This is a genomic window from Microcoleus sp. B13-B6 (genome assembly GCF_036705405.1).
GTDB lineage: Bacteria > Cyanobacteriota > Cyanobacteriia > Cyanobacteriales > Microcoleaceae > Microcoleus.
The window spans coordinates 1-55,327 of record NZ_JAUBUJ010000027.1; the positions used below are offsets into that span (position 1 = coordinate 1).

Genomic DNA, 55,327 nt, shown 5'->3' on the forward strand with positions numbered 1-55,327 from the left:
GGACGGGCGGGACGCCCATCCCACAATAACAATTAAAATTGTAAGTTATTTAATTCGCGATCCTAAGTAAAGATGGAAGTTAGCGATCGGACAATTTCTGTAACTAATTCTAGGCTGAGTACGTTAATTGAAGAATTGGGCACTGAGTGTCAAAATGTTATTACTTTATATCAATTCCGGTTGGATTGGAATGATTAAACCGCAGAGTACGCAGAGAACGCAGAGGAAGAGAACAGAGAGATGAATAATTCCGATGAAGGGCGGATTTGATATTAATCGATCAACTTCAGTTACCTGATTTGAGCGATCGACAAAAAGCGGAAATTCTAGCAGAGTTCCTTCCTCTCTGCAATCCATCTCAACGTTCACTGCGGAGAGGATTTTCAGACACTAATTGCTGAGGAAATTACACAATTGTCGGATGATGATAAAGAGGATTAAGGAGACGCGGGCGATTCCCTACGGGATAGCTACGCACGCGCGTACATGAGGAAAAAGCCCTCCAGTCAACTCACAGAAAGGCTAAAAATCCTCATAAATAAGGAATAAAGTCCTTACTACAAACTTGTGAACCGGGACTTTTGCACTGTTATTTAATATTTCAGTTTAGCTGCGTGCTCACAATAATTTTTTGCACGCGATCGCCCTTAATTTCCACAATCAAATTAGAAGCCTTTTGGTCATTGCTGTAAGTCAACCGAGTCACTCCACCCTGCACGGATTGCGACCCGTAACCGTAAGTTTTAACGACTTTTTGGCTGTTATCTCCTAGCTTCACACCATCAATTGTCAGAAACTTGGGATTGGTAGTAGAAATTAAATAAACTTTGCCCTTCCATGCTGCTACCGTCAATCCTGAGTAGCTTAGCGTGCGAATCTTGCCGCCGATCCCAGGCCCAGCAGGTTTAGTTTCGTCGCGCTGTGGTTTTCCCAACTTACGTTTTGCCTCTTCTACAGACATCCCCAACCGAACCTCGCCAATCCCCAGGCGCGAATAGTTCAGCGCCGCCGGCTTTTGTGTCGCGCTGAGCATTCTTTCTAGAGTCGCAACAGTTTGATTCGTAGCGGGGACAGGACGAACTAAAGCAGCAAATCCTAAGCTCGAAATTGCGAGATTCATCATGATGCCAACGACGGCTGTTGTCACAAACATTTTTACCATTTTTTTATAGCTTTATTTGGCAATGTATTCGCGCGATCGCCCGCTAGATCCGGATTGATACTAATAGGACTTACACAAACACTCCTAGACGCACGGCGATGCTCTGAAACCGAATTTTTTTACCCAAACTACACAAAGAAACCCGGTTTTTACCATAAATCTTAGGTTTAACAGTGAGGTATTCAGGAAGAAACCGGGTTTTTAGCGCAACCTAGGTAAGTCCTGACTAATATTTTTTAAGCTTTGAAAACCGCCAATTTCGGGCGAACCGAATTTGCTCCCGCACAAGCTTGCGTCCGCCTGCGAGGAATGACAGAAAAGACCTCTTGCAAAAATAATTAGGACGGGCAAGATGCCCGCCCCACAAGAAGAAATAACTCTTGTGGGACGGGCATCTTGCCCGTCCCATCAATTGATGAAAGGATTTTTGCAAGAGGTCTAAAGAATAAAGGAGGTAACAACCGAAATTGCTGTGATATCCTAACAAAAGCCATATCTGCATAAAATAAGTAATTTAGATGACCGCAACAGATTCTACTAAACACCAAAAATCCAAGGCCCTCAAACCGGGTAGCCGCCGCCCCGCTAAAGAACTTTGCAGCGAGTGCGGTTTGTGCGATACATATTACATCCATTATGTCAAGGAATCTTGTGCTTTCTTAACACAGCACATCGCGGAATTAGAAGAAGAGATTCACGGGCGATCGCGCAATCTCGACAATCCCGACGATTGGTATTTTGGAGTCAGTCAAAACATGATGGCGGCTCGGAAAAAAGAGCCGATCGAGGGTGCTCAGTGGACGGGGATCGTCAGCACAATTGCCATTGAAATGCTCGAAAAAGGAATTGTAGAAGGCGTTGTTTGCGTCCAAAATACTAAAGAAGACCGCTTTCAACCGATGCCGATAATTGCTAGGAATCGTGAAGAGATTCTCGCAGCAAAAGTCAACAAACCCACTCTCTCTCCCAATCTTTCAGTATTAGAACAAATCGAAAAATCGGGGATGAAGCGGCTGTTAGTAATTGGCGTCGGCTGTCAAATTCAAGCTTTGCGAACAGTCGAGAAAAAACTCGGTTTAGAAAAGCTCTACGTTTTGGGGACTCCCTGCGTGGATAATGTCAGCCGCGCGGGCTTGCAGAAATTCCTAGATACGACTAGCCGTTCTCCGGAAACTGTGGTTTCTTACGAGTTTATGCAAGACTTTAACGTTCACTTCAAACACGAAGATGGTTCGGAAGAGAAAGTGCCGTTTTTTGGCTTGAATACTAAGGAATTGAAGGATGTTTTTGCTCCTTCTTGTTTGAGCTGTTTTGATTATGTGAATTCTTTAGCAGATTTAGTGGTGGGCTACATGGGCGCACCTTTTGGCTGGCAGTGGATTGTGGTGCGAAATGACACGGGGCAAGAGATGTTAGATTTGGTAACGGATCAGCTTAACACTCAGCCGGTGATGTCTAAGGGAAACCGAAAAGAGGCGGTTCAGCAAAGTATTCCAGCTTATGAAAAAGGAGTGACTTTGCCGATGTGGGCGGCGAAGTTAATGGGCGTGTTTATTGAGAGAATTGGGCCGAAGGGTTTGGAATATGCCCGTTTTTCAATTGATTCTCATTTCACTCGTAATTATCTGTACGTGAAGCGGAATTATCCTGAGAAATTAGAGGCTCATGTGCCGGAATATGCTAAGCGGATTGTCGCGCAGTATAAGTTGCCCGATGTGTAAACTTGTAGGGTGCGTCAGTCAAAAGCTGTTGGATTATTGAAAAAATAACGCTAACTGACGCACCCTACTACTCAAGCATAGCCAAGGATAGAAAACAAATGCAATTGGGAAAGATCGAATTATGGAATCGCGGAACGTTAACTAGACTGGCTATCCTTAGTACGATCTTAATTACTCTAATTAGTGGGATATGGTTGAGTATGATTGCAATGCCAGGGAAAAGCTACAGCGGGACAATTCCCCCTTTAACAGCACAGGAAATCTCGCTCCGAGATGCTTTACAGCGCGATGTGGAAAAGCTCGCTGGTGAAATCGGAGAGCGCAACTTTATACAATATCAAAAACTTGGAGAAGCCGCTGACTTTCTCGAAGCATCATTTCAAAAGGCTGGCTATAAAGTTGAACGACAAGAATATAAAATTGATGATAATTTTTATTATAACATAGAAGTGGAGATTCCAGGGGGAAAAAAGGCAGATGAAATCGTTGTAATTGGGGCACATTATGATTCTGTGGTGGGGAGTCCAGGGGCAAATGATAACGCAACTGGGGCGGCGGGAGTTCTGGCTTTAGCGAGAATGTTTGCAGGTAAAAAGCCGGAAAAGACTGTGCGTTTTGTTGAGTTTGTGAATGAGGAACCGCCTTTTTTCTGGACTGCTGATATGGGGAGTTTGGTTTATGCCAAAAGATGCAGAGAGCGTAATGAAAAAATTGTTTCGATGCTCAGTTTAGAAACAATTGGTTATTACTCAGATGCCAAAAACAGTCAGAAATATCCAGCACCATTAAACCTTTTTTATCCTACGTCGGGAAATTTTATCGGATTTATTGGCAATACATCCTCAAGTAAACTGGTTAGAGAGGCGATCGCATCTTTCCGCCGCCATGCTGAATTTCCCTCAGAAGGTGCAGCAATTCCGGGTGGCATTCCTGGTGTTGGTTGGTCTGATCAATGGTCTTTTTGGCAACATGGTTATCCAGGGCTGATGGTGACAGATACTGCTCCCTATCGCTATCCTTACTATCACACGGCGCAAGATACACCCGATAAGGTTGACTGGAAACGGACGACGAAGGTGATAGCTGGATTGGAGAAAGTTGTGGCAGATTTGGTGGGAGTTGATATTAATTAGTTGGGTAGGGTTCGGAGCGTGGAAATATCCTCGCTCGGCACAGAATATCATGCAAAAAGACGCAGCTACTAATTAGTATAAGTTGCCTGAGTGAGGTAATTCAGAGAGTTTTTAATAGATTTTTTGCAGGGACACGGTATTGCCGTGTCTTTGTTGTATACAGTTCAGAAAATTAGAGTTACAAGATTATGACACTTATATTTGCACAGAAACACATGAATTTACCAAAGGCGATCGCAGTTACTTGTTGTGCGATCGCCCTAGCATCATGTGGAAATAGACCTTCGGAGTTGGCCGCACAGACGCAACCGGGAAACAGTGTACGAACATTTGCCGATTGGTGTCGCCAAAAAGCTTCTTTGAGCCGTGAAGCTAAATATACAGTTGAGGTGCTGTTGAAGAAAGCAGGGGCTACCGAGTGCGATCCGGCTAATCAGAAACTTTCGAGTCTCGCGGGACTCGATCTCAGAAACAATCAAATCAGCGACATCCAACCCTTGGAATCCTTGACTAACCTGACTGCGCTTCTCCTCGGCGACAATCAAATCAGCGACATCAAACCGCTAGAATCCTTGACTAACTTGACTGGACTCGACCTCTTCAACAATCAAATCAGCGACATCAAACCGCTAGAATCTTTGACTAACCTGACTTGGCTCCACCTCGGATTCAATCAAATCAACGACATCCAACCCTTGCAACCTTTGACTAACCTGAGTCTGCTCTACCTCTTCAACAATCAAATCAGCGACATCAAACCGCTAGAATCCTTGACTAAACTGACTTCGCTCCACCTCGGATTCAATCAAATCAACGACATCAAACCGCTAGAATCCTTGACTAAACTGACTGAAATCCGTCTCGACTACAATCGAATCAGCGACATCAAACCGCTAGAATCCTTGACTAAACTGACTGAACTCGACCTCAGCTTGAATCGAATCAGCGACATTAAACCGCTAGAATCTTTGACCAACCTGACTGTGCTCAACCTCAGCGACAATCAAATCAGCGACATCAAACCCCTAGAATCCTTGACTAAACTGACTGCGCTCAAACTCAGGGGAAATCCGATCCCTCCCAAAACTTGCCCTATGAAGCCAGACTCTATTTGTGACTGGGGACATAGACTTTCCGCGAAGGCCTCCGAGACGCAACCGAAAAATAGTGGACGAACATTTGCTGATTGGTGTCGCCAAAAAGCTGATTTGACTCCTGAAGCTAAACATACTGTTGAGGTGCTGTTGCAGAAAGCAGGGACTACTGAGTGCGATGTGGCTAATCAGAAACTTTCGAGTCTCACGCAACTCGACCTCGACTACAATCAAATCAGCGACATCAAACCGCTAGAATCCTTGACTAACCTGACTTCGCTCTGGCTCCGCGGCCATCAAATCAACGACATCAAACCGCTAGAATCCTTGACTAACCTGACTCGGCTCTGGCTCAATAACAATCAAATCAGCGACATCAAACCGCTAGAATCCTTGACTAACCTGACTTGGCTCTTCCTCGGCAACAATCAAATCAGCGACATCAAACCGCTAGAATCCTTGACTAAACTGACTTCGCTCGAACTTAACAACAATCAAATCAGCGACATCAAACCGCTAGAATCCTTGACTAAACTGACTTCGCTCGAACTCAACAACAATCAAATCAGCGACATCAAACCGCTAGAATCCTTGACTAACCTGACTCGGCTCCGTCTCAACAACAATCAAATCAGCGACATCAAACTTTTGCAATCCTTGACTAAACTGACTTCGCTCGAACTCAACAACAATCAAATCAGCGACATCAAACTCTTGCAATCCTTGACTAACCTGAATGGGCTCGAACTCAACAACAATCAAATCAGTGACATCAAACCGCTAGAATCCTTGACTAAGCTGAATGTACTCACGCTCGACAACAATCAAATCAGCGACATCAAACCGCTAGAATCTTTGACTCACCTGACTTGGCTCTGGCTCAATAACAATCAAATCAGCGACATCAAACCGCTAGAATCCTTGACTAAACTGACTTGGCTCGGCCTCAGCGGAAATCCGATCGCTCCCAAAACTTGCCCACTAAAGCCAGAGTCTATCTGTAAGTGGGAACCCTGAAATTAAATGCTCAAACTTTACTGTTGGGGAAATTAGAGGTACAAGATTATGACACTTATAGTTGCACACAAACACATGAAGTTACCAAAGTCGATCGCACTTACTTGTTGTGTGCTTCTAGCATTATCTGGAAATGGACTGTCTGCGAAGGCAGCAGAAACGCGATCGGGAAACAAAACATTTGCTCAATGGTGTCGCGAAAAAGATTCTTTGAGTCCAGAAGCTAAACATACTGTTGATATGCTGTTAAAAATAGCAGGAACTACTGAGTGCGATGAGGGCGATCGCCAACTTTCTAGTATCACAGGAATTAGCTTTACGAAGCAAGGAATCAGCGACCTCAAACCGCTAGCATCCTTAACTAACCTGAACGTTCTCCGGCTCATCAACTGTTCTATCAGCGACATCAAACCGCTAGCATCCTTGACTAACCTGACTTTGCTCAACCTCAGCAGCAATCAGATCGTTGACATCAAACCGCTAGCATCCTTGGTTAACCTGAAAGTGCTCAACATCGGGAACAATCAGATCCGCGACATCAAACCGCTAGCATCCTTGACTAACCTGACTGAAATCGTCCTCATCGAAAATCAGATCGATGACATCAAACCGCTAGCATCCTTGACTAACCTGAAAGGGCTTTTCCTCCGCAGCAATCAGATTGACGACATCAAGCCACTAGCATCTTTGACTAACCTGGCTGGGATCGATCTCGCTGGCAATAAAATTAGTGACATCAAACCGCTAGCATCTTTGATGAAACTGACTTTTATCGACCTCAGCAGCAATCAGATTAGTGACATCAAATCACTAGCATCCTTGACTAACCTGGAAGGGATTAACCTCAGCTCGAATCAAATCGTTGATATCAAACCGCTAGCATCCTTGACTAACCTGGAAGGGCTATCACTTAACAAGAATGAGATCGCTGATCTCAAACCGGTAGAATTCTTGACTAAACTGGAGATTCTCTGGCTCAACAACAATCAAATCGTTGATATCAAACCGCTAGCATCCTTGACTAAGCTGACTTTGCTCTCACTCGAAAACAATCAAATTGGCGACATCGAACCGCTAGCATCTTTCACTAAACTGACTGAACTCTACCTCAGCGGAAATCCGATCGCTCCGAAAACTTGCCCACTCAAGCCAGAGTCTATCTGTCAGTGGGAACCACAAACTGAACCATAAAAATTTAGTAGAATTACACCCGATCGCACTTAAATACTTACGTTACGATTGAAGGCGCCTTTTATATTACTATGCAACTCCAAAGCCTGTATGTTCCCGTGCATAAGTTGGCTGAAGTCCTAGCACAATATCCTCTTTGGGTACTCCCATTTCTACCAATTCCTCAGCAATCTGCCTGTCAGTTTGATTTCGCTGAATCCAGATTTTGCCATTTTTAATATCCAAATGAAACACACAGTTATACACGCGGCGGTGTCCGTCCCATCCTAAATCGACGGCTAGATAGCGATCTTTTTCTTTATCAAAAATTGTTTCTACCTCAATTTCTCCGTTAATTGGTGCTATCTTGCTATCTTCAATGAGGAGTTTTTGAATGCACTGACGGTAATGCTCTAGTCGATCCATTTGACTATTGCCTCCTGAACAGGGTTATACACAATAAGCTTGACTTGGTGTTGTCGAACCGACGCTTGAGGTAACTCCCGACTGAAAAAAGATTCGTAAGTCGCGATGGGAACTGCCAAATATAAAGTGCGATCTGGTTCGAGCTTTTCTAAGACTAAACGGTAATTTAAAAATTGTCCCAACGCAGTATGAAAATCAGAGAGAGCTGAAGCGCTTAAAAAACTCTTGACTTCTACTGCAATTTTTTTTCCTGATTTTTCCGCACCGATGAGTCGTTCAGCTCCCAAATCGATTTCGACTCTCTCATTCTCTGCAAATTCTAGCCTGAGAGGATCGTGAGTAACCACCCACTCAGATTTTTCAAGACCTCGCTTCACAGCATTATGAAATAGATCCTTAGCTGACACTGGTTATACCTCACCTCTAAACCTATTTTAACTGATTGGAGTCAACTTGTAGGGTGGGTCAGTGAAAAACGCCTGAAGTATTGAAAAAATAACGCCAACTGACGCACCCTACAGTTTGTATAAGAGCGCGATCGCCCGTTAGCGAAAGCGTTGCGATCCGAAGGAAAGCCCGCCCCTACGGGGGCTACGCCAACGAAGAGGATCGCACACCAACATCCTCCTACAAATCAGCAGCGTGCTGCTTCAATTCATCCAAAGAAACGTATTCCAAAGTCAAGGCGTGAGTGGCGGCCAAAACCACAGGCGGCGCAACTCCTGCATCCATTGCTTCCTTCCACCGAGAAGCGCACAAACACCAGCAATCCCCAGGCTTCAAACCGGGGAAATTAAATTCGGGAACCGGAGTGCTCAAATCATTTCCATTCGACTTAGTGAATTGCAAAAACTCTTCTGTCAGTTGAGCACAAACAGTGTGAGCCCCAAAGTCGCCACCACCTGTATTGCATTTGCCGTCCCGATAATATCCTGTCATTGGCGAAGTGCAGCAATTCTCTAACTTTCCGCCCAGCACATTTGTAGCTTCCGTCACCATCGCAACTCCTGAGTAAAACTCTTCGATCTAATTTTACACAAATCGTTGTTTATATATTTTTTTCCATCGCAAAGTTGATGAATTTTTGTCCTCTGCGTTCTACTTCTTGTTTTGTAATCACAATAAATCCCTGGGTTTCAAAAAAAGGTCGAGCTGTAATGCTGGCTTCGGTAAATAACTTGTTAATTCCTAAGTCTTTGGCTTTTGACTCAATTTGTTTTAAAATTAGCCTGCCAACTCCTTGTCTTTGAAAATCTTGATGACAGTAAAAGCGATCGATATGGCCGCTTGCTTCTAATTCCCCAAAACCTGCAATTTTCTCACCCTCTTCTGCTACGAAAGTAAATTTAATGCTTAAACTTTTAGTCCAACGTTCGATATCCATATCTGCTGGCGCCCAAGCATCTACTTGTGCTTGTGTGTAATCGCGGATGTTTACTTCGTGTACGGTGTCGTAAAACAGTTTTACAATTTGTTGGGTATCACCGATTTCGTAGGTTCGTACTCTCATAAATTTTCTCACTGCGATCGCTTCTTTTATATTAATTTGGGATTTTTAACCGCTTCGCAACACGGAGGGATGTTGGCTTCTACCATTTTGTCTCATTTCTTGCAGGGCGATCGGCAAAAAATTTCTCTCCCACCCCTTGACAAACTCTCTTACTCTGTGTTGTAGTAAATATAACGATTGTTCGATATAAATATCGACCCGTTCACCGACAGCAAAAAATCAATTGTGTAGTCGCTTATACTATATCGACCGTTCGATATAGGATTATCGAACCAATAAATTTTAGACTTTAGGTAATCTAAAATCTAAAATCTATTCACCCATGCCAAAAATAGTTGACCGCGATCGATACCGTAAAGAACTACTAAACAAATGCTTTGACATATTTGCCGAAAAAGGTTACTCATCAGTAACTATGCGGGAAATTGGGTCAGAAATCGGAGTTTCTACAGGAACCCTTTATCACTACTTCCCGAGTAAAGAAAGTTTGTTCGAGCAGTTAATTGAATACTTGAGCTATGAAGATACAAAAGAAGAAGCAATTTCCGAACTGGGAAATCCGCCAACTTTAGCAGAAAAACTTGAAAAACTGATGGATTACTTCAGCAAAAATGAAGATTACATCCTGAAAAGTCTGTTAATGATATTTGAGTTTTGCCAACAAAAAACTCGTCAAGAGATTGAGAGCAATCAAGCACTTCAGGAATCGGGAAAGCGTTACGAAGAGGCACTCAGTTGCTACTTAGGTATCTCCGATCCAGCAATCGCTAGATTTATTATCTGTTATGGTGACGGTTTGCTGGTAAGAAGGTTTTATCAAGGTGAAAGAATATCTGTTGCAGAACAATGGACTTTATTAAAAGAGATGTTGCTCGCTTATTTAGACAAAAATAGCTGCAAGTAGAGGACAAGTATGAATTTTCAATCTTGGATAGAACCTAAAAATAGATTAGTAATCGGAATGGCAATTGCTGCCAGCATCATTACCAGCGGTACAGCTTTTTACGGGATTTCTCAGTTTGCACCGTTGGCTAAAAATACGGAACCTTTGCCAGCAGAAATACCACCACCGAGGAAAATAACGGCATTAGGAAGATTGGAACCGCAAGGAGAAGTGGTTCGCTTGGGAGTATCGCAAACTTTAGATGGCGATCGCATTTCCCAGCTTTTAGTCAAAGAGGGCGATCGAGTCAAAGCAGGACAACTAATCGCGATTTTGGATGCGCGCGATCGGCTGCAATCTGTTTTAGATGAAACTCAAGAAAAAGTCAAAGTTGCTCAAGCCCGTTTAGCACAAGTAAAAGCTGGTGCAAAGTCGGGAGAACTTGCAGCACAATCTGCCACAATTGGCAAGCTAGAAGCGGAACTGCAAGGCAACAAAACTGCACAACAAGCAACAGTCGATCGCCTGCAAGCACAATGGCAAGGCGACAGAATCGCACAGCAGGCAACTATCAGCCGAATCACGGCTCAGTGGCAAGGGGAGAGGAAAGCACAACAGGCAACAATTAGCCGCATAGCGGCACAATGGCAAGGAGAAAAAACAGCACAAATAGCAGCGATCGACAAATTGCAAGCCGAGTTTAATAATGCTAAAACTGAAGATTCCCGACATCAGCAACTCGCGGGTGAAGGTGCAATTTCTCAATCCGTAAGAGATACTAAGCGGCTGGCATTAGAAACAAGTCGCCAGCAAATTAAAGAAGCACAAGCTAATCTCAGCCGAATCAATAATACGGCAAAGCAGCAACTTGAAGAAGCAGAAGCAAACCTGGATCGAATTAACAATACAGCCAAACAGCAACTTAACGAAGCAGAAGCAAACCTAACTCGAATTAACAGTACATCAATCCAGCAGCTTAACGAAGCTCAAGCAACACTCAAGCGCCTTCAAGAAACTGGCATCGAACAACTAGAAGAAGCTCAAGCAACTCTTGACAAAATAGCCGAAGTCCGCCCCGTGGACGTGCAAGCAGCCGAAGCTGAGATCGAAAGTGCGATCGCCCAAGTGAAGCGCGCCCAAACCGAGTTAAATCAAGCTTCCATCCGCGCGCCCAATGCTGGAAAAATCCTGAAAATTCATACTCGTGCTGGGGAAAAAATCAGCGATGACGGCATTACAGACTTAGGAAAAACTGACCAAATGGTAGTCGTTGCAGAAATTTATCAAACCGACATCAGCAAAATTAAGCTAGGACAAAAAGCAGCGGTTATTAGCCAAGCATTCTCAGGAGAGTTGCAGGGAACTGTCAAAGAGATTGCGTTAAAAGTAAGTAAACAAAATGTGTTTAGTAACCAACCGGGAGAAAACTTGGACAGCCGAGTAGTGGAAGTAAAAATTCACCTGAATCCTGAAGCTAGCAAACAAGTTGCGGGATTGACCAATTTGCAGGTACAAGTAGCAATTAAACAAAACTAAAGTCTTTACTAAAAACCTTGGAGGATTGAAAGTTATGGTAGAATTTGGCCCCGATCCGAACCGACCTTATCCGATGGCAGACCAGCGCAGGGTTTGCTTTATCAAAAACTTCATAAAATCCCCCAATATTATCGTCGGCGATTACTCATATTATGACGATCCAATCGAGCCAGAAAACTTTGAAAAAAATGTACTTTACAATTACGGAAGTGACAAATTAATTATTGGTAAATTTTGTGCGATCGCCACTAACGTCAAATTCATTATGAGCGGTGCAAATCACAAATTAGACGGCATTTCTACCTATCCTTTTCCCGTCTTTGGGAATGGTTGGGAAACAGCCATGAATCTATTAATCGAACTGCCAAGTAAAGGCGATACTGCGATCGGTAATGACGTTTGGATCGGCTATGAGTCGGTGATTATGCCGGGAGTCAAAATCGGCGACGGTGCAATCGTTGCCGCCAAAGCAGTTGTAGTAAAAGATGTTCCCGCTTACACCATTGTCGGTGGAAACCCCGCACGTTCAATCAAACAGCGTTTCAGCGATGCTGAAGTTGCACAACTATTAGAAATTCGGTGGTGGGATTGGGAAATTGACAAGATTTCTCGCAACATTAACTTAATTATGCAATCTGATATTAAAGCGCTCAGTAATGCTGAGTAAACTCGCAAATATAGCGATTTACAATTAACAAACTGGAGGTTTCCCAATGCTTCAAATTGCATACTTAGTTCTCTGTATTCTGGGCACTGCTTTACCGTATTCCCAGTTTGTCCCGTTTCTCTTAGAAAAAGGGTTGAATATTAACGCTTTCTTCGGACAATTGTTTGCAAATCAAATTTCCGGCTTTTTTGGCATGGATGTAATCGTCTCTTCCGTGGTTTTTTGGTTTTTTGTATTTAGCGAAGGTTCGCGTCTGAAAATGAAAAACTTGGGGATTTATATTGCCACTAACTTACTGGTTGGTGTTTCCCTGGGTTTGCCTTTATTTCTTCTAATGCGGCAACGCAAACTTGAAGAAACAGCTTTAAATAACCAACAATAAATTCCCAATTCACAATTCCCATTTCCCAATTCCCAAAACTTATGTTTCGCAAAACACCCCTTGCGTGGTTGCAAGTAACTAGAGAAAAAACCCGCCTCGCTGTTGCTATAGCAGGAATTGCCTTTGCAGATATTCTGATTTTTGTGCAACTGGGATTTCAAGATGCACTATTCGATTCTGCCGTTAAGCCGCACCTAAGTTTACAGACAGATTTAGTTTTAATCAATCCTCAATTTGAAACTTTTGCTGCGGTAAAAGATTTTAACCGAGAGCGACTTTACCAAGCACAAGGAGTAGAAGGAGTAAAATCCGTTACTTCCTTATATATTGGTATGGGACAGTGGCGAAATCCCACAACCCGCACTACTCGATCGATTTTAATTTTTGGAATCGACCCCGGCAACATAACATTTAATTTGCCTGATGTCAATCAAAAATTACCTCAAATTCAAATGTTTAATCATGTGTTGTTTGACCAATCTTCTCGACCTGAATACGGCGAGATTGCCAATATTTTTCACAAACAATCTACCCTCGAAACAGAACTCAATAAACGCAATATTCAAGTAGGAGGAGTCTTTACTCTCGGTACTTCCTTCGTGGCTGACGGCAATGTCATTGCCAGCGATTCTACCTTCATGAACTTATTTCCCGATCGCACACCCGATCAAGTTGATGTCGGCTTAATCAACCTACAACCCGATGCCGATGTCAAAAAAACCCAGTCAATGCTCAAAGCTATATTGCCCGATGATGTCAAAGTTTTAACCCTAGCAGAATTTGCAGAAATTGAAAAAGCTTATTGGGCAAATGCTACTCCGATCGGCTTTATTTTCGGATTCGGTACAATTATCGGATTCGTTGTTGGTCTGATTATTGTTTACCAAATTCTTTACTCTGACGTTTCCGATCACCTAGCGGAATATGCGACTTTAAAAGCAATGGGATATAGCGATCGCTATTTAGTCGGAGTTTTAATTCAGGAAGCTCTGCTATTAGCTGTATTAGGTTTTATGCCGGGACTTGTTTTAGCCAACGGACTGTATTCGCTAGCACAATCTGCCACTTTACTGCCAATTTCTATGACCACAAATCGAGCGGTTGTAGTGTTAAGTTTGACGATCGTGATGTGTACTGGTTCCGGCGCCCTCGCCCTCCGCAAACTCCAATCAGCCGACCCCGCAGACATATTCTAATCTGCGTTCATCAGCGTCAATCTGCCTGCATCGGTCGGTCAAACTGATATTTTTAAGAACAGGCAAGATGCCTGTTCCACACAACTGATATTTTTAAGAACAGGCAAGATGCCTGTTCCACACAACTGATATTTTCTTGTGGGGTGGGCTTCTAGCCCGCCCATAAAAAGCTTCTTGATAATAGTGCAATATGTCATGTCAAAAAAAACTCCCGAAAATCACCATGCAAACCCTAAATTTTCCCGCTAACCCAACTACCGCAACCGAACCAGTAATTTCAGTCCAAAACCTCAACCATTACTTCGGTCAAGGCTCTCTCAAAAAACAAGCCTTATTTGACATAAATCTCGACATTAACCCCGGAGAAATAGTCATTATGACGGGACCCTCTGGTTCCGGCAAAACAACTTTATTGACAATGTTAGGCGGGCTGCGTTCTGCTCAAGAAGGCAGTCTCAAAATTCTTGGGCAAGAAATACACGGAGCTAGCAAAACTCAGTTAACTAAACTCAGAAAGCAAATTGGCTATATTTTTCAAGCACATAACTTGATGACATTCTTGACAGCCAAGCAAAACGTGCGAATGTCTTTGGAACTGCACAAAGAAATGCTAAATCAGAATATGGATGCTTTGTCAATAGCAATGTTAGAAGCAGTTGGTTTGGGAGAGCGGGCTAATTATTACCCCGAAAATTTGTCGGGAGGGCAAAAACAAAGAGTTGCGATCGCCCGCGCGTTAGTTAGCCGCCCTAAAATAGTTTTAGCGGACGAACCAACCGCCGCTTTAGACAAAAAATCCGGGCGAGATGTCGTAGAAATTATGCAAAAACTAGCAAAAGAACAAGGCTGCACGATTTTGCTAGTAACGCACGATAACCGCATTCTCGATATTGCCGATCGAATTATCTACATGGAAGACGGTCGTTTGGCAACAAATCCGAGTCTGGTAATTAGTGATTAGTCACTTTATTTGCTGGGCCCACAGCCTCGATCGCATCCTCCAAGGCGATAGATACATGAGTCCAATTAGTCCCCCCCTGACAAAAAGCCACGTAAGGCTCCCGCAGAGGCCCGTCAGCCGAAAATTCCGACGTACTCCCATCAATAAAAGTACCCCCAGCCATCACTAACTGACTTTCATACCCGTGCATCGGAGCAGGCACCGGATCTAAATAGGAACCGACGGGGGAATTTTGCTGAACAGCCCGACAAAAAGCAATTAACTTATCAGCAGAACCGAATTCGATCGCCTGAATCACATCTCGTCTTCTAGCCAAAGGCATAGGATTCACTCGATAACCCAACTTATAAAAAACATAAGCCGTCAAATGATTTCCCTTCATCGCCTCCCCCACAAAACCGGGAGCCATAAACAAACCCTGAAACAGCAACCGATTCAAATCAAAAGTTGCGCCGCCACTGCTGCCGATTCCCGGCGCCGTCAAGCGACAAGTTGCCGCCTCCACTAAATCAGCCCTCCCAGCGACGTAACCTCCAGCAGGGACGATCGTACCCCCCGGATTTTTGATTAAAGAACCAGCCATCAGATCCGCACCCACAGCAGTAGGTTCGCAATCATCAACAAACTCCCCGTAACAATTATCAACAAAGCAAATTGTGCTAGGATTCTGATGTTTGACTATGGCGACGATTTTTTCAATCTCAGAAATAGACAAACTCGACCGCCAAGAATAGCCGCAAGAGCGCTGGATAAAAACCAGGCGAGTCTTTGCTGAAATAGTAGAGCTCAATGCCTGCCAATCCAAACTTCCTTCGCGAGTTAGAGGCAACTCACGGTAACTAATGCCAAACTCAACAAGTGAACCTTGACCTTGCCCCCGCAAGCCGATCACTTCTTCTAAAGTATCGTAGGGAGAACCAGCCACTGCCAACATTTCGTCACCAGGACGCAGGATGCCAAAAAGAGCACAGGCGATCGCGTGAGTACCCGAAACAAACTGTACCCGGACAGCCGCGGCCTGGGCCCCTACCACTTCGGCAAATAACCCGTCCAAAGTCTCCCGACCCAAATCATCGTGGCCGTAACCCGTAACCCCTGCAAAATGGTGGACTCCAACCCGGTGGCTGCGAAAAGCTTTTAAGACTCGTTGAAGATTTTGCTTGACTGTAGTGTCAATACCAGAAAAAATCTGAAAGAGTGCCTGTTCTGCTTCCTGTAGCCGTGAAACGCTATTCATCTATACCTCGCTCACCCTTTGCGTGCGCGCTGTCCATTATGGCGTAGATGCGGCCCCTAGTTTGTAAACATAATATATTCATGACGATTGCAACTTCCAAAAAAACTTCTCCTGATTGGCCTGTCGTAGGCTTTATGGCCTTTCTGCACATCGGTGCTTTATTTGCTTTGCTGCCGGGTAATTTTAGCTGGTCTGCTGTCGGGCTAGCAGTATTCCTGCATTGGGTAACAGGTGGTTTAGGAATTACTCTCGGATTTCACCGCCTCGTCACCCACCGCAGTTTTCAAACACCGAAATGGCTAGAGTATTTTCTAGTTATTTGCGGTACCCTTTCCTGTGAAGGTGGTCCGATCGACTGGGTAGGAATGCACCGGTTACACCACATACATTCCGACACCGAAACAGATCCCCACGATTCCAATCAAGGCTTCTGGTGGAGCCACATGGGCTGGATGCTCTCGGATCTCCCGATCAGAGTGGAAATCCCCCGCTTTACTAAAGACATCGGCGACGACCCAGTATACAAGTTTCTCCAAGCATATTTTATCCCCATCCAAGTTGTCTTCGGTGTGTTGCTTTATTTATTAGGCGGCTGGTCTTTCGTGGTTTGGGGTGTGTTTCTGCGGATCGTGGTGGTGTTCCACTGCACTTGGCTGGTTAACAGCGCTACCCACAAATTCGGCTACCGCACCTACGAGTCGGGCGATCGATCGACCAACTGCTGGTGGGTGGCTCTGCTTACCTACGGCGAAGGCTGGCACAACAACCACCACGCCTTTCAATACTCGGCTCGCCACGGTCTCCAATGGTGGGAAATCGACTTCACCTGGATGACAATTCAATTGCTGCAATCGCTGGGTTTGGCAACCAAAGTGAAATTAGCCGAAAAATAGCCATCGGCAATTAGTCATTGGTTGTAGGTCATCAGTTCTGGACTAATGGCTGGTGACCAATGCCTCATCCTGTTTTTGCGATGGTAGAGGTTGGGTTGAACAGAGATCGACTCCCCTGGTGCGATCGACCCAACCAAAACCAGAATCAGTTATAATATAATCGGGAACAAAAAATTTTGTTTGGCAGCCAAATTTTTTATTTTCAAAATACAACCGTAAATCTTTTTCAATCCTAATCCCAAATCTATCATTGATTCTTTATTAGTTTGGGCAAGAGTGCAGCAAAAAAGTTCACTGCTCAATCCCAACTATTATGCGTGAATCTAGCTCGGCATCTCATCAGAAATCAAAAAGAGAATGACAATTGCAACGCAAGAAAAACTCCAATACAATTGGAAGCACGTTATTAGTTTAGCAGGACTTCATATCGGTGCTTTGTTCGCACTGCTACCCAGTAACTTCAATTGGACAGCAGTTGGTGTAACAGTATTCATGCACTGGATAACTGGCGGTTTGGGAATAACTCTCGGATGGCATCGTATGCTCACCCACCGCAGTTTTCAGACACCAAAATTCGTAGAATATTTTCTAGCATTTTGCGGAGCCCTTGCCTGTCAAGGAGGAATAATTGATTGGGTTGGGCTGCACCGATTGCACCACACCAACTCTGACCAAAATGCGCTCGACCCTCACAATGCCCAAAAGGGTTTTTGGTGGAGTCACATCGGCTGGATGCTATATAAAGGTCCAGCTCACGCTGAAATTGCCCGCTGCACAAAAGACATTTCGAGCGATCCATTTTACCAATTTTTGCAAAACTACTTTCTCCCGATGCAAATCGTCTTTGGCGTCTTGCTTTATTTAGCAGCAGGCTGGCCGTTTGTAGTGTGGGTAATTTTTGTACGCTTAGTTTTGGTGTATCACTGCACGTGGTTTGTTAACAGCGCCACTCACAAATTTGGCTACCGCACCTACGAAACAAACGATAGTTCTACTAACTGTTGGTGGGTTGCGCTTTTGACTTACGGCGAAGGCTGGCACAACAACCACCATGCTTATCAATACTCTGCGCGTCACGGGATGGAAAAGTGGGAAATTGACTTCACTTGGATGACAATTCAAGTTTTGGAAGCACTAGGTTTGGCTACTAAGGTGAAATTACCAGCAGCAAAATAGCAGCAATTCAGTCCTTGACGCAGAACCTCTATAGGGTTTGTACTTCGCACCTTACCGCTTCAAAAACCCGGTTTCTTTAAGAAACCGGGTTTTTTGATGACTAATAACCAATCACCAATGACTAATGACTAATGACTAATGACTAATGAACCCGTTTTTGCTCGCCCCGACCGCGCAAATATTCCGCTAAAAATGCCAATCCTCCCGAACCTACTATCAACAGCACGCTGAGAGCATTAATATCAGGTTTTACCCCAGTCCGAATCCGGCTAAAAATTTCCATCGGCAGAGTTGTAGTCCCGCTACCTGCGGTAAAACTCGCAATCAAAAAATCGTCCATGCTGAGGACAAAAGACAGCAGACAACCCGAAACAATTCCGGGTATTAATTGAGGGAGCAAAACCTGAATAAAAGCTTCAACAGGCGTTGCACCTAAATCCAAGGCAGCCTCTTCTAAATACGGGTTTAAATCTGCCAATCTAGTAGAAACAGCTAGAGCGATGTAAGCCAGACAAAACACAACGTGAGCGGCGACAATTGTCCACAAACTCAGAGGAATAGCCAGCGCCGCTAAAAATACCAGAGTAGCAACTGCGGTCGCAATATCTGGAATAATAATCGGCAAGTAGGAAACTCCCTGATATAAATTCTTGCCAGGAAAGCGGTAGCGGGCTAAACCAACTGCCATCAAAGTGCCTAGTACAGCCGAGATTGCAACTGCACAAACAGCCACTGTTAAACTGTTTCTCAGGGCAACTAAAATCCGCGTATCGCTAAATAATTTAACGTACCAATCTAAAGTAAATCCTTCCCAACCTGCGCTAAAACGCGATTTGTTAAAGCTGTAAAAGGTGAGTACCAGGATGGGCAGGTACATATAAAAAAACATCACAACGGCAAATATCACCTGCCAAGAAATCTTAAATTTAGGTTTTAAGTACATATCGGGTTGTATTTCCTCCTGTGGATTTTCGGGGGTATTTTCCATTTCTCGGTAATCGGTAATCGGTAATTGGTAATTTGTAAGAGATTAGGATTGTTTTCTTCCTTCTTCCTTCTTCCTTCTTCCTTCTTCCTTCTTCCTTCTTCCTTCTTCCTTCAACATCCTAAATTGTATTACGATCGCCATATTTGAGCAAAAGGGCAATTCCGATACTCACTGCAAAGATTAATACCATACTCAGAGCCGAACCCAGACCCCAATTTTGAGTCGCCCCCAAAAACTGATTGTAAATTAAACGAGCCGCCGTCATGCTCGAAGCTCCACCGAGCAACTCTGGATCGACAAAATCGCCCAAACTGCTAATAAATACTAGCAAAGAACCCGCAGCAATTCCCGGCATCGTCTGAGGTACTGTCACTTTCCAGAAAGTTTCCACTGGATTCGCGCCCAAATCCTGAGATGCTTCTAGCAACCTGCGGTCTAACTTTTCCAAAGAAGCGTAGAGAATTGTCACAATATAAGGTAAATAGCTGTAAGCCATGCCGATTAAAACTGCGGAACTTTGATTAAGCAATTCTAGAGGAGGAATGCCTACAAGTGCCAGCAGCGAGTTGAGAACGCCCGTAGGACGCAGAATTGTAATCCAAGCATACGATCGCAACAGCGAAGAAGTCCACAGCGGCAACACAAAGCCTAACAAAGTTAAATTCCGCCACTTTTTCGACACATTGAGGGCGATCCAGTAAGCCACAGGAAATCCCAGCAGCAAACACAGAATAGTAGTCCCCGTTGCGAAAAAGAGCGATCGACCAATCACCTGCAAATTCAGCGGCTCAAACACTCGCAGGTAATTGCCGATTCCCGAAGGATTCACCAAATCTCCAGGTTTAATATTCGGCACCAAACTAAGCTGAAAAATCACCAAAGTTGGTATGACTAATAATAAAAGCAGCAACAAGCCAGAAGGGCCTAGCAATGCCAGTGGCCCAGCCCACGCCGACCACGGGGAAACAGTTTCAGCCTTCAAAGAAGAATTGGGAGGAATAGGAGGGGGAGTTCTAGTTGAAACAGCCATAAATAAATAGTGTTGAGTTTTGAGTTTTGATTTGTAGGGGCGGGTTTCACCAACAACAATCTATGCGTAAAATAAACAATCTTCTAAACCCGCCCCCACCCCACGGTAAATCGAAATGTAATGTAGGGGCGGGTTTCACCAACAATCTATGCCTAAAATAAACAATCTCATAAACCCGCCCCCACCCCACGGTAAATCGAAATCCACATGAAATTTATGGCAAAAATAAGATTAGCCGCTGGTTAATTTAGTCCAATAGCGATCGTACACGTCTATAAATTTTCCTACCGGAGCAACACCTTCGCAATTTTTCAAAGTTGCCTCCGAAGGGAAAAGAATTTCATTTTCGCGGACTTCCGGCGTCAGCAAACTAAAAGCATCTTCCGAAGGAGTTGAGAAACTGAGCCGTTCTACTAAAGAAGCAGCGACATCCGCTTGCAGCATAAAGTTAATCCACTTATAAGCTGCTTCGGGATTGGGAGCACCTTTAGGAATTACTAAAGTGTCAGTCCACAGAGAAGAACCGCTTTTTGGCACAACATAGCGCAATTTGTCATTATCTGGGATTACCTCATTAGCATCAGAAGAATAACACATAGCTACCTTCAAATCCCCCGTCAGCATTTGCGGCCGCCAAGCATCAGTGGTAAAAGATGCGATCGCCGGTTTGAGTTCCACCAACTTTTCGTAAGCTTGTTTCACTTGCTCTTGGTTCGTAGAATTGAGAGAATAGCCCAACATCCGCAACGCAGCGCCCATCACTTCTCGAACATCATTTGCCAGCGTCATTCGCCTTGCTAACTCCTGTTTGTGCTGCCACAAATACTCCCAATCTTCAGGAGCTTCTTTGAGCTGTTCGCTGTTGTAAATTAAGCCTGTGGTTCCCCAACTCAAAGGGACGCTGTAGCGGTTTCCTGGGTCATAAACAGGGTTTTGGAACTGTTTTTTTAGTCGATCGAGTCCGCCCAAAATCGAGTGGTCTAATTGGCTCAACAGCCCCAGTTCCGTCATCTGAATCACCATGTAGTCAGACGGGTAAATGATGCTGTAGGCGCGGCCACCGCCAGCTTGAACCCTAGCCAGCATCGCCTCATTGGAGTCAAATACGTCTGCAACCACGCGAATGCCTGTTTTTTCGGCAAAGCGATCGAGCAAAGCGTTATCGGTATAGCCTGCCCAAGTATAGATGAAAAGTTGGTCGGCATCACCTTTGACGGGAGGAGCAGATTGTACGTCTGCAAGTCGCCAGCCGCAACTCGAAACAGCTAACCCGGAAATTGTCGCCGCCGAATTTTTTAGGAACTGACGGCGTGTAGAATTAGCCGGGAAAATCCTGGAAATTGGTAAGTTAGTCGGAGGCACAGTTCGATTTTAGATTTTAGATTTTAGATTTTAGATTTGGAGATTGAAGATTGAAGATTAGGGAATTGGTAATTGGGAATTGGGAATTGTCCTATGTTATTTGTTAGGAGAACCCACCACCAACAAATAACCAATGACTAATGACTAATGACTAATGACTAATACCAACTACCAACTGCCAACTGATTAATTCCGATCGGTCAAAGCCAGACAATCAGTAGTTCCCCAGTAAGCGTAAATCGGCGTGTGCGGATCTGGGAAAGAGCCGCCGGTATTTGGCTGGCGCACAGTAATTTTATCGCCCGACGACAACTCAACCACGTAATGAACGTGCGTGCCCATGTACATAGTATTTTTGAGCCGCCCTTCAAAACAGTTGACCGACACTTCCGGCTGGTAGAGATTCAAATATACTTTTTCCGGCCGGACGCTGACCACAACAGAGTCGCCTGTGACACCACTCCACATATCCGACTGCTGAACGATAATTTTCAGATTGGCTGATGTGCGAACTGTGATAGTCGATCGGTCTATCGATTCTACCGTACCCGCAAACAAATTCGTATCGCCAATAAAATCCGCCACAAAAGCCGTCTGGGGACACTCATAAATTTCTTCAGGAGAGCCAATTTGCTCAATCCTGCCCTCGTGCATCACCGCAATCCGGTCAGACAGACTCATCGCCTCTTCTTGGTCGTGAGTCACCATCACAAAAGTCAAACCCAATTCTTGATGTAAATTCGACAGTTCCAACTGCATCTGCTTCCGCAACTTCAAATCCAGAGCACCCAGGGGCTCATCTAGCAGCAAAACCGCCGGTCGATTTACCAGAGCTCTCGCCAAAGCCACCCGCTGCTGCTGGCCGCCCGACATTTGACCGGGAAACCTGTTGGCGAAAGATTCCATTTTCACCAATTGCAAAACTTCCCGTACCCGTTCTTCAATTTCTGCTTTCCCCAGCTTTTTGATCCGCAATCCAAAAGCGATATTGTCCCAGACATTCATGTGTCCGAACAAAGCATAGCTTTGAAACACAGTATTTACCGGACGGCGGTAAGCTGGAGTGTTGGTCATCGACTGGCCGCGAATCATCAATTCGCCCGCCGAGGGAGTCTCGAACCCAGCGATTAAGCGCAGCGTCGTAGTCTTGCCGCAGCCGCTAGGCCCGAGGATGCTAAAAAATTCTCCTTGGCGGATGTTGAGGTCAACTCCACGGACTGCGGTTTCGCCGTTAAATACCTTAAAGACCTTGCGGAGTTCAACGTCAAGCGCTGTATCCGTTGCTGTCGTACCTTGGTTGAGTGCTGTCTGAAACATATTCGCCCTTTCCTGGGGGTAATGCACGCTACTTAAATACAGTTTAAGTTTAGACTTTTCTGTATTTTAGGTGAGGAATGTTGGATGTAACAGGTTTTGGGATTTGTTCTTTAAATTCTATCCCAGAGCGCACCATTGTCAGCAACAGGCGTCAGCAACAGGCTTTTCGGCCTGTTCCACAAAAAAATTTACTCTTTGTGGAACAGGCCGAAAAGCCTGTTCATAAAAGCCTTATTGAGAAGGGTGCAACATCTCAGAGCGATGGGTCATCTATCTATTTATTCTCAGGACTTGGCGTGGGAGAGGGTTTTTGCGGTTTCTCTGTTTTGGGTGCTTCTGCTTTTTTCCACTCTGACAAAGGTCGCTGGACGGCATTTTTAAAGTCAAAAGGCACTAGCAGCACGGGCAAATTTTGGGCGGAATTTTGAGGGGGCGCTTCCGGCGGATTGGCTTGAGCGTACAAGAAGCGGCCGCTAAAGTCTGTTTTGCCTAAAACTAGGCGGTGAGTTTCCTGGTTGTCCAGTTTTACTGTGACTGTAGCTTGGGGTTGGTCGAGACCGAATTCGGGCAGTTGAGCTGCAGTAATATTAATCGTGCGATCGCTCTTTCCTGTTGCCAGCCTGTCTAGCAAAAAATCCACCGATGCCTGACTTGCGTGTGCTTGCACTGGCAATTTCATTTCCCAGCTAGACTTGCCTCCTTTTGTAGCATAAACACGTTCAAAAGTCAATATTTTTTCAGGAGTTTTGACTGTAAAGAATTGTACGCGATCGGACTTAAAAGCAAAAATTTTCTGTTTTTCTTCCTTAGCGGCTTCCTGTTTCGGAGACACTTGCATCTCGAACAAAGCAACCAACCCAGTCATGCTAAGCGCGACGGCTATCAATACTAATGTATTTTTCTGCAATTTCATAATAACTGAGAATTGGGCATTGGGAATTGGGCATTGGGAATTGGGCATTGGGAATTGGGCATTGGGAATTGGGCATTGGGAATTGGGGAGTTTGTTATTAATAACAACTGACAACTGACAACTGACAACTGCAAACTGTCAACTGCAAACTGTCAACTGACAACTGACAACTGTCAACTGACAACTGACAACAGTCAACTGTCAACTGTCAACTGTCAACTAACTTATCTTCTCTTCCACCAGATAGCGCCGCCAATTCCCAGTCCGAGTAAAGGCCAAATTAGCCAAGCTAAAACCAGCAATCCTACTTGGATGGCCGTCATGTTAATGCGGCGGTTGGTAGCTTTTTTCGGACTGATAGAAAAGCTTTGCTGGTCTGGTTTACTCAACCAACTGACTGAATTGAGAAACACGTCGCTATTGAGTTGTTGGTCAAACCAACCGTTAGTCACAAATTGAGATGTGCCAATTACTACCATTCGCGATGTTTTTCTAGGAGTTGAAGGCGCAGAAGGAGTTGCCGTTGGGCTGGGAGATGCTGTGGGAGAGGTTGTGGGTGTTGGCGAACTTTCTGGAGATGCTGTGGGAGATGCTGTGGGAGATGCTGTGGGTGTTGGCGAAGTCGTGGGTAATGCTGGCGGCGTAGCTTCTTGCGAGACAATCACCGAATAGCTGATTGGGGAAGCTGTTGGTGAAGTTGTCGGCGACGGTGATGTTGTCGGTGATGGTGAATCTGTCGGTGATGGCGAAGTTGTCGGTGATGGTGAAGTTGTCGGTGATGGGGAAGTTGTCGGCGATGGCGAAGTTGTCGGTGATGGTGAAGTTGTCGGTGAGGGTGAAGTTGTTGGCGATGGTGAATCTGTCGGTGAGGGTGAAGTTGTTGGCGATGGTGAATCTGTCGGTGAGGGTGAAGTTGTTGGCGATGGTGAATCTATCGGCGATGGTGAATCTATCGGTGATGGCGATGTTGTCGGCGATGGGGAAGTTGTCGGCGATGCTTGGGGTGAAGGCGAGGGCGAAGTTGGTGTTGGTGAAGGGGAGGGCTTTAAGGGAGTGCTGTCAGTGGACGATCGAACTAAAGCTACACCTAATAATAGCGGTCCTTGTCGATCGGTCTTTTGATCAAACTCCAATTTCTTAGTCGTCAAATCGCTTTCGGCCCAACTTTCCTGACTCGTCCAAATCAGCGGTTTTTCCTCTATCCCTTCTACTGGCGAGGTTTCCAAAGCACGCGCAAACGGATAAAATGAAATACCGTTGCCAAAACTTTGAGTAATCGGATGTTCGCCGTAGCGCCTGACTGTAGGAACCGTGGGGCCCAGGCCAAATCTTTGACCAGTGCCCGAAGCATCGATGGCCAAACGGCTGTCTAGTTTGACGCCCCATTCTTGCAGCAATTTGTCCAATCCCGTATCAATTGCCGGGTCTACCATTAACAATAAACTGCCGCCGCGATCGAGATAAGCTTTTAGTGCTTTAATTTCTGTATCGGAAAACGGTTTGTCCGGCCCGGGAACGATTAAAGCATCTGCATCTTCTGGCACTTCTTTGCGTTCGGTCAAATTCAGCGTTTGGGCGTTGTAGTATTTATCTTTCAAAGCTTTTTCAGCTTGCTGAATTCCGCCTTGACCTTCCTGTAGCGGGCGGGCTCCTTTGCCTTGCAAAAAGTAAACTGTAGCAACGCGAGTGCTCAGGATTTCTTCTAAGCCATTGGTAAGTTTTATCTCTGAAAGACCTTGATTTGGGTCGCTACCAAAAGCAGTGCCACCTTTTTGCAGAACTTGTTTTTTGTCCCCGGATTGCAGGTAAACTTCTCCGATGCTGGTAATGCTAAATTCCCGCGCTTTTCCCGGTTGCGTCTGCGGGTCAACAAACTCGAATTGGAACTTTTCGCCTCCCTCGCGTTTGTAGCTTTGCAGCAATTCTTTAATTTGGGGGTTTTGGATGGGGTCAAATACCCAAACTTTGACTGTTTGTTGCAGGTTTCGCAGTATTTGTTGAGTCTGCGGGGCAAGGGTAAATTGTTGGCTTTCGGTTAAGTCGATGCGGACGGGATAGCGAACGGCTATGAAGTTAATTACTCCGAGAATCACAAAGACGGCGAGGGTAGCAATCAGGGCGTTGGTGCTGGCTTGAGTGGAACGCCGCCCCCAAAAGCTTTGTTCGTAACTCAAATATAGCAGCCAAAGTGCGATCGTCACTGCTCCGGCAATAACTAAACCGACTGTCAATGGTTCCCATACTCCGGATACAAGTGCTGCTGTTACCCCCGCTGCGATGAGGAGGGGGCCCAGCAAAAAAACGTATTTCCAATTTGTTTTGCTAATTTTCATAACGTAAATATTGAGGGAAAAATTTCCGGGTCGAGGATGTTATTCTATATGGCATTAGCCTGCAACCATGCTGTTAAATCTGACGGCTTGTTGAAATCGATCACGGCATCTCCTAGTTCTTCTAATTGCTCTACGCCTAATTGACGGATGCTGTTTTCAGTTTCCGGTTGTATTGTGCCTAAGCGCTTCACTAGCTGACGCAATATTAACGAGAGTTGAGCGGTTTTTGTAACCTGTTCTCTTGCTACATCTATGGCAATCTGCTGGTCTTGAATCCACAGTTCTTGCTTCTGCAATTCATTTAATTCTTCCTGATTGAAATTTTCCTCGCTGGCAATTTTAAAAGCTTTCTGAATTTCGGGAACTGCACTGAGTGTTTCTGGTACTGTCTCCAGAGTGCTGGCTTTTTCGAGAAAGTAAATCCATTGCTCTGCTGTTGTTGCTAATTCTGCTAATTCCTTGGTAAATTTTGGCAGTTCGATAAATACTAATTCTATTGCAGTATCTGGACACTCAAACTGTTGCTCTTTTTCTTGAAAAACAAACCGTGACAAAAATTCTGGCTGATTTTCAAACATTTCAAAGTCGGCAATTTTCAAGGAAATTACTGTTTTTAGTCTTTCGTAGCGTTCTTTTCCTGTTAATTGCTGGCTGTAGCTTTTGGCAGCGTTGTACAAAACTCTGTTCCCAAAGGAAGGCACGTTGATCAGTTGAATTTCAACTAGGGCGATTCTGCCGCCGTTAATTGTGGCTTTGACATCTAGGTGGGTGTCTTGGGTTGGGAGAGTTTGAGGTTCTGGTTGGGAGTCGATTATTTCTAAGTCTTCGATAATCGGCTGTGCTTCATAAAGGATGGCGTTTAAAAAATTAATCAGGATGTCTTTGCTGTCGCTGGAACCGAATATTTTTTTGAACGCAAAGTCGATTTTGGGATTGATAAATCTCATTATTTCAAGAAATTAGTGGAATAACTAACATTAATTGGGGATGGGGAATGGGGAATGGGGCATTGGGCAAACAGGGCATTGGGCATTGGTGGTGTGTCCTTTAATGTGCAATTCTCCAAATCTCCTACTTTCCCCATCTTTCCTCTTTATTCCCCGAAGCCTTCCCTGATGTTTTTAAGAACGCTGATATCGCAAGGCATCGATAGATTGGGCGGTCAGAAATACTCCTAAAATGATGTAACTGGCAAACATAATTAAACTGCTGGTATCGAAAACTCCCTTGACAAGATTGGTATAATTTGTTAGGAGCGACAAATGTCCTAATGCTGTTCCGAAGGCGCCACCGATAGCGACGGCGGCTGCATCGATCACCCAGAGAAATAATACTAGAGCGAAGGTGAGGATGGCTGATAAAATTGTGCTGTCGGTGAGGGAGGAAATAAACATTCCGAGGGATAATACTCCTGCTGCTAGTAAGATTAAGCCGGCGTGGCCTAGCAGAAGAACTCCGGGGAGTACGGGTGGGGTTGAGGAACTGAGGACGATCGCCTCGCAGAACAGCAGGGGCAGCAACATTGTGGTATAAAATGTTAAAACTCCCAGGAGTTTGCCGGTAGCAACTGCCCAGTTTGTTAAGGGCGATGTGGCTAATAGTTCTAAGGTGCCCCGTTTGCGTTCTTCTGCGTAAAGTCCCATTGAGAGTGCAGGTAGTACGAACAAGGAAAGGGAACCCATTATTCGCAGAAAGAGTTGCAGGAATTCGTAAGCAACGTCGATGGGAGGTTCGGTAATTCCCATTTGGTCTCGCTGGCCGATTTGGGGAATTAACCCGTCGGGGGCTAGGAGGATGGCTATTAAAAAGTAGCCGGTGATTAGCCAAAAGACTGCTGCGATGGCATAGGCTAATGGCGATGCAAAATAGCTTTGTAGTTCTTTGCGGTAAATTGCGACAATATTACTAATCATTACTAACATTTAGGAATTGGGAATGGGTAATTGGGCATTGGTAAGTGGTTCATTCTGAGTCCCCTGCAGGTGGTGTTTGGCTGTCGTCGCTATCCTGTTTTTTTCTTTCTATTTGTCGCTTTTTGGTCATAGGCGACTGTTCGGGCCGAGAATCGCTACTCGGTTGTGGCTTTTTTTTAATTGGCCGATTTTTTACAACAGGTTGGGATTCTGGTTGAGAACGTTCGATCGACTTTGGCGCATCTAAAATCGGTTCGGGTTCTGGCTGAGAAAGTTCGATCGACTCTACTGTTTCTACAATAAGTAGATTTTCGACAATCGGTTCTGGTTGAGAAGGTTGGCTCGACTCTACTGTTTCTACAATAAGTAGATTTTCGACAATCGGTTCTGGTGGAGAATACTCGATCGACTTTGGCGCATCTAAAATCGGTTCGGGTTCGGGTTGAGAAGGTTGGCTCGACTCTACTGTTTCTACAATAAGTAGATTTTCGACAATCGGTTCTGGTGGAGAATGCTCGATCGACTTTGGCGCATCTAAAATCGGTTCGGGTGCTGGCTGAGAAAGTTCGATCGACTCTACTGTTTCTACAATAAGTAGATTTTCGACAATCGGTTCTGGTGGAGAATGCTCGATCGACTCTACTGTTTCTATAATGAGCTGATTTTCGACAATCGGTTCTGGTTGAGGATGTTCTAGCGACTCTATTGTTTCGACAATCAGCAGATTTTCGACAATCGGTTCTGGTTGAGAATGCTCGATCGACTGTATTGTTTCTAGAATGAGTAGATTTTCGACAACCGGTTCTGGTTGAGGATGTTCGATCGACTCTTGCCTTTCTACAGTTTCCAGAAAATCTGCCACTGGTTGCATTTCAGATTCTAAATCGCTTATTTCCTCCGGTGTTTCTGTAATTGGTTCGGATTCGGGTTGAGAATAGTCGATCGACTCTTGCCTTTGGACAATCGGTTCTGGTTCATTATGCTCGATCGACTCTACTGTTTGTGAAACTTCTAGATTTTCGACAATCGCTTCTGGTTGATGATGTTCGATCGACTCTGGTGTTTCGACAACTGGTTCTGGTTCTGGTTGAGAATGCTCGATCGACTCTGGTGTTTCTGGAATGAGCAGATTTTCGACTATCGGTTCTGGTTGAGGATGCTCGATCGACTCTACTGTTTCGACAACTGGTTCGGATTCTGGTTGATGATGCTCGATCGACTCTAAGGTTTCTGAAACTTCTAGATTTTCGACAATCGGTTCTGGTTCATGATGCTCGCTCGACTCTTGCCTTTCGACAACTGGTTCTGATTCTGGTTGAGAATAGTCGAGCGACTCTACGGTTTCTGAAACTTCTACATTTTCGACAATCGGTTCTGGTGGAGAAGGTTCTATCGGGAGTCTCTCACTTTTATAAAAAACATTTTTTACAAAAGTGAGCATCCTGCTTGCTTGTTTAGATATCTGTAGCGAGTAAGATCCTCGGGTTCCTGTGACACCCAAACTGAGATGCTTCGCTTCACTCAAATCTACGGTTTCTGCAACTGGTTCTGATTCTGGTTGAGGATGTTCAATCAACTCTGCGGTTTCTGCAACTGGTTCTAATTCGGGTTGAGGATGTTCACTCAAATCTACGGTTTCTGCAACTGGTTCTAATTCGGGTTGAGGATGTTCACTCAAATCTACGGTTTCTGCAACTGATTCTAATTCTGGTGGAGAAAGTTCTATCGGCTCTACGGTTTCTGCAACCGGTTCCGATGCTGAATGAGAATCATCAAGCAACTCTTCAGTTTCTGCAACTGGTTCCGATGCTGAATGAGAATCATAGAGAGACTCTGGTTTATTTGAAACGGGCAGATTGTCCGGGATGATCGTCGGTTGTGATTCCGATTGATGAGAATCGGCGATCGAGTCTTGAATTTCTGCCGCTTCTTGCAGATTTCGATCGACCTCCGGTTCGCTGTGAACCAGATTTTCTTCGGGTTTCTTTTCAGCCGCTGTCAGCCTTAAAAAGACATCTTCGAGAGTAGCGCGAGACCGGCGCATTTCGCACAGTCCAAATCCAGAGGCGACGATAGCTGTAGCAATTTCTCGTCCGGGTTCTCTTTCCGGTTCGCACAAGGCCCGCAGGCGGTAGCGATTCACTAAAAATTGCTGGCTTGGAATCAATTCGATCGATCGAACTCCCGGCAATGTTTCCAAAGAAGGCAACAGCAGACTGTTTACCAAATCCCCCTCGCCTTCAACTTCGAGTTCGTAACCCTCTCCGACAGCCAACTCTCCCATCAAATTTTCGGGAGTACCCGCAGCGACGATTTTACCGCGATTGATGATGGTGACGCGGTTGCAAGTCATGCTGACTTCCGGCAGAATGTGCGTGGAAAGGATGATTGTGTGCTGGCCGCCAAGACTTTTGATTAAATTGCGGACTTCGATGATTTGTCGGGGGTCGAGGCCGACGGTTGGTTCGTCTAAGATAATGACCGGTGGATCGTGGACGATCGCCTGTGCGATACCGACGCGCTGCCGAAATCCTTTAGAAAGCTTGCGGATTAAAACTTTGCGTTTATCAACCAGTCCGCAGCGTTCGATCGCGGAGGTAACTCGTCGCGCGCGATCGCCCGCAGGTACTTGCTTAATCCTGGCGACAAAAAACAGAAACCCTTCCACACTCATTTCTGGATACAGTGGCGGGTTTTCCGGCAGATAACCGATGCGCTGTCTGACTCCCATCGAGTTTTCGTGAACATCGAGGCCGGCGATACGGGCCGTACCGCTGGATGCCGGCAAATATCCCGACAAAATCCGCATGGTTGTGGTTTTACCAGCGCCGTTTGGCCCCAAAAAACCGAGAATTTCTCCTGATTCGACCGAGAAGGACACGTCCGCGATCGCTGCGGTCGAACCGTAAGTTTTGCTTAAGTGTTCTACTTCAATCATTTGTCAGAAGTGACGCGATTTTAGGTTTGAGATTTTAGATTTACTTTGCCAACCACAGGCGGGACGCCTGTTCCACGAAGTGGAGAGTCCCCCCAGCACAGCGGGTCGATCGAATTTATGGCTCAAATGCTAATTTGATTTTGTTTCCCAGTGTAGTCTGGCAAGAACCAAATCTATCATAAGTGTCGATCGGACTTTGAAGCAAAATGCTAGGTAGTAGGGTGCCAAGCCCGGAAATGAGTAGCCGATGTACATCGAATCGCTACCAACCGACGCACCCTACCAGTAGAGTCCGTGCCTACCCGAACCCTCAACTAGCTGCCTTCGATGTTGTTAGGCGCTGTTTCTAGGTTGATATCGGCATTAAAAACAATCACAAATTGAGCCTTGGGGATTAACTGCCGGACGATCCGCAGATAGCCGTCAGCATCGGAATGCCTGAAAAAGTGGGCCACAGTGATTCGCTGCATATTGGGAAGCAGGCGAACAACCAACCACCTGTTAAGGCGCTGTTTGTAGGGCATAATTAAGTTTGTCTCCATTCAGTGTTGGAGCAAAAGCCAGTTCAATGCTTGTCTAGGGCGCGGACTGGCTTTTGACCTTTGTTAGACTTTGTGTCTATATCTAGGTTATGACACGAACTACATATAGTCAACTGAATAAATAGAATAAACTGAACTAAGTACGGGATAGATAATGACGCTGGGGCAAAAGCTAAGAGAAAGACGTGAAAGTCTAGGTTTGACTAGAATACAAGTGGCAAGAGCGTGTAATGTGGTGGAATCCACAGTTATCAACTGGGAAACCGACAGACACGTCCCCAAGCTATACCCAGCACAGATGAAAGCCCTGTGCGACTTATTGAAATTCTCGATCGAAGATTTAGTCGTGTAGCTTCGGGAGTTAAAATAAAGTAGGTTGGACAATCGCGCTTTTTTGCAGAGAGGGCGATCGCTTTCTATTTAGATTACTGCTGAAATTGAGCCAGCAACCAAGCCCCTACCTGTGCTTGATCTTCAGTGCGACTCCGCCGCAAAGCCTCTTCCAACACAGCAATAGTTAATCCCGGCAAAACTTCCGATCGCACAAGCCGCCGACTGCCATTATCAGCAATAATAGCAAAGGCAATAATTTGAGATTTCTGCACGTCTACTACCCAATATTCAGCGACTTTTAACTCTTCGTAAAGCAACCGTTTTTCACCAATATCATCAGCCAAAGTTGAGTCCGCAACCTCTATCACTAAATCTGGCGGTGGGGTAACATCAAGACTTGCGATCGAACTTCCCCTCGGTGCTAATTGCGCTCTTTCTCCAATATAATATGATACATCCGGTTGACACTCTCGCACTCCAGTTTTCCGGTAGCTACAGTTATCCAATCCGTTAAGAGAAATACCTTTGATAGTACAAAATAGATTAATTGCGAAAAGTGCGATCGCATTATCTCGTGAATGATCAGGCCCTACTGACATAGTTTCAATCCTCATTTGTCCGTTGCGGTAATAGCATTTTGCTTTACTGTAAGCTGGGTCATCTGCCATCGCGATGAACTCTTCCCAGGTTGCTACCACCCAGATATCAGTTGGCAATTTAGTCTTTAGTCCACTCATTTTTTTATCCCAAATATCTCGATCGTATAACACCACTCAATCAAACGCAAACCCTGTTCTCTCTACTCTTCCTCTGCGCCCTCTGCGCCCTCTGCGGTTAAATAAAAAAAATCTCAACTCCTTTTCCAAATCTTAATTTCCCCCAACCAACCCGCACTAACAATAGTCTTCCCATCGCTGCTAATAGCCACAGCACTAACATAGCCAGAATGCCCGCTCAAATTACCTCTCAAATCCCCCGATCGCACATCCCAAAGTCTCACACTCTTATCCCAACTCCCAGTAACCAGCGTAGTGCCATCCCGACTGAATGCCACCGACCAAACCCCGTCAGTATGCCCGCTTAAACGCCGAATTAACTGCCCGTTTCCGGCATTCCACAACCCAACAGTGCCATTGCTGTTTCCCGCAGCTAAACTTTTGCCGTCGGGAGTAAAAGCTAGCGACAAAACAGCCAAGTTTTTGCCGCCAATCGTGCGAATTGCTTGACCGCTAGCTAAATTCCACAACCTAATTGAACCATCTTTACTGCCGCTAGCTAAAGTTTTGTTGTCGGGGCTAATTGCAACAGCATTCACCAACCCAGAATGCCCGGTCAAAGTCCGCAGCAGTTCCCCCGTTTTCGGGTTCCAAATCTTAATCGTTTTGTCCCAACTGCCGCTGGCTACAAATTGACCATCAGGGCTAACGGCAACGCTCGAAACTGCATTGGAATGCCCGCTCAAAGTGCGTACAACCGCACCAGTTTCTAAATTCCAAATTTTCACAGTTTTGTCGTCGCTGCCGCTAGCTAACACCTGGGAGTCCGCACTCGCGGCCAGTGCGTTTACGGCTTCCGTGTGACCTTGCAGGGTAGTTTTTAATTGCCCGCTGGGAAAATTCCAAACTGAGATAGTGCCGTTGCTATTTCCTGTGGTAAAATAAGCTGAAGCAAGGGCAAGGGAACTGACAACTTCCGAAGGCCCTTTGAGGGTATTTGTAGCAGCAAAGGCGATCGCACTTGCGGGCGTGCGGGGCGCATTATTCGCCGGAGTTTTAGGGTTTCCGGCAGTAGGAGATTGGGGAACGACTGGCAGGGAAATAGTCGATCGCCATTTCATGAAAGTATTAATTTCTATTCCCGCCGCCACGATTTTATCGGAGTTTTCCTCTAACCTGACAATGCCGTTAATTGCGACAACTCGCCCTGCATCATCGAGCACCGGGCCCCCGCTCATGCCCGCTCTCACTAAGTTGTTGTATACCAAAGTATAGCCGTTCCAGGGAGTTTGGCGGCCGGTAAGCTGACCTTCCGTGGCGATGAAAATCGGCTGTCTCAGGGAACCGCCGGATATCGGCCAGCCCGCCACATAAGCCTTGTTTCCCTTAGTTGCTGCGGAATTGGCTAATTGAGCCAAGGGGTAGCTTTGAGTGCTGCTGAAAGGTACGATCGCCAAATCCGCACCGGGCATTCGCCGCACGAGGCTATAGTATACAGAGTGAGCTTTGCCGTCGGGAGTTACGACCTCGTAATCGCCGGCTTTATCGACAACGTGCCAGTTTGTGAGAATATAGTATGTGCTGCCCTGCTTCTCTAAAATTACTCCTGAACCGCCTTTTGCCCCCTGGATGCGAACAGTAATTTGTTGGGCAACGGTTTTAACTTTGTCGGCGGTTAATGCGAGGGCGATTTGAGGTGATGTCAGTGGGATGAGGGCGATCGAACTCAGGGCGATCGTAGCACTCAAAATAGCCGGAATTGTTCTGCTGTAATTCATTATTGTGTCAATTTAACATACCCACATATCAACTGACGGAAAAGTTATCCGGTTTGTGGCATATTTACAACGCGAAAATGCCTGCGCGATCGAACTTTCGACATTCGCACAAGCCTCACAATATTTGACACAGCCCTCTGGCTAGCAGAAAAATTTAGAATTGGGAACCACAAATAGACTCAACCATAGCAACTGGCTTATCTCTATTTTGATCTCGGCAAATGATACTTTCAGCCCTACGCTGCCGCGAATATTCCCCATTAGCCATCCAGCCGAGGGGTGCGCCTGCGATCGCGCCGACTGCTAAACCAGTGATGAGGCTCCAAACAAGATGCTTTCTGGCGATCGGGTTTTGTTGCATAAAAATTTATCCTAAAGACTCACCCTTAGAAAAAATATCACAAATAAAATTTACTTTCTTCCTCCTATTTACTTATTTCCTAAGTAGTAACCCACCCTAAGTAGGGTGCGAATTACGCACCTTACTGAGTATGTAGGCTGCCCAATTTTATGCTAAATCAAAAAGCAAAATTTCTGCATCTGCTGCCGCTTCAATCACCACCTCATACTCACCGCTAACCGCCGCAGCGTCGCCATTTTTCAAGGTCAAACCGTTCAGCAAAACCGAGCCGCGAGCCACTTGCACCCAAGCATGGCGATTCGGCTGCAAAGCATGAGAAACCCGCGATTCTTTATCCAAAACAGCCGCATACAAATCAACATCTTGATGCACTTTCACAGCACCATCTCTCGCATCTCGCGCCGCCACTAAGCGCAGTTTTCCGTGCCTTTCTGCTAGGGGAAATTCGCGCTGCTCGTAACTCGGCTGCAAGCCTTTTGTATCGGGTAACAGCCAGATTTGCAGCAAATGAACCGGGTCTGTTTGCGAGTTATTGAACTCGCTGTGCTGGATACCCGTACCTGCACTCATCCGCTGCACTTCACCGGGTTTAATCACTGCACCGGTACCCAAACTATCCTTGTGTTCTAATGCTCCTTCTAATACATAAGTAATGATTTCCATGTCGCTGTGGCCGTGAGTGCCGAAACCTCTGCCGGGGCTAACGAAATCCTCATTAATTACCCGCAAAGAGCGAAAATTCATATAATTTGGATCGTAATAGCCGGCAAAAGAAAATGTGTGGTAACTGTCCAGCCAACCGTGATTAGCGTGTCCTCTTGCTTCACTTTTTCTGACGGTAATCATTTTCTGAATCCTCAGTGAAATTTATCGGGTGTTTCTTTGATGTTTTTATTTTAAACCGAGTCAAGCTATTATGGATAGTACGCACTTAAAAGTGCGGTACTTACCAAAAAGATACTATGCAAGTCCAAGAAGTAAAGGTCGATCGAGCAAATTGCCCTGTAGAACGCACTCTAGAGGTGATAGGCGGGCGCTGGAAAGTCTTGATTCTGCGGGAGTTGTTTCCAGGAGTGAAGCGCTTTAACGAGCTGCAACGAGCTGTCAACGGCATTACTCAGAAGATGCTGACGCAGCAACTGCGGGAAATGGAATCAGATGCGATCGTGCACCGGGAAATTTACCTGCAAGTGCCGCCAAAAGTTGAATATTCGCTAACGCCTTTGGGCGAAAGTCTCAAACCGATTATTAATGCCATGCACGAATGGGGAATTCAGCATATTAGCGAAGATCGAGAATGAGCGGTTTCTAGATATTTTTTTCCGTCTTCCGACAGATTTCAAATTTTCAACCTAGTTCAACAATAATAATATGAACAACATAGAGCGTCTCGCCACCCTCAACCGCATCCGCAAACTCAGCCGCCTGATGGATACCGCCATTGGCATCCCCGGCACTAAATTTCGCATTGGTTTAGATCCCATTATCGGTTTAGTTCCGGGTGCTGGGGATATCGTAGATACCGCGTTTTCCGCCTACCTAATTTATTTAGCAACTCGATTCAACATTCCCCAAAAAACTCTAGGGAAAATGGTTTACAACATCGGTCTAGAAGCCGTTGTGGGATCAGTACCTTTAGTAGGAGATATCTTCGATGCTTTTTATAAATCAAACATGAGGAATCTGGCCCTTTTAGAAGCACATCTCGAAGAGGCTGAACCCGAACTAGCCGCAGTTGCCGAACCTGTTCCTCAATCTATTAAATTGTAGGTACGGGTTTCACAAACAATAATTGTAAATAACCAGCAATCTCTCAAGCCCGCCCCCACCCAACGAGAAATCCCCGTGCCTATTTTTCCCATTTAAAATGTAGGGGCGGGTTTCACCAACAATAATTGTAAATAACAAACAATCTCTCAAACCCGCCCCCACCCAACGAGAAATCCCCGCGCCTATTTTTCGCATTTAATATATAAATCAAGGTTGATGTGGATGATTTGTTAGGTGGGGGCGGGTTTCTTAGATTGTTCATAGCTGGCCGGTATTATTTGTAAAACCCGCCCCTACATTTTAATCATTGATGTCGTTTAACCGCTTCCACGAAAGCAATAACATCCGCTTCCAAAGTATTAAAAGCCGTTACCAGTCTAACAGTACATTCATCCCACCGATAAAACAGAAAGCCCTCAGCTAAAACCGCTGTAATTACCGATTCGGGAAGTTGAATAAAAATCTCGTTGGCTTCAACCCGATGGCAAAAATTCGCTCCCTCAACTCCCGCCAAACCTGCGGCTAATTTGGCGGCCATATTATTTGCATGAGCCGCATTCTTCAGCCACAAATCATCCGTTATATACGCTTCCAACTGCGCCGACAAAAACCGCATTTTCGAGAAAAGATGCCCGCTGCGCTTGCGGTAAAAAGGGAAAGTCTTTGCTAATTCGCGATTTAAAAAAACCACAGCTTCCGCAGCCATCGCGCCGTTTTTTGTCGCTCCAAACGAGAGAATATCTACACCAGCGCGCCAAGTGATATCCGCAGGAGAACAGCCCAAACTCGCGACAGCATTGGCAAAGCGAGCTCCATCCATGTGCAGGTGCAAATTGTGAGCGCGAACTACTTCCGAAATATGGGAAATGTCCGCTGGATTGTAGACTGTGCCGGCTTCCGTTGCTTGAGTGATGCTGACGGCTGCGGGCTGTACGTGATGGACGACACCTGCACCAGCGCGATCGAGTATTTTTCCTAAAGTCTCTGCCTCTATTTTAGCATGATTTCCTGTTACTGTTACTAACTTTGCACCGCCTGTAAAAAACTCCGGCGCGCCGCATTCATCTACATTAATATGAGATGCCGCGTGACAGTAAACAGCGCCGTAAGGAGGAGTAACAACCGCAAGGGCCAGAGCATTAGCAGCAGAACCAGTTGCTACCGGAAAAACAGTCACCGATGTCTCGAACAAATCCGAAAATTTAACTTGCAAACGCTGTGTATATTCATCATCTCCGTAAGACATCACAGCACCGCAATTAGCCGCTGCAATCGCAGCCATAATCTCCGGCGAAACCCCGGTTGCATTGTCGCTACAAAAATTCATTAGAATAATTGGTAAATAGAATCTATAATATAACTCAACACTCAAGAGTCAACACTCAAGCATTAAACCACGAGGCAGAATTATGGCAGAATACCGCCAAATAGAATACCGCATCGGCAAAGACGGCAAAATTACCGAAACCGTCCTCAACGCCACAGGTTCGAGTTGCACCGAAACCACCGCCGGAATTGAAAAAGCCCTCGGAAAAGTAGAATCTCAAGACTTGCTGCCAGAATACTACCAAGGCGAAGAAAATTTGGTCGTTGAACAAACGCAGACTTTAAAACAAGTTTAGAAGAGTTAAAGATGTTTGATATCCTGGGTGCAACAGTTGATGTAACAACAGTGCCTGCCTTCAGCTTCGCGCTAGCTATCGGGGGCATTTTTCTAATTTTAGTGTACGTTTATGCTGCATCTGAGGCGGGAGATGCGATCGAGTTTAAGTACGATACAATTCTGCGGGAACGCATGAATCAGCTAGACATTCTCGATTGGCAAGATTTAGGCGAAAAAGCAGGCTTAAGTCGCTTTGGGGTGCGCTTAGTGCGGCAGGGAGACGTGGGAAAACTCACCCTAGACCAACTGAGGCGGCTGGCAACAGTGCTGAATTTGAATTTTCAAGAGTTCGATCGCACTTTGAGCGCGCTGCCAATATCGGCTACAATCACAACTAATCCCAGCGAAATAGAAGAATTGAGGCAGCAGTGTTTCCGGCTGCGAGAAGAATTGCAGCAGCAAAAAGCTCAACTAACTGCCGATTTTCGCCGCGCTACCTTTGAACAGTTGCAAACTTTGTTAACCAACTATCCCGCCGCCCGCAAAATGGCAGAAGCCAAGCCGGATATGCCCGCCAAAAATCTCTCAGCTTTGTTTACTCCCTTAGAAAACCTGTTATCAAGCTGGGATTTTCAAACAATCGGTTCTGCGTGGGAACAAACTCCTTACAATCCGCAGTTGCACCAGCCGGATGTTGAGGATATAACAGAAGGAGAATTAGTTTATATTCGGTTTGTCGGCTATCGCGAGGGAGAGCGAATTCTTACTCCTGCTAAAGTTAGTCGCACCCTGCCAGCGGGAATGAAAAATTAAATTTTAAATTTAAAATCACCATGACTACAGTTGCCATTGACTTCGGCACCAGCAACACGGTTGTCTGCATTCTTAACCCGGATACGCAAACACCAGAAACTTTGAGATTGGGCGAGATGTCCCGCATTTTTAAAACCAAGAATTCGAGCGGAGATGTTCGAGAAATATCTGTAGTGCCGACTTTAGTCTTTGTGAACAAGGCGGGAGAGTTGGTGTTAGGAGAAAAAGTGCGATCGCAGCGTTTGGGACAATCCCAGCCCGACCGTTTTTTCAAAGCTTTTAAACGCAATTTAGCTGCCGATTTTCAGCCGCCGCCCCGCAATATCGACGGCGAAACCTACACAGTCGAATCAGTAGCTGAACAGTTTATCAAAACTATTTGGAAACAATTATATTTACAAAATATACAGGCAGACAAAGTAATTTTTACCGTCCCCGTTGGATCATTTGAGCGATATCTAGATTGGTTTCGCGACTTAGGAGAAAGTTTGGGAGTTGCGGAAGTTCAGGTAATAGATGAATCCACAGCCGCCGCCCTGGGATATGCAGTAAAACGCCCCGGCTCTCTAGTTTTAGTAGTTGATTTTGGCGGCGGAACTTTAGATTTAAGTTTAGTTCGCACTGCTGTAACCCCCCCCTTACCCCCCCTTAGCAAGGGGGGGAGAAATCTCGATTCCCCCCTTAGTAAGGGGGAGATAAATCTCGATTCCCCCCTTAGTAAGGGGGAGATAAATCTCGATTCCCCCCTTAGTAAGGGGGAGATAAATCTCGCTCCCCCCCTTAGCAAGGGGGAGATAAATCTCGCTCCCCCCCTTAGCAAGGGGGGGCTGGGGGGGGTGCGTGCCGAAGTGTTAGCAAAATCCGATGCTTATGTAGGCGGCGAAGATATTGACATCTGGATTGTCGAAGATTATTTGCGGCAAATTGGTTCATCGCGGGCAGAAGTCGGCCCAATTGGCTGGCAAAATTTATTAGACATAGCGGAAAAATTAAAAATTCAGCTTTCTCAAGTTAATGAGGCGAAGGAAAGCTGGTTTGACGATGAAAATTTTATGTCTTACGACTTGCAGCTAAACCGAGAGAAGCTTGAGGAAATTCTGGAATCTAGGCAGTTGTTAGAACAGTTGCGGGAAAGTTTAGATGAAGTGCTGATTATTGCACAGGGAAAAGGTATCGGTAAAGCAGATATCGAACAGGTTTTGCTGGTAGGAGGAACTTCTCTAATTCCGGCTGTATCTAACTTAGTGGTTTCGTATTTTGGGCGGCAAAAAGTCCAAAGAGACAAGCCTTTTGAAGCAGTGGCGCACGGTGCTTTAGCATTGACACAATTAGCGAGTGTTGACGATTATTTGCGCCACAGCTATGCAATTCGCCTCTGGGAACCTTATGCTAAAGCTTATGCTTATTCGCCGATATTTAGCAAGGAAATGAAGTATCCCTGCCAAAGTTCCGAAGAGTTGACGTTGCAAGTGGCAATTGAAGGGCAAAGGGAAATTCGGTTAGATATTGGGGAAGTTGCGGAGGTATTGCAAGCGGAGGTTATTTTTAACGAAAAAGGGCAAATGATGAGCAGCTTACTCAACAAACAAACGGATTTTCGCTCTCTGGAAAGCCACCACCAGCAGGTTTGCGTAGCGCATTTGAATCCGCCTGGGGTATTGGGAATTGACAGGGTTTCGGTGAGTTTTGAGGTGGATGAGAGGCGGGTTTTGTTGGCGACGGTGCGGGATTTGGTGACTGGTAAGGTGTTGGTGGAAAAAGGGGCGATCGCCAAACTGCAATAATGGTAAAATCTCAAGTATCATCGGTATTTTTTAGTTAAGTTAAGGACTTTTAAAATGTCATATAGTGAATTTACTACCATCACCAAAGTGCGTGCAGCATTTAACCTCACTGTTAATGAAAAAACTGTTTTGTTTGCAGATGTAGAATCAATTGCACCTAGCGAATATCTCAAAACAACCCTAGCAGAATATATCCCTCTCGCCAATGCTATCAATACTGAAAAAGCTCGATCCGAGTTAATTATTGCTCCCGTATTATTAGAAGTACGGCGCATTTTAAACTTCCAAATCGGCTTTTTTTCCGGCACGGAATTTAATGCCGATCCCGAAAGTGGACTTAACGGGTACTGCGATTATATCCTCACCGCATCCAGCGATTTGTACGAAATCAGAACACCAGTTGTAACCTTAGTAGAAGCCAAAAATGAAAACATCAAAAACGGATTAGGACAGTGTATTGCTGAAATGTTGGGAGCCCAGCGATTCAATCAACAGCAAAATGATGAAATTGAGGCGATTTACGGAGGTGTTACCACGGGAAATGCTTGGAAGTTTCTCAAATTGGTAAATCAAACAGCTTTTATTGACTTGAACGATTATTATATTAACGAAGTTGACAAAATTCTCGGAATTTTAACAAAACCTTTACGAAAAGACTAAAAACAACGATTGAAATCAAATTTATGCCCCCATGAAAAAGCAACAAAATAAATTCAGCCACCTGACGGCAATGGAAAGAATTTCCCTGTCCTTTCCAGCCAGATTTTTATTGGATAAAAACTTGCTGCAAGGCAAAGTCTTAGATTTTGGGTGCGGCTTGGGCAGCGATGTTAGATTGTTGCAGCAAAAAGGCTTCGATATTACGGGTTATGACCCTTATTATTTCCCGGAATTCCCCGAAGATAAATTCGACACAATCATTTGCTTTTATGTTTTGAATGTTTTGTTTCCCGAAGAACAAGCTAATGTCCTGATGGAAGTGTCGCACCTGTTGAAACCGGGAGGGCAGGCGTATTTTGCGGTGAGAAGGGATATCAAAAAAGAAGGCTTTCGAGAACATTATGTCCACAAAAAACCTACATATCAGTGCATTGTCAAACTTCCTTTTAAGCCAGTTCACCTAGATGAGTCTTGCGAAATTTACAAATACGTGCATTACAATCATCAAAGAAATTCAACTAATCACTGCATATTCTGCAATCCGTATAAAAACCTAATTTTGCTAACTGAATCAGCAACAGCTTATGCGATGTTTGACGGTTATCCCGCCAGCAAAGGTCATGTTTTAATCATCCCCAAGCGTCACGTTGCCAATTATTTTGAACTGCCGTTTCGAGAGCAATCCGCTTGCTGGTTTATGGCTAATAAGGTGCAAGAAATGTTAAGTAAAGAGTTTCAGCCAGACGGTTTTAATGTGGGAATCAATATTAATAAACAGGCTGGTCAAAGTCGCAGTCACGCGGCTATTCATGTTATCCCCCGCTACAATGGCGATGCGGCTGGGAATAAAGGCGGAATTAGGTATGTGATTCCCAAGAGTGAAAAATAAAAGTTAGCCAATTGTGAAAGGAATTCTTTTTTACCGCAGAGGCGCAGAGAACACAGAGGAATAGAGAAGAGAGGAATTCATAATTTTTGTAAGGATTGTTATATTTGAGCAAACGGCGAGCAAAATAGAGTTAAAATGTGTTGGCAAGGTCTAAAACTACACATTAGCAGCAATTTGGTGTTCTGTTTATGTCTAAGCGCAAAAAGCAAGCATGGCTCAAGGAAACTCTAGAACTCAAAGAAGACCACAATTGGAAGTCAAAGCCGGGAACCCGAATTTTTGTAGCAGGAAGAGGTGCAGTCCGCTTTGATGTCCCGGAAGATTGGCATTTTGAACCGGATACTAATTCGTTCCGGTTTACGGATAAAAAGCCGCCGGATGATGATTGTCGTTTGGAGGTTTCGTTTAATTTGCTACCACCTAATAACTGGGCAGATTTTCCGCTGGTGCCGCTATTACAGAAGGTAGTTGAAGATGATACGCGAAATCCGATCGCTTTTGGGGAAATTATCCAATTGAAGCGGCAAACTGCCCGCGTTGTTTGGACTGAATTTAAGTTTATCGACCCTCCAGAACAGCGGGAAGCTTATTCGCGAATCTGTATTGGATTGGGTTCTAATGTTCAGTGTTTGATTACTTTTGATTACTGGGTTGACGATGCAGAGCGTTTGACTCCTGTCTGGGATACGGTGATGGATTCGTTAGTTCTGGGTTTGTTTATCAGCGACCCTCGAACGGGGTTCGCACGTCCAGACTAGACCGATTTTCTGGGAAACTTTCAACAACTAATTTTGCTAAGTGTTGAATTGGCAAGCCACCAGTCAGTAAATTTAGAACCTACATTAAACTTTACAACCGCTTTGCCATGTAAATATCTGGCTTGCCAATTCCGTTCGCGTCGGGCATCACTCCCACGATCGCAAAACCCATCTTTTGATAAAATTCGTAGGGATGACCGCGCAAATTTCTAATTTTGGCGACGTGTTCCCAAACGTTAGGATAAAGATTGATGCCTGAAAGAGTGGTTTGATTGTCTTCGTCGTCGGTACCCACCCACAGCACGATCCCTCCCCGGTTTTTAGCTTCTGCTGCTAAATCAGCTACGAGCGATCGACCAATTCCTTGTCTGCGAAATTCTGTTCCCACTACCAGCGGGTGCAGTTCCCAAACATTACCGTCATACTGTTTAATCCCGCCAATCCATCCCAAAACTTGATTGTTGTCGGCCACAGCAATTCGACTGATGCGATCGGCTCCCAAAGATTCTTGCACTTCTTGCAAAGCAGAATTTAGATCGGGCCAAGCATCGGGCCAATGCTCTTTAAAACCTTCAACTATTAATTTAGCTACCTGTTGAATTTTTGGCTCGTCAACCGCACGCAAATCTGTAATTTGTACGTTCATGATTTTACATACTAAATCAAGGATTACGGACTAATACGCTCACAAACCGGATTTTAGAACCGGGGTAAACGGCAAAAACGAAGTCAGGACTCACGAGGGCAACATTCGCTACAGCTTGCCCGATAGCCAGATTTCATATTTCATTCTAGGCTAATTTTGCCATAAAATCGGATTTGGCGATCGGGTAAGGGCGATCGATCTTCTGCAGCGATAATTTGCGATCGCTAGTTTGCTAGATTTGAGTCGATCGGCTAATCCTGAAAATGCTATAATTATTAACAAGTTGTGCTTAGGGAGACTACGGAAATGCAGCTCGCACCATTTGAAGAAAAGATGTGGAATAGTTGGTCCCAAAACACACCAGATCATCGCAGGTTCGATCGCGACACATACCAGCGCTACGACTTCAAAGAAACACCAATCGTTACCGAAATTAACCGTGAAAAGCTTCCCCGGTTTGTTGAATCATTAAAACTTTCTAATTATATAGAAATGCGATCGTTCTACCAAAGAAGGGGTCGTTGGACTGCGACGATGAAATCCAGATTGATAGAGTCATTTATTCTCAATATTCCCGTACCTTCAATAATTCTGTATAAACAAGATTTCAAGCCTTATGAAGTCTTGGATGGTGAGCAGCGAATCTCCGCTATTCAAGAGTTTTATGAAAACCAACTAAAACTGACTGAGCTGGAAATTTTGCCTGAATTAAATGGACATACCTACAGCAGACTTCCTCTACAAATTAGGGCTAATATCGATCGCAGATCCATATCCTCAATAGCAATTCTTGCCGAATTAACATCCAATCCTGAAGCAGACAAGTTCCTCAAAAAGAAAACCTTTGAACGTCTAAATACTGGAAGATTAAATTTCAGCCAACAGGAAATGAGAAACATTTTGTATGGTGGAAAGTTCAATGAACTGTTGCTAAGATTAGCGCGCAATCCCATATTTGCTGAAGCTTGGGGAATTCCGACAGACGATAAAAGCCGAGACTTAGAGAAGAACAGTATTTATGAAAAAATGGAAGATGCTGAATTAGTTTTGCGTTTTTTTGCCCTAAGAAATATAGAACATTATCAAATGGAACTGCCAGATTTTTTAGACTTGTATATGATGAAAACTGCAAGTTTTTCCCTGCACGATATTAATTTTCTGGAAGATTCTTTTATAGAAACTCTTTCATTAGCCTATCGAGTTTACGGACAGCATTTATTTAAACCATTCGATCCTCAATCTCAAACTTGGTCTGAACAATCCAATCGATTCTATTATGATGCGACTATGCTTGGTTTTAACAAGCATTTACTTGATGCCTATCAATTAATGTCTGGAAGACATCGCGTTATTGAAGCAACAAAAAACCTCTTTAACCAACCGGAAGCTCGTTTTTTGACAGGAGGTGGAACAAGTAAAGCAGAGATTCAGGAGCGGCTCGGAATATTTGACGAAATGCTTTCGCAAGTTATCGGAGAGTAACTTGCGATGTTTGAGGAGCTGATCGAGAAAGCTAGTGTCAAAATTTCAACAGTTCGTGCGATAATCAAGACTAACCATCGACTTAGAAGAATCGTATTTCGAGACAGTTTAAATAAACAGAAGTTGGCAGAAGATGATGAATTTGCCGCATTAATAGACGTAATTCCTAGCGAAAAGGAGTGGGAAATTTACGATCGCTCTGCTGTTGTAACCCGATTGTATGCTATTTACGAGCGCTTCGTTGAGGATTTAATTTCTGATTGGCTGCGACGGATGCCCGATTTGGTTCCACGTTATTCAGATTTGGGAGAAAAAATCCAAAATACCCATCGAGAGGGTATAGGGCGTTTATTGATTGACATCAAAAAGAATAGGTTTCAACACCTTTCAGTTGAGAAAGTAGTGCAAGGATTATCCTGTGGAATTACTGACACTGGAAAATACGAACTACTTCCTGATGCTTTCCTATTGCACGAGCAAAATTTACGGAAGGAAGTGCTAGAAACAGTTTTGAAAAATGCTGGGATTGATGAGGCGTGGAAATGGGTAATTAACCACAAAGAAATTAAATATTTTGTAGAGGAAGTTGGCGGCAGTCAAAACACGGCAGAAGGAGAACTCAAACAACTGGTTGACTATCGAAATAAAGCAGCACACGGCTCTACAGATGAGATTTTGGGAACTCAAGAACTGTTGGACTTAGGTGATTTTGTTGAGGCTTTATGTAAATCCCTTGCCGATTTAGTCACCTACAATATAATTTTACGCCAGATCGATCGAGGGCTGGTAAGGGAGATTGGAAAAATTACTGAGTGGTTCAAAAAGCCACAAGCAGGCGTAGCCAAAGTTCAGGAAGTTACCTTAACTGTAGGAGGACGTGTTTTTCTAGTTTTAGTTAATGATGAATTGTCGTACTGCTACTCTCCTAAAATTGAGAGCATTCAGCTTAATGATATTTCCCACAATCAGGTGGAAATAACCTCGGAGGCAGAAGTAGGGTTAAAGTTCGATCGGGATGCCAGAATAGGATTGACTATTTATGTAACTAAATCAAACCAAGTTGACTGAATCTTTCGTTAACTGCGAACTGCGATCGCCCCAAAATCCCGACCTAACGATCGCACAAGTGCCGTACAATTAACCCACCATCCGGCATCAACCAACCTGCTAACCCCATGCTTTGCGATTACCTAGTACAAATCCTCACCGCCCGCGTCTACGATGTTGCTCAAGAAACAGCCCTAGAATGCGCCCCGAATCTATCAGCACGGCTCAACAATAAACTTTTGCTGAAGCGAGAGGATATGCAGTCGGTGTTTTCCTTCAAACTGCGGGGTGCGTACAACAAAATGGCGCAACTGTCGCCGGATTTGCTAGCACAAGGCGTCATTGCAGCTTCCGCCGGCAACCACGCCCAAGGAGTCGCCCTCGCCGCCCGCCACCTCGGAACTCGCGCGATCATAGTCATGCCCGTAACGACGCCGCAGGTGAAGGTAAATGCGGTGATAGCCCGTGGTGGAGAGGTAGTCTTGCATGGGGATGCTTACGATGATGCTTACGCTTTTGCGCGTCAATTAGAGGCCCAAAAAGGTATGACTTTTATTCACCCTTTTGATGACCCCTACGTGATTGCTGGACAGGGTACGATCGGCATGGAAATTCTGCGGCAACATCAAAAACCAATTCACGCGATTTTTGTGGCAATTGGTGGCGGCGGATTGATTTCGGGAATTGCGGCCTATGTCAAGCGGTTGCGGCCGGAAATTAAGATTATTGGCGTCGAACCGGTGGATTCCGATGCAATGAATCAATCCCTGAAAGCGGGTAAACGGGTGCGTTTGTCGCAGGTGGGTTTATTTGCTGATGGCGTTGCTGTGCGGGAAGTTGGGGAGGAAACTTTTCGGTTGTGTCAGGAGTATGTGGATGAGATTATTTTGGTGGATACGGATGATGTTTGCGCGGCGATTAAGGATGTTTTTGAAGATACGCGATCGATCTTAGAACCTGCTGGCGCTTTGGCGATCGCAGGTGCGAAAGCTTACGTGGAACGGGAACAAATCGCAGGAGAAACATTAATTGCTGTTGCTTGTGGCGCGAACATGAATTTTGATCGGCTGCGTTTTGTAGCAGAAAGAGCCGAGTTTGGCGAACGCCGCGAAGCCATTTTTGCAGTCACAATTCCCGAACAACCGGGAAGTCTCCGCAGGTTTTGCGAATGTCTGGGCAAGCGCAATTTAACTGAATTTAGCTATCGAATTGCGGATGAAAAAGAAGCACATATTTTTATCGGCGTGCAAATTGAAAACCGTGCGGATGCGGTGAAGATAGCCGCAAGTTTTGAAGATTGTGGTTTCAAGACTTTGGATTTAACTGATGATGAATTAACGAAATTGCACGTGCGGCATATGGTGGGCGGGCGTTCGATGCTGGCAGATCATGAATTGTTTTATCGCTTTGAATTTCCCGAACGTCCGGGTGCGTTGATGAAGTTTGTCGGTTCGATGAGTCCTAACTGGAATATCAGCGTTTTTCACTATCGAAATAATGGCGCCGATTACGGGCGAATTGTGGTGGGAATTCAAGTACCGCCCGATGAGATGCAGGAATGGCAGGCTTTTTTGGATACGCTGGGCTATCAGTATGGGGATGAGAGTCAAAATCCGGCTTATAAGTTGTTTTTGAGGTAGGGTTTATGACTCGGCGGTTTCAACCGCTTCTTGTCAAACGAAGTCCGCGCAACGCGAGACTAAGAAAATGGACGCGAACAAAGTCATGTCTGGTTTTCGACGCATCAAACTTCCGATCGCAAATTCCGCACATCCTCTATACTGAGTCCGGTTGTTTGACTGATAGTTGCATCATCCAGGCGATCGAGCAATTGCCGTGCGATCGCCAGCTTTTCTGCTTGAACGGCTTGGAGTATAGCTCCTTGTTGGTCATAAATAAACATTTCTCGCCGTTCGATATCCGCCAATTCATCAGGTGTTAAATTGACTTGATTTGCGATGTCAAAGGCTTGATGAATCTCTGGAACGCTATCCATTACTGCCGGGACATCCGTTATTGTCCTCGCATATTTCATGAAATATATCCATTTATCCGCAAGGGTTTCTAGCTGGTCTACTTCTTTGGTGAATTTAGGAAGTTCTACAAATACCAACTCGATGTTATTATCGGTATATGGGAGATTGCTCGTTACTTCTTTGTAGACAAATCTCGAAATTAGTCGAGCGCTATTTGCAAACATCTCGAAATCAGTCAGTGTTAATGCTATCACTGGTTTGAGCATTCGGTAGCCTTCTCCTTTTTGCAATTGAAAGGCGTAAGTTTTGGCTGCGTTGTACAAAACTCTCTTGCCGAAAGACTCTACGTTTAATACCTGCATTTCAATAATGACTAGCCTACCATCAATTAGTTTGGCTTTGACATCTAAATAAGTATCTTTCAAGCCTTCGACTTTGGGCGGTAAGTTAGGGTCGATAATTTCTAAGTCTGCAATGGTAGGATTGCCATCGTAAATCATGGCGTTGAGAAAGCTGATGAGAATGTCTTTGCTTTCTGAGGAGCCAAATATTTTTTTGAAGGCGTAATCGGTTTTGGGGTTGATGAATGTCATGGTTGGAATCGGGAATCACGATCGCTATTTCGATTTTATCATCGGTGCTCTTTTTGAAATAAATCTCATTCCGATCGCAAATTCTGCACGTACTCAACGCTAAGTCCGGTTATTTGAGCGATTGTTGCGTCATCTAGGCGATCGAGTAACTGCCGTGCGATCGTCAGCTTTTCTTCTTGTCGGCCTTCTTGTCGGCCTTCTTGTCTGCTTTCTTGTCTGCTTTCTTGAACAGCATCTTTAACAGCTTTAATTATCGCTCCTTGCTGGTCGTAAATAAACATTTCTTGCCGTTCGATATTTGCTATTTCCTCCGGGCTTAAATTCACTCGATCTGCGATGTCAAAAGCTTGATGGATTTCGGGTACGCTATCCATTACTGGCGGGATTTCCGTTATCGTTACCGCGTATTTCATGAAATAGAGCCATTTATCTGCTAGAGTTTCTAGTCGGTCTACTGTTTTGGTAAATTTTGGTAATTCTACAAATACTAACTTTAGATCGTTATCGGGATAGGGTAAGTTAGAAATCTCTTCTTTGTAGACAAATCGCGAAATTAAGTTGTTGCTGTTTTTAAACATCTCGAAATCAGTTATTGTTAAGGCAATTACTGGTCTGAGCATTCGATATCCTTGTCCCTTTTGCAATTGAGATGCGTAGGTTTTGGCGGCGTTGTACAAGATTCTTTGTCCGAAAGATTCGACGTTTAATACCTGCATTTCAATGATGACTAAAGTACCGTCGGCTAGTTGGGCTTTGACATCTAAAGAGGAGTCTTTTAAACCTTCGACTTTGGGCGGGAGGTTGGGGTCGATAATTTCTAAGTCTTCAATGGTAGGATTGCCCTCGTAAATTATGGCGTTGAGAAAGCTGATCAGAATGTCTTTGCTTTCTGAGGAACCAAATATTTTTTTGAAGGCGTAATCGGTTTTGGGGTTGATGAATGTCATGGTGGGAATCGGGAATAACGACCGCTATCTCGATTGTATCAATAGGGCGATGGCTACGCCCCGGCCCCGGCCTACGAACTTGACGGGCGATCGCACGATTCCGAAACATCAGGTTTATGAAATGCGATCGCCCTCCTCGTCAGTTGCGTCAATTCTTCTGCAACCATTTGGTGAGCACGCGCATCCACTGGCCGGTATTCGGTGCACGCTGCAAGTCGCTCCAGTCTGCCATTTGGGCAAAACCTAGTCGCACCAGCCAATTTACTACGGCGGTTATGCCTTGGCGGGAGCCAACAACCATGATACGCACGGGTTCCCGGTTTTCTCGATCGTCCGTGGGTTCTGCCTCTTGTTGGGTGTCCTTGGGCGGTTCGATTGGAAAGTCTTTAGCCATTGGGAAGTCCTCATCTTCAAAATCAACCTATGACTACATATGTGTAGTTACCAATATCATACCGCAATGAATACATATATGTAGTCATTTACGGTTGGGGCATCCCTTGGCATCATGGGGTGCATGGGGAAAGCTGGTCGAGTTTTGAGAGATGTGCTGAATACCTATGGCATTAGCCAAAACAAATTGGCGATCGCAATGGGCGTGCGACGTTCCGTTGTCTATCGTTGGTTTAATGAGCTCATCGATCCAACGGGAGACACGCTTGTGAAGATGGTTGTGGCGTTAAAGTTGCTAGATATAGATGCAGCGCGGGAGTTTGTGCAGCGCTATTTGGGTGAAGTTTTGGAGGATGAGGGTGAGGGTGAGGTCGATCGATCTACAAACACAGAATAGACTTATTGTTCAGAAGGTCGATCGAGCTTTTCCAGATAGACGCGATTGGAAGTACAATAAAGTTGAAGAATCTCGGTAGAGCGGCATCAAGTTAACCGCATTGTTTACGAGCCAATAAATGAGGTGATTGTGCAATGGATAAACTAGAGCATTATCGTCAGTCGATTCAAGCATTATTGACCCAATATGCGGCAATTCCGGTCTCCAACGGTGCGATCGAGTCGCAAATAATTTTTGATACGCAGCGGGATCATTATCAGGTGACGAATGTTGGTTGGGATGGGCATCGGCGGGTGTATGGATGTGTGATCCATTTGGATATTAAGGATGGCAAGATTTGGTTGCAGCAGAATACAACGGAGATGCGAGTCGCGCACGAGTTGGTGGCAATGGGTGTGGCAGAGGATGATATTATCTTGGGATTTCAAGCAACCTATGTGCGCGAATATACGGGATTTGGGGTGGCTTAGCCATTCCCAAGGATGCGGCAATGTTTTTTTTAGAAAGAAACCGGGTTTTTAGGAAAATATTTCGTTGCAGCCAGTACCCAAGGCAAAAAACCCGGTTTCTGGGCCCTGATGCGGAAGTTTTAATAAAGCGGCTCTTGGATAATTATAATGGGTACAGAAGTCTAGCAAGGAGAATGTGCGATCGTGACCGTCCGGGAAGAACTAATCAATGAGATCGATCGAGCATCAGATGATTTACTTCAGGTGCTATTGAGTTTTTTGCGTCAGACGCGCTTGTCGAATGCTGAGCCTTCTATGTTGACAGATTTAGCTGAGATTTCGAGTGCTGGATTGACAGCGCAAAAGCATTATCCTCTGCGCGGGATGCCGTTGGTAATTGCTGAGGATTTTGATGAGCCGATGTCAGATTTATGGGATGCGCTGGGTACATGAATTCTGGTGGAGATTAACGCTTCAGCTCAATATCGAACTCAAGCCGAGAACGATAAAAGTGAACGTCAAATTCTAAGAAGAAATTTGTCTGTCCCAGAATCAATGATACGCGGTCACTTTTTGCCCAAGCAAATACTAATCTTACCGGAGCAAACTCCCCTATTTCAGCCATGAAAAATACTGGCATCGCTGGTTGATTACCAATGTTACCAGCAAGTCGAATAATGGCTTTACTGTCATCCCAAACTAAGCCAAGCTGAGTTCCTATTTGGTAAGGCAATACATTCACGGTTGCACCGCTATCTACTAACCCAACAACTTCGACTCCCTGGTTATTGTGGTGCAGAATCAAGGGAATGCGGGGTAGGCTATCAAACTCATCTTGAGAGGGGTCATTGGTAGAGTATTGGAATCGCATAATACTCAGTTTTCGTTGTTGTTAGCCAAATTCATTGCCTGCATCAAAGCTGCACCAGCACCAAAAGTATCGTAGGGTGTTGGTAGGTAGTAAATCTTGTAAGGTTCCAAAGGGAAAATATCCTCACTGATATCTTCTTCCGCCATTAGAATGCGGATTAACTCTCGTTTCTCGATCGCAGACAGTTGTCTAATGGTAGGGAGTAATTCTGTTAGTGTCATCAGTTGTTTTCCTACGATGCGTCTATGTTAACGGTAGCAGCTTAGCGTAGTAATTGCAACTTCCAGGGGAGTTTTACAAAGATAGGCGCGATCGCAACTAAGATGCGATCGCGCGGCGGTATGATATTCCTGACGTTGAAACGATTTGGAGTTGCGGGCGATCGGGCTTTTTTCTGGTTAGGGCGATCGCACTTCACGCACCACAATTTATTCTGGTTTCATCCAACCTTTAACGATAGCCTTCCCGACAATGACATAGCGAGTGTCTAAAAACTCTTCGATCGCAGCTTCACCACTAGCCTGCAATGCAGCAATCAAGCGACGCTTGAAACTAGGGGTTGTTTCATCATGAACGTACTCAATCTTTTCGGCTTCAGTAGGATTTGGATTAATTCTTGCTAACTGTTCGAGAAGTTGTTGAATTTCTTTAGCTGAAGCAGCAAGAGTTTGCTTTTGCTCAGACTCAGATAATATATTGTTGACTTGGATACTAGCTCCCTGGGTCATTTGATTAGCGACGTTTCCCCTGTTAGAAGCACCGTAGATGGTTCCACCGCTCACAGCACCGTAAACATTTCCACCACTCACATTAATTGACCGATTATTGTCAGACATACTTTAAAATACTCCTTAATCACAAACTATTTTACTATTGATTTAGGATAAAATGTATCAACATCGTTTCTTGATAAAAACCGATTTGGCTTTTCATTTGCTTTCAGTGGTATCCAAATTGAAGTGCTTTTATTTTGAGCCATAATATTCTTGAAATTCAGATCGTCCTCATCTTTAATGGTAAAACAACTTTTGAATCCTAAGTCAGGCACTGGTACATCTTTTGTTTATGCATAAATCATCAACTCGTAATCACCTGTTTTGACCTGGAATTGTCTTCCTCCTATTTCAGTAATCCAATCAAACCGAATTACTTTATTCACCGAAGAAAGACCTTTTATAGCAATTGGCTGAGCTAAATTTTCATCTTGAAATTCAGAATTTTCAATCTTAACGAAGGTAGTCCATGTCATGTCATAACAATCATCATGACCTTGTTTGGAAACAACTAAGCGAATACGTTGAATTGTTCCACCTTTTGGACTCCAATTGTAAAATGTGATCGGTAGGTTAAATCCTACTCCCGCAATGCTTGTACTACTTGTTGTAACATTAGTTTTAGGAACGGGGAAAAGTATGATATCTCTTCCAAAACATAACTGAATACGTTCTTTTCTAAAATTAGAGCTATAAGCAACAGCAGAAGATACAAGTAAGCTAAGTAGAGAAACTACCATTGTGATCCAATCAGTTTCTTTATTTGTTTGTTGTACAGCGGTAGTATCGTTGAGTGTTAAAACATTTTGCGATGGAGTAGGTGATGATATCGGTGCTTTTTTAGTTGAAGTACCAGAGCCTTGTTTGATGGTGCCAGTATCTGGTCTATTTGTAGGTTGCTGAGCTACGGATTTAATTGAAGTAGCTAATAATGAAATAGTACATATTGCTAATAGCATTTTATTTATCCTCATGCCACCATATCCATATTCTTGATGTAATGCTTCATATTTACATATATTTGAATATTGGCGGAAATTTCTCATTTGCAGTTTATTACGCTTGTAGGAAATAATCGCAATTGACTTTACACAAATATTAATATAATCATTACTTTTAATTATAAACGGAGCATTCAAAGCCGTAAACCCAAAAAAGTGGGAAAAAGTTGGATCTTCATAAAATTGCTATAGACACTTTAGATACTAGCTGGAAAAAGTTGGAAAAAGTTGGAAAAAGTTTGGTATAGTAACCATACCTATCTCACCATCCCACCTATGGATAGTCCTCAGATATTGCAATTTGTCGATGAAGCTGTCTATACCAACACAGGTAAACGTCTAAATAACTTGCAGCGGAGGATTATCGCAGGCATACTGAAGCGTCAAAGATATGCTGACGTTGCAGAAACTTATGGTTATAGCTCCCAGCACGTTAAAAAGGCTAGTCACGAGCTTTTGCAAATGTTATCTGAAGTGTTTGGCGAACAAGTGAAAAAAAGTAATCTTGAATCCGTCTTAGAAAGGCATATAAATCTGAATATAACTTTTGGCAATGAAAACAATATTAATAAAAATCTTATTGGTATTGGCTGCATAAATAATTGCCCTGAACCCTCTACTCCTACGCCAGATAAAAGTCAGCCGGAAATTCCCGACTTGCAGGAGGAAAGCAAAAATCAAACTAAGATTGAAACAATTGATAAATTACGGCAGTTTGGCTTGAGCGACGAGCAAATTGCAGAAGCGCTAGATATACCTTTAGAGCAGGTTAAACAGGTGGACTTGGAGGAGTAAAGTCTGCTACAGTAATGAACAGGTAAGTTTTGAGAATAAATTAGGAGGATCAATTGAAAATCAAAATTATCATTCACGAAGCAGAAGAAGGCGGATACTGGGCAGAAGTTCCTGCTATTCCTGGCTGTGCAACTGAGGGAGAAACTTTTGAGGAATTGCTGCAAAACCTCTATGAAGCGATCGAAGGTTGCCTTGTTGAAGTAAGATAAAATATCCCCAGATTTTTTCAGCTATGAACACAAAACTCATTGAATCCTTAGTACAAATCATCCAGACACTCTCAGAAGAAGAGCAATTGCTAATCAAAGCAAAACTATTTAGTAACATCCCCTATCCTTCTACTGCGGAAATAGCCCAGTTAGCCCAAAGCGGAGGAGCATTTCAATTCCTGCACGACGAACCTGATATTTACACCCTTGAAGATGGAGAGCCAATTTAGTGAAGCTAAAAAAAGGAGATATTGTTTTAGCTGAATTTCCCTTTACAGATTTGAGTCAGAAAAAGTTACGTCCGGCTTTAGTGCTGTGGGCAAGTTCAACCATAGATGAAATTACGCTCTGCTTCATTTCTTCGCAAAATGTCACTACCCTAAGTTTAGATGAATTTGCTTTAAATGCTTCAGATCCAGAATTTCCCAGCACGGGATTAAAAGTATCTTCTAAAGTTATAGTGACTCGGATTGTCAGTCTTGAACAGAGATTAATAGTGAGAAGATTGGGCGAGTTAGGAAGTCAGAAAATGCAGGAATTGAATGCAACTATCATACAAGCATTTCAATTAGTATAGCCTTGTTTACTCTCGCGTACTTGCCGGAAACGATCCAAAATCCCTGCAATAAACGTTTCGCCATCAATCGGTGGAGTATGTTCCGACATGGCAACAGCAGCATCTATCTTAACTCGTACACCATCGATCCACTGGCGATCGGCGAGAGCTGCTTGAAACTCATCAAGCCATTCGAGAAACTCTGCGAGTTCATTTTCTGGAAGTTC

Annotated in this window: 63 protein-coding genes and 1 pseudogene (1 of these 64 cut by a window edge); 32 read left to right on the top strand and 32 right to left on the bottom strand. The window is 44.6% G+C overall.

The window, feature by feature from the left end; all coding sequences use genetic code 11:
• Positions 1 to 72: 72 nt before the first annotated feature.
• Positions 73 to 198 (top strand): hypothetical protein, encoded by a 126-nt coding sequence (locus QUB35_RS14355; RefSeq protein ID WP_333142541.1) that lies wholly within the window; start codon positions 73 to 75, stop codon positions 196 to 198.
• Between the two features lie 403 nt (positions 199 to 601).
• Here the strand turns inward: QUB35_RS14355 and QUB35_RS14360 are convergent, their stop codons facing one another.
• A complete protein-coding gene (locus tag QUB35_RS14360; RefSeq protein ID WP_333142542.1) occupies positions 602 to 1,162 on the bottom strand; it encodes a hypothetical protein in 561 nt (186 codons plus the stop codon).
• A gap of 518 nt (positions 1,163 to 1,680) precedes the next feature.
• Between QUB35_RS14360 and QUB35_RS14365 the strand changes: the two genes are divergently transcribed.
• From QUB35_RS14365 to QUB35_RS14380, 4 genes are all read left to right on the top strand, one after another.
• The gene (locus QUB35_RS14365) at positions 1,681 to 2,883 is read left to right on the top strand and encodes a Coenzyme F420 hydrogenase/dehydrogenase, beta subunit C-terminal domain (RefSeq protein WP_333142543.1); all 1,203 of its coding nucleotides are present in this window, start codon (positions 1,681 to 1,683) and stop codon (positions 2,881 to 2,883) included.
• A 98-nt stretch (positions 2,884 to 2,981) separates the two neighbouring features.
• Entirely contained in the window at positions 2,982 to 4,016 is a 1,035-nt protein-coding gene (locus tag QUB35_RS14370) for a M28 family peptidase (RefSeq protein WP_333142544.1), read from the top strand.
• 188 nt (positions 4,017 to 4,204) lie between these two features.
• The gene (locus QUB35_RS14375; RefSeq protein ID WP_333142545.1) at positions 4,205 to 6,127 is read left to right on the top strand and encodes a leucine-rich repeat domain-containing protein; all 1,923 of its coding nucleotides are present in this window, start codon (positions 4,205 to 4,207) and stop codon (positions 6,125 to 6,127) included.
• Positions 6,128 to 6,175: 48 nt separating this feature from the next.
• Complete coding sequence (locus QUB35_RS14380; protein ID WP_333142546.1) at positions 6,176 to 7,318, top strand: leucine-rich repeat protein; 1,143 nt, start codon at positions 6,176 to 6,178, stop codon at positions 7,316 to 7,318.
• A gap of 69 nt (positions 7,319 to 7,387) precedes the next feature.
• On the opposite strand, the gene QUB35_RS14385 is transcribed toward QUB35_RS14380, so the two are convergent.
• From QUB35_RS14385 to QUB35_RS14400, 4 genes are all read right to left on the bottom strand, one after another.
• Positions 7,388 to 7,723 carry a XisI protein gene (locus tag QUB35_RS14385; RefSeq protein WP_333142547.1) on the bottom strand — a complete coding sequence of 112 codons (336 nt, stop codon included), beginning with the start codon at positions 7,721 to 7,723 and terminating at the stop codon, positions 7,388 to 7,390.
• On the bottom strand, positions 7,711 to 8,130 hold the full coding sequence (locus QUB35_RS14390) for a XisH family protein (protein WP_333109179.1): 420 nt from the start codon (positions 8,128 to 8,130) through the stop codon (positions 7,711 to 7,713). Before QUB35_RS14390 ends, QUB35_RS14385 begins: the two co-directional genes overlap by 13 nt.
• Before the next feature lie 220 nt (positions 8,131 to 8,350).
• Positions 8,351 to 8,722 carry a DUF2237 domain-containing protein gene (locus tag QUB35_RS14395; protein WP_333109180.1) on the bottom strand — a complete coding sequence of 124 codons (372 nt, stop codon included), beginning with the start codon at positions 8,720 to 8,722 and terminating at the stop codon, positions 8,351 to 8,353.
• 49 nt (positions 8,723 to 8,771) lie between these two features.
• Positions 8,772 to 9,233, bottom strand: coding sequence for a GNAT family N-acetyltransferase (locus QUB35_RS14400; protein WP_333142548.1), 462 nt, complete (start codon positions 9,231 to 9,233; stop codon positions 8,772 to 8,774).
• Between the two features lie 322 nt (positions 9,234 to 9,555).
• Between QUB35_RS14400 and QUB35_RS14405 the strand changes: the two genes are divergently transcribed.
• The 5 genes from QUB35_RS14405 to devC are packed head-to-tail and all read left to right on the top strand — an operon-like array spanning position 9,556 to position 13,897.
• Positions 9,556 to 10,137, top strand: a complete 582-nt coding sequence (locus tag QUB35_RS14405; protein ID WP_333142549.1) for a TetR/AcrR family transcriptional regulator — start codon at positions 9,556 to 9,558, stop codon at positions 10,135 to 10,137.
• A gap of 9 nt (positions 10,138 to 10,146) precedes the next feature.
• Positions 10,147 to 11,652: an efflux RND transporter periplasmic adaptor subunit gene (locus QUB35_RS14410; RefSeq protein ID WP_333142550.1), complete on the top strand. Its 1,506-nt coding sequence runs from the start codon at positions 10,147 to 10,149 to the stop codon at positions 11,650 to 11,652.
• Positions 11,653 to 11,686: 34 nt separating this feature from the next.
• Positions 11,687 to 12,319 carry a Vat family streptogramin A O-acetyltransferase gene (locus QUB35_RS14415; RefSeq protein WP_333142551.1) on the top strand — a complete coding sequence of 211 codons (633 nt, stop codon included), beginning with the start codon at positions 11,687 to 11,689 and terminating at the stop codon, positions 12,317 to 12,319.
• Positions 12,320 to 12,365: 46 nt separating this feature from the next.
• The gene (locus QUB35_RS14420) at positions 12,366 to 12,701 is read left to right on the top strand and encodes a DUF2834 domain-containing protein (protein ID WP_333142552.1); all 336 of its coding nucleotides are present in this window, start codon (positions 12,366 to 12,368) and stop codon (positions 12,699 to 12,701) included.
• A gap of 41 nt (positions 12,702 to 12,742) precedes the next feature.
• Positions 12,743 to 13,897 carry an ABC transporter permease DevC gene (gene devC / locus QUB35_RS14425; protein ID WP_333142553.1) on the top strand — a complete coding sequence of 385 codons (1,155 nt, stop codon included), beginning with the start codon at positions 12,743 to 12,745 and terminating at the stop codon, positions 13,895 to 13,897.
• A 38-nt stretch (positions 13,898 to 13,935) separates the two neighbouring features.
• Here the strand turns inward: devC and QUB35_RS14430 are convergent, their stop codons facing one another.
• On the bottom strand, positions 13,936 to 14,094 hold the full coding sequence (locus tag QUB35_RS14430) for a hypothetical protein (protein ID WP_333142554.1): 159 nt from the start codon (positions 14,092 to 14,094) through the stop codon (positions 13,936 to 13,938).
• A gap of 26 nt (positions 14,095 to 14,120) precedes the next feature.
• Here QUB35_RS14430 and QUB35_RS14435 point away from each other — a divergent pair, with 26 nt between their 5' ends.
• Complete coding sequence (locus tag QUB35_RS14435) at positions 14,121 to 14,858, top strand: DevA family ABC transporter ATP-binding protein (RefSeq protein WP_333142555.1); 738 nt, start codon at positions 14,121 to 14,123, stop codon at positions 14,856 to 14,858.
• On the opposite strand, the gene QUB35_RS14440 is transcribed toward QUB35_RS14435, so the two are convergent.
• The gene (locus tag QUB35_RS14440) at positions 14,848 to 16,095 is read right to left on the bottom strand and encodes a methionine gamma-lyase family protein (protein WP_333142556.1); all 1,248 of its coding nucleotides are present in this window, start codon (positions 16,093 to 16,095) and stop codon (positions 14,848 to 14,850) included. The genes QUB35_RS14435 and QUB35_RS14440 overlap by 11 nt on opposite strands.
• Positions 16,096 to 16,175: 80 nt before the next feature.
• On the opposite strand from QUB35_RS14440, the gene QUB35_RS14445 reads away from it, so the two are divergent.
• The gene (locus tag QUB35_RS14445) at positions 16,176 to 16,988 is read left to right on the top strand and encodes an acyl-CoA desaturase (protein ID WP_333142557.1); all 813 of its coding nucleotides are present in this window, start codon (positions 16,176 to 16,178) and stop codon (positions 16,986 to 16,988) included.
• 357 nt (positions 16,989 to 17,345) lie between these two features.
• A complete protein-coding gene (locus tag QUB35_RS14450; RefSeq protein ID WP_333142558.1) occupies positions 17,346 to 18,164 on the top strand; it encodes a fatty acid desaturase in 819 nt (272 codons plus the stop codon).
• A 142-nt stretch (positions 18,165 to 18,306) separates the two neighbouring features.
• Here QUB35_RS14450 and QUB35_RS14455 read toward each other — a convergent pair whose 3' ends face one another.
• The 10 genes and pseudogenes from QUB35_RS14455 to QUB35_RS14500 all read right to left on the bottom strand — a co-directional run bounded on the left by QUB35_RS14455 (position 18,307) and on the right by QUB35_RS14500 (position 31,482).
• Positions 18,307 to 19,152 carry an ABC transporter permease gene (locus QUB35_RS14455; protein ID WP_333142559.1) on the bottom strand — a complete coding sequence of 282 codons (846 nt, stop codon included), beginning with the start codon at positions 19,150 to 19,152 and terminating at the stop codon, positions 18,307 to 18,309.
• Between the two features lie 118 nt (positions 19,153 to 19,270).
• A complete protein-coding gene (locus QUB35_RS14460; protein ID WP_333142560.1) occupies positions 19,271 to 20,182 on the bottom strand; it encodes an ABC transporter permease in 912 nt (303 codons plus the stop codon).
• Between the two features lie 231 nt (positions 20,183 to 20,413).
• Positions 20,414 to 21,544, bottom strand: a complete 1,131-nt coding sequence (locus QUB35_RS14465; RefSeq protein WP_333142561.1) for a spermidine/putrescine ABC transporter substrate-binding protein — start codon at positions 21,542 to 21,544, stop codon at positions 20,414 to 20,416.
• A 186-nt stretch (positions 21,545 to 21,730) separates the two neighbouring features.
• Positions 21,731 to 22,861 (bottom strand): ABC transporter ATP-binding protein, encoded by a 1,131-nt coding sequence (locus QUB35_RS14470; RefSeq protein WP_333142562.1) that lies wholly within the window; start codon positions 22,859 to 22,861, stop codon positions 21,731 to 21,733.
• A gap of 274 nt (positions 22,862 to 23,135) precedes the next feature.
• Entirely contained in the window at positions 23,136 to 23,822 is a 687-nt protein-coding gene (locus tag QUB35_RS14475) for a DUF4340 domain-containing protein (RefSeq protein WP_333142563.1), read from the bottom strand.
• A 176-nt stretch (positions 23,823 to 23,998) separates the two neighbouring features.
• Positions 23,999 to 26,107: a Gldg family protein gene (locus tag QUB35_RS14480; RefSeq protein ID WP_333142564.1), complete on the bottom strand. Its 2,109-nt coding sequence runs from the start codon at positions 26,105 to 26,107 to the stop codon at positions 23,999 to 24,001.
• Positions 26,108 to 26,151: 44 nt separating this feature from the next.
• On the bottom strand, positions 26,152 to 27,054 hold the full coding sequence (locus tag QUB35_RS14485; RefSeq protein WP_333142565.1) for an Rpn family recombination-promoting nuclease/putative transposase: 903 nt from the start codon (positions 27,052 to 27,054) through the stop codon (positions 26,152 to 26,154).
• Between the two features lie 174 nt (positions 27,055 to 27,228).
• The gene (locus QUB35_RS14490) at positions 27,229 to 28,029 is read right to left on the bottom strand and encodes an ABC transporter permease (RefSeq protein WP_333142566.1); all 801 of its coding nucleotides are present in this window, start codon (positions 28,027 to 28,029) and stop codon (positions 27,229 to 27,231) included.
• A gap of 1,894 nt (positions 28,030 to 29,923) precedes the next feature.
• Positions 29,924 to 30,958, bottom strand: a pseudogene (locus tag QUB35_RS14495) (ABC transporter ATP-binding protein); the annotation flags it as partial.
• Between the two features lie 314 nt (positions 30,959 to 31,272).
• Positions 31,273 to 31,482 carry a hypothetical protein gene (locus tag QUB35_RS14500; RefSeq protein ID WP_332999805.1) on the bottom strand — a complete coding sequence of 70 codons (210 nt, stop codon included), beginning with the start codon at positions 31,480 to 31,482 and terminating at the stop codon, positions 31,273 to 31,275.
• Positions 31,483 to 31,654: 172 nt separating this feature from the next.
• On the opposite strand from QUB35_RS14500, the gene QUB35_RS14505 reads away from it, so the two are divergent.
• Entirely contained in the window at positions 31,655 to 31,852 is a 198-nt protein-coding gene (locus tag QUB35_RS14505) for a helix-turn-helix transcriptional regulator (RefSeq protein WP_332970604.1), read from the top strand.
• A gap of 73 nt (positions 31,853 to 31,925) precedes the next feature.
• Here the strand turns inward: QUB35_RS14505 and QUB35_RS14510 are convergent, their stop codons facing one another.
• From QUB35_RS14510 to QUB35_RS14525, 4 genes are all read right to left on the bottom strand, one after another.
• Entirely contained in the window at positions 31,926 to 32,570 is a 645-nt protein-coding gene (locus QUB35_RS14510; RefSeq protein WP_333052734.1) for a Uma2 family endonuclease, read from the bottom strand.
• A 113-nt stretch (positions 32,571 to 32,683) separates the two neighbouring features.
• Entirely contained in the window at positions 32,684 to 34,327 is a 1,644-nt protein-coding gene (locus tag QUB35_RS14515; RefSeq protein ID WP_333142567.1) for a trypsin-like peptidase domain-containing protein, read from the bottom strand.
• Positions 34,328 to 34,481: 154 nt separating this feature from the next.
• Positions 34,482 to 34,688, bottom strand: coding sequence for a hypothetical protein (locus tag QUB35_RS14520; protein WP_333142568.1), 207 nt, complete (start codon positions 34,686 to 34,688; stop codon positions 34,482 to 34,484).
• 147 nt (positions 34,689 to 34,835) lie between these two features.
• The gene (locus QUB35_RS14525; RefSeq protein WP_333142569.1) at positions 34,836 to 35,534 is read right to left on the bottom strand and encodes a pirin family protein; all 699 of its coding nucleotides are present in this window, start codon (positions 35,532 to 35,534) and stop codon (positions 34,836 to 34,838) included.
• A gap of 116 nt (positions 35,535 to 35,650) precedes the next feature.
• Between QUB35_RS14525 and QUB35_RS14530 the strand changes: the two genes are divergently transcribed.
• Both QUB35_RS14530 and QUB35_RS14535 read left to right on the top strand, forming a co-directional pair.
• Positions 35,651 to 35,989, top strand: coding sequence for a helix-turn-helix domain-containing protein (locus QUB35_RS14530; RefSeq protein WP_333142570.1), 339 nt, complete (start codon positions 35,651 to 35,653; stop codon positions 35,987 to 35,989).
• Positions 35,990 to 36,059: 70 nt separating this feature from the next.
• Entirely contained in the window at positions 36,060 to 36,458 is a 399-nt protein-coding gene (locus QUB35_RS14535) for a DUF4112 domain-containing protein (protein ID WP_333142571.1), read from the top strand.
• 304 nt (positions 36,459 to 36,762) lie between these two features.
• On the opposite strand, the gene QUB35_RS14540 is transcribed toward QUB35_RS14535, so the two are convergent.
• The gene (locus tag QUB35_RS14540) at positions 36,763 to 37,785 is read right to left on the bottom strand and encodes a beta-eliminating lyase-related protein (RefSeq protein ID WP_333142572.1); all 1,023 of its coding nucleotides are present in this window, start codon (positions 37,783 to 37,785) and stop codon (positions 36,763 to 36,765) included.
• Positions 37,786 to 37,867: 82 nt separating this feature from the next.
• On the opposite strand from QUB35_RS14540, the gene QUB35_RS14545 reads away from it, so the two are divergent.
• The 6 genes from QUB35_RS14545 (at position 37,868) to QUB35_RS14570 (ending at position 42,965) form a co-directional block, all read left to right on the top strand.
• Entirely contained in the window at positions 37,868 to 38,080 is a 213-nt protein-coding gene (locus QUB35_RS14545; RefSeq protein WP_006633566.1) for a DUF2997 domain-containing protein, read from the top strand.
• 11 nt (positions 38,081 to 38,091) lie between these two features.
• Positions 38,092 to 38,874, top strand: coding sequence for an XRE family transcriptional regulator (locus QUB35_RS14550; protein WP_333142573.1), 783 nt, complete (start codon positions 38,092 to 38,094; stop codon positions 38,872 to 38,874).
• A 20-nt stretch (positions 38,875 to 38,894) separates the two neighbouring features.
• Positions 38,895 to 40,658 (top strand): Hsp70 family protein, encoded by a 1,764-nt coding sequence (locus tag QUB35_RS14555; RefSeq protein WP_333142574.1) that lies wholly within the window; start codon positions 38,895 to 38,897, stop codon positions 40,656 to 40,658.
• 54 nt (positions 40,659 to 40,712) lie between these two features.
• Complete coding sequence (locus tag QUB35_RS14560) at positions 40,713 to 41,318, top strand: hypothetical protein (protein WP_333142575.1); 606 nt, start codon at positions 40,713 to 40,715, stop codon at positions 41,316 to 41,318.
• Positions 41,319 to 41,349: 31 nt separating this feature from the next.
• Positions 41,350 to 42,207 (top strand): bifunctional class I SAM-dependent methyltransferase/HIT family protein, encoded by an 858-nt coding sequence (locus tag QUB35_RS14565; protein ID WP_333142576.1) that lies wholly within the window; start codon positions 41,350 to 41,352, stop codon positions 42,205 to 42,207.
• Positions 42,208 to 42,395: 188 nt separating this feature from the next.
• A complete protein-coding gene (locus QUB35_RS14570) occupies positions 42,396 to 42,965 on the top strand; it encodes a hypothetical protein (RefSeq protein WP_333085073.1) in 570 nt (189 codons plus the stop codon).
• A 91-nt stretch (positions 42,966 to 43,056) separates the two neighbouring features.
• Here the strand turns inward: QUB35_RS14570 and QUB35_RS14575 are convergent, their stop codons facing one another.
• Complete coding sequence (locus tag QUB35_RS14575) at positions 43,057 to 43,611, bottom strand: GNAT family N-acetyltransferase (protein ID WP_333142577.1); 555 nt, start codon at positions 43,609 to 43,611, stop codon at positions 43,057 to 43,059.
• 306 nt (positions 43,612 to 43,917) lie between these two features.
• Between QUB35_RS14575 and QUB35_RS14580 the strand changes: the two genes are divergently transcribed.
• The 3 genes from QUB35_RS14580 to ilvA all read left to right on the top strand — a co-directional run bounded on the left by QUB35_RS14580 (position 43,918) and on the right by ilvA (position 47,780).
• A complete protein-coding gene (locus QUB35_RS14580) occupies positions 43,918 to 45,093 on the top strand; it encodes a DUF262 domain-containing protein (RefSeq protein ID WP_333142578.1) in 1,176 nt (391 codons plus the stop codon).
• A 6-nt stretch (positions 45,094 to 45,099) separates the two neighbouring features.
• A complete protein-coding gene (locus QUB35_RS14585; protein WP_333142579.1) occupies positions 45,100 to 46,161 on the top strand; it encodes an MAE_28990/MAE_18760 family HEPN-like nuclease in 1,062 nt (353 codons plus the stop codon).
• Between the two features lie 86 nt (positions 46,162 to 46,247).
• Positions 46,248 to 47,780, top strand: a complete 1,533-nt coding sequence (ilvA, locus tag QUB35_RS14590; protein ID WP_333142619.1) for a threonine ammonia-lyase, biosynthetic — start codon at positions 46,248 to 46,250, stop codon at positions 47,778 to 47,780.
• A gap of 104 nt (positions 47,781 to 47,884) precedes the next feature.
• Here ilvA and QUB35_RS14595 read toward each other — a convergent pair whose 3' ends face one another.
• The 3 genes from QUB35_RS14595 to QUB35_RS14605 all read right to left on the bottom strand — a co-directional run bounded on the left by QUB35_RS14595 (position 47,885) and on the right by QUB35_RS14605 (position 50,050).
• Positions 47,885 to 48,709: an Rpn family recombination-promoting nuclease/putative transposase gene (locus QUB35_RS14595; protein ID WP_333142580.1), complete on the bottom strand. Its 825-nt coding sequence runs from the start codon at positions 48,707 to 48,709 to the stop codon at positions 47,885 to 47,887.
• 65 nt (positions 48,710 to 48,774) lie between these two features.
• A complete protein-coding gene (locus tag QUB35_RS14600) occupies positions 48,775 to 49,656 on the bottom strand; it encodes an Rpn family recombination-promoting nuclease/putative transposase (RefSeq protein WP_333142581.1) in 882 nt (293 codons plus the stop codon).
• 148 nt (positions 49,657 to 49,804) lie between these two features.
• Positions 49,805 to 50,050 carry a hypothetical protein gene (locus QUB35_RS14605; RefSeq protein ID WP_333142582.1) on the bottom strand — a complete coding sequence of 82 codons (246 nt, stop codon included), beginning with the start codon at positions 50,048 to 50,050 and terminating at the stop codon, positions 49,805 to 49,807.
• Positions 50,051 to 50,164: 114 nt separating this feature from the next.
• On the opposite strand from QUB35_RS14605, the gene QUB35_RS14610 reads away from it, so the two are divergent.
• The 3 genes from QUB35_RS14610 to QUB35_RS14620 all read left to right on the top strand — a co-directional run bounded on the left by QUB35_RS14610 (position 50,165) and on the right by QUB35_RS14620 (position 51,348).
• Positions 50,165 to 50,446, top strand: a complete 282-nt coding sequence (locus tag QUB35_RS14610; RefSeq protein WP_333142583.1) for a helix-turn-helix transcriptional regulator — start codon at positions 50,165 to 50,167, stop codon at positions 50,444 to 50,446.
• A 134-nt stretch (positions 50,447 to 50,580) separates the two neighbouring features.
• Positions 50,581 to 50,916 (top strand): XisI protein, encoded by a 336-nt coding sequence (locus QUB35_RS14615; protein ID WP_333142584.1) that lies wholly within the window; start codon positions 50,581 to 50,583, stop codon positions 50,914 to 50,916.
• 183 nt (positions 50,917 to 51,099) lie between these two features.
• Positions 51,100 to 51,348, top strand: a complete 249-nt coding sequence (locus tag QUB35_RS14620) for a hypothetical protein (RefSeq protein WP_333142585.1) — start codon at positions 51,100 to 51,102, stop codon at positions 51,346 to 51,348.
• Between the two features lie 13 nt (positions 51,349 to 51,361).
• On the opposite strand, the gene QUB35_RS14625 is transcribed toward QUB35_RS14620, so the two are convergent.
• The 5 genes from QUB35_RS14625 to QUB35_RS14645 form a co-directional block, all read right to left on the bottom strand.
• Entirely contained in the window at positions 51,362 to 51,766 is a 405-nt protein-coding gene (locus QUB35_RS14625; protein WP_333142586.1) for a hypothetical protein, read from the bottom strand.
• 5 nt (positions 51,767 to 51,771) lie between these two features.
• Entirely contained in the window at positions 51,772 to 51,987 is a 216-nt protein-coding gene (locus QUB35_RS14630; protein ID WP_333142587.1) for a hypothetical protein, read from the bottom strand.
• Positions 51,988 to 52,028: 41 nt separating this feature from the next.
• Complete coding sequence (locus QUB35_RS14635) at positions 52,029 to 52,193, bottom strand: hypothetical protein (protein WP_333142588.1); 165 nt, start codon at positions 52,191 to 52,193, stop codon at positions 52,029 to 52,031.
• Position 52,194: 1 nt separating this feature from the next.
• A complete protein-coding gene (locus tag QUB35_RS14640) occupies positions 52,195 to 52,602 on the bottom strand; it encodes a hypothetical protein (RefSeq protein WP_333142589.1) in 408 nt (135 codons plus the stop codon).
• Between the two features lie 227 nt (positions 52,603 to 52,829).
• Positions 52,830 to 53,678, bottom strand: coding sequence for a hypothetical protein (locus QUB35_RS14645; RefSeq protein WP_333142590.1), 849 nt, complete (start codon positions 53,676 to 53,678; stop codon positions 52,830 to 52,832).
• A 138-nt stretch (positions 53,679 to 53,816) separates the two neighbouring features.
• On the opposite strand from QUB35_RS14645, the gene QUB35_RS14650 reads away from it, so the two are divergent.
• From QUB35_RS14650 to QUB35_RS14665, 4 genes are read left to right on the top strand one after another with little or no spacing between them, the layout of a single operon-like run.
• The gene (locus QUB35_RS14650; protein ID WP_333142620.1) at positions 53,817 to 54,335 is read left to right on the top strand and encodes a hypothetical protein; all 519 of its coding nucleotides are present in this window, start codon (positions 53,817 to 53,819) and stop codon (positions 54,333 to 54,335) included.
• Between the two features lie 53 nt (positions 54,336 to 54,388).
• A complete protein-coding gene (locus QUB35_RS14655; RefSeq protein WP_333142591.1) occupies positions 54,389 to 54,544 on the top strand; it encodes a type II toxin-antitoxin system HicB family antitoxin in 156 nt (51 codons plus the stop codon).
• A 23-nt stretch (positions 54,545 to 54,567) separates the two neighbouring features.
• Positions 54,568 to 54,774 carry a hypothetical protein gene (locus tag QUB35_RS14660; protein WP_333142592.1) on the top strand — a complete coding sequence of 69 codons (207 nt, stop codon included), beginning with the start codon at positions 54,568 to 54,570 and terminating at the stop codon, positions 54,772 to 54,774.
• Positions 54,774 to 55,121, top strand: a complete 348-nt coding sequence (locus QUB35_RS14665) for a type II toxin-antitoxin system PemK/MazF family toxin (RefSeq protein WP_333142593.1) — start codon at positions 54,774 to 54,776, stop codon at positions 55,119 to 55,121. The genes QUB35_RS14660 and QUB35_RS14665 overlap by 1 nt, the downstream gene beginning before the upstream one ends.
• Here the strand turns inward: QUB35_RS14665 and QUB35_RS14670 are convergent.
• Positions 55,109 to 55,327, bottom strand: partial view of a hypothetical protein gene (locus QUB35_RS14670; protein ID WP_333142594.1) — the 3' portion only. Its footprint extends 33 nt past the window's final position; only the last 219 of its 252 coding nucleotides appear in the window; its start codon lies beyond the right edge, outside the window; it ends in the stop codon at positions 55,109 to 55,111. The two genes, QUB35_RS14665 and QUB35_RS14670, sit on opposite strands and share 13 nt — an antisense overlap.

Coding starts and splice junctions, on each gene's coding strand:
- QUB35_RS14580 (WP_333142578.1), top strand. CDS start 43,918: ATGCAGCTCGCACCATTTGAAGAAAAGATGTGGAATAGTTGGTCCCAA.
- QUB35_RS14460 (WP_333142560.1), bottom strand. CDS start 20,182: ATGGCTGTTTCAACTAGAACTCCCCCTCCTATTCCTCCCAATTCTTCT.
- QUB35_RS14510 (WP_333052734.1), bottom strand. CDS start 32,570: ATGAGTGGACTAAAGACTAAATTGCCAACTGATATCTGGGTGGTAGCA.
- QUB35_RS14485 (WP_333142565.1), bottom strand. CDS start 27,054: ATGAGATTTATCAATCCCAAAATCGACTTTGCGTTCAAAAAAATATTC.
- QUB35_RS14450 (WP_333142558.1), top strand. CDS start 17,346: ATGACAATTGCAACGCAAGAAAAACTCCAATACAATTGGAAGCACGTT.
- QUB35_RS14615 (WP_333142584.1), top strand. CDS start 50,581: ATGGATAAACTAGAGCATTATCGTCAGTCGATTCAAGCATTATTGACC.
- QUB35_RS14640 (WP_333142589.1), bottom strand. CDS start 52,602: ATGTCTGACAATAATCGGTCAATTAATGTGAGTGGTGGAAATGTTTAC.
- QUB35_RS14630 (WP_333142587.1), bottom strand. CDS start 51,987: ATGACACTAACAGAATTACTCCCTACCATTAGACAACTGTCTGCGATC.
- QUB35_RS14610 (WP_333142583.1), top strand. CDS start 50,165: ATGGGGTGCATGGGGAAAGCTGGTCGAGTTTTGAGAGATGTGCTGAAT.
- QUB35_RS14455 (WP_333142559.1), bottom strand. CDS start 19,152: ATGGAAAATACCCCCGAAAATCCACAGGAGGAAATACAACCCGATATG.
- QUB35_RS14355 (WP_333142541.1), top strand. CDS start 73: ATGGAAGTTAGCGATCGGACAATTTCTGTAACTAATTCTAGGCTGAGT.
- QUB35_RS14370 (WP_333142544.1), top strand. CDS start 2,982: ATGCAATTGGGAAAGATCGAATTATGGAATCGCGGAACGTTAACTAGA.
- QUB35_RS14380 (WP_333142546.1), top strand. CDS start 6,176: ATGACACTTATAGTTGCACACAAACACATGAAGTTACCAAAGTCGATC.
- QUB35_RS14360 (WP_333142542.1), bottom strand. CDS start 1,162: ATGGTAAAAATGTTTGTGACAACAGCCGTCGTTGGCATCATGATGAAT.
- QUB35_RS14595 (WP_333142580.1), bottom strand. CDS start 48,709: ATGACATTCATCAACCCCAAAACCGATTACGCCTTCAAAAAAATATTT.
- QUB35_RS14530 (WP_333142570.1), top strand. CDS start 35,651: ATGCAAGTCCAAGAAGTAAAGGTCGATCGAGCAAATTGCCCTGTAGAA.
- QUB35_RS14600 (WP_333142581.1), bottom strand. CDS start 49,656: ATGACATTCATCAACCCCAAAACCGATTACGCCTTCAAAAAAATATTT.
- QUB35_RS14405 (WP_333142549.1), top strand. CDS start 9,556: ATGCCAAAAATAGTTGACCGCGATCGATACCGTAAAGAACTACTAAAC.
- QUB35_RS14570 (WP_333085073.1), top strand. CDS start 42,396: ATGTCTAAGCGCAAAAAGCAAGCATGGCTCAAGGAAACTCTAGAACTC.
- QUB35_RS14475 (WP_333142563.1), bottom strand. CDS start 23,822: ATGCCCAATTCCCAATGCCCAATTCCCAATGCCCAATTCTCAGTTATT.
- QUB35_RS14410 (WP_333142550.1), top strand. CDS start 10,147: ATGAATTTTCAATCTTGGATAGAACCTAAAAATAGATTAGTAATCGGA.
- QUB35_RS14560 (WP_333142575.1), top strand. CDS start 40,713: ATGTCATATAGTGAATTTACTACCATCACCAAAGTGCGTGCAGCATTT.
- QUB35_RS14385 (WP_333142547.1), bottom strand. CDS start 7,723: ATGGATCGACTAGAGCATTACCGTCAGTGCATTCAAAAACTCCTCATT.
- QUB35_RS14395 (WP_333109180.1), bottom strand. CDS start 8,722: ATGGTGACGGAAGCTACAAATGTGCTGGGCGGAAAGTTAGAGAATTGC.
- devC (WP_333142553.1), top strand. CDS start 12,743: ATGTTTCGCAAAACACCCCTTGCGTGGTTGCAAGTAACTAGAGAAAAA.
- QUB35_RS14400 (WP_333142548.1), bottom strand. CDS start 9,233: ATGAGAGTACGAACCTACGAAATCGGTGATACCCAACAAATTGTAAAA.
- QUB35_RS14520 (WP_333142568.1), bottom strand. CDS start 34,688: ATGCAACAAAACCCGATCGCCAGAAAGCATCTTGTTTGGAGCCTCATC.
- QUB35_RS14490 (WP_333142566.1), bottom strand. CDS start 28,029: ATGTTAGTAATGATTAGTAATATTGTCGCAATTTACCGCAAAGAACTA.
- QUB35_RS14420 (WP_333142552.1), top strand. CDS start 12,366: ATGCTTCAAATTGCATACTTAGTTCTCTGTATTCTGGGCACTGCTTTA.
- QUB35_RS14500 (WP_332999805.1), bottom strand. CDS start 31,482: ATGCCCTACAAACAGCGCCTTAACAGGTGGTTGGTTGTTCGCCTGCTT.
- QUB35_RS14565 (WP_333142576.1), top strand. CDS start 41,350: ATGAAAAAGCAACAAAATAAATTCAGCCACCTGACGGCAATGGAAAGA.
- QUB35_RS14375 (WP_333142545.1), top strand. CDS start 4,205: ATGACACTTATATTTGCACAGAAACACATGAATTTACCAAAGGCGATC.
- QUB35_RS14480 (WP_333142564.1), bottom strand. CDS start 26,107: ATGAAAATTAGCAAAACAAATTGGAAATACGTTTTTTTGCTGGGCCCC.
- QUB35_RS14525 (WP_333142569.1), bottom strand. CDS start 35,534: ATGATTACCGTCAGAAAAAGTGAAGCAAGAGGACACGCTAATCACGGT.
- QUB35_RS14435 (WP_333142555.1), top strand. CDS start 14,121: ATGCAAACCCTAAATTTTCCCGCTAACCCAACTACCGCAACCGAACCA.
- QUB35_RS14605 (WP_333142582.1), bottom strand. CDS start 50,050: ATGGCTAAAGACTTTCCAATCGAACCGCCCAAGGACACCCAACAAGAG.
- QUB35_RS14415 (WP_333142551.1), top strand. CDS start 11,687: ATGGTAGAATTTGGCCCCGATCCGAACCGACCTTATCCGATGGCAGAC.
- QUB35_RS14660 (WP_333142592.1), top strand. CDS start 54,568: ATGAACACAAAACTCATTGAATCCTTAGTACAAATCATCCAGACACTC.
- QUB35_RS14650 (WP_333142620.1), top strand. CDS start 53,817: ATGGATAGTCCTCAGATATTGCAATTTGTCGATGAAGCTGTCTATACC.
- QUB35_RS14585 (WP_333142579.1), top strand. CDS start 45,100: ATGTTTGAGGAGCTGATCGAGAAAGCTAGTGTCAAAATTTCAACAGTT.
- QUB35_RS14575 (WP_333142577.1), bottom strand. CDS start 43,611: ATGAACGTACAAATTACAGATTTGCGTGCGGTTGACGAGCCAAAAATT.
- QUB35_RS14550 (WP_333142573.1), top strand. CDS start 38,092: ATGTTTGATATCCTGGGTGCAACAGTTGATGTAACAACAGTGCCTGCC.
- QUB35_RS14535 (WP_333142571.1), top strand. CDS start 36,060: ATGAACAACATAGAGCGTCTCGCCACCCTCAACCGCATCCGCAAACTC.
- QUB35_RS14440 (WP_333142556.1), bottom strand. CDS start 16,095: ATGAATAGCGTTTCACGGCTACAGGAAGCAGAACAGGCACTCTTTCAG.
- QUB35_RS14365 (WP_333142543.1), top strand. CDS start 1,681: ATGACCGCAACAGATTCTACTAAACACCAAAAATCCAAGGCCCTCAAA.
- QUB35_RS14430 (WP_333142554.1), bottom strand. CDS start 14,094: ATGACATATTGCACTATTATCAAGAAGCTTTTTATGGGCGGGCTAGAA.
- QUB35_RS14540 (WP_333142572.1), bottom strand. CDS start 37,785: ATGAATTTTTGTAGCGACAATGCAACCGGGGTTTCGCCGGAGATTATG.
- QUB35_RS14445 (WP_333142557.1), top strand. CDS start 16,176: ATGACGATTGCAACTTCCAAAAAAACTTCTCCTGATTGGCCTGTCGTA.
- QUB35_RS14545 (WP_006633566.1), top strand. CDS start 37,868: ATGGCAGAATACCGCCAAATAGAATACCGCATCGGCAAAGACGGCAAA.
- QUB35_RS14515 (WP_333142567.1), bottom strand. CDS start 34,327: ATGAATTACAGCAGAACAATTCCGGCTATTTTGAGTGCTACGATCGCC.
- QUB35_RS14555 (WP_333142574.1), top strand. CDS start 38,895: ATGACTACAGTTGCCATTGACTTCGGCACCAGCAACACGGTTGTCTGC.
- QUB35_RS14470 (WP_333142562.1), bottom strand. CDS start 22,861: ATGTTTCAGACAGCACTCAACCAAGGTACGACAGCAACGGATACAGCG.
- QUB35_RS14625 (WP_333142586.1), bottom strand. CDS start 51,766: ATGCGATTCCAATACTCTACCAATGACCCCTCTCAAGATGAGTTTGAT.
- QUB35_RS14505 (WP_332970604.1), top strand. CDS start 31,655: ATGACGCTGGGGCAAAAGCTAAGAGAAAGACGTGAAAGTCTAGGTTTG.